The 55,613-nt window shown below is 63.5% G+C and carries 52 protein-coding genes and 1 pseudogene (1 of these 53 running past the window's edge); 31 read left to right on the forward strand and 22 right to left on the reverse strand.

Annotated elements, in window-relative coordinates; all coding sequences use genetic code 11:
• On the forward strand, positions 1 to 133 hold a 133-nt coding region (locus MUW49_RS04650), incomplete at its 5' end, for a transposase (RefSeq protein ID WP_162231338.1).
• 53 nt (positions 134 to 186) lie between these two features.
• Here the strand turns inward: MUW49_RS04650 and MUW49_RS04655 are convergent.
• Complete coding sequence (locus tag MUW49_RS04655; protein WP_010673886.1) at positions 187 to 1,443, reverse strand: adenylosuccinate synthetase; 1,257 nt, start codon at positions 1,441 to 1,443, stop codon at positions 187 to 189.
• A gap of 188 nt (positions 1,444 to 1,631) precedes the next feature.
• On the opposite strand from MUW49_RS04655, the gene MUW49_RS04660 reads away from it, so the two are divergent.
• Complete coding sequence (locus tag MUW49_RS04660) at positions 1,632 to 2,534, forward strand: LysR family transcriptional regulator (RefSeq protein ID WP_010673887.1); 903 nt, start codon at positions 1,632 to 1,634, stop codon at positions 2,532 to 2,534.
• Positions 2,535 to 2,597: 63 nt separating this feature from the next.
• Here MUW49_RS04660 and MUW49_RS04665 read toward each other — a convergent pair whose 3' ends face one another.
• Both MUW49_RS04665 and MUW49_RS04670 read right to left on the reverse strand, forming a co-directional pair.
• Positions 2,598 to 3,953 carry a TAXI family TRAP transporter solute-binding subunit gene (locus MUW49_RS04665; RefSeq protein WP_010673888.1) on the reverse strand — a complete coding sequence of 452 codons (1,356 nt, stop codon included), beginning with the start codon at positions 3,951 to 3,953 and terminating at the stop codon, positions 2,598 to 2,600.
• Between the two features lie 148 nt (positions 3,954 to 4,101).
• Positions 4,102 to 5,241: a PatB family C-S lyase gene (locus MUW49_RS04670; RefSeq protein WP_010673889.1), complete on the reverse strand. Its 1,140-nt coding sequence runs from the start codon at positions 5,239 to 5,241 to the stop codon at positions 4,102 to 4,104.
• 164 nt (positions 5,242 to 5,405) lie between these two features.
• Between MUW49_RS04670 and MUW49_RS04675 the strand changes: the two genes are divergently transcribed.
• On the forward strand, positions 5,406 to 6,578 hold the full coding sequence (locus tag MUW49_RS04675; RefSeq protein WP_201932330.1) for an MFS transporter: 1,173 nt from the start codon (positions 5,406 to 5,408) through the stop codon (positions 6,576 to 6,578).
• Positions 6,579 to 6,649: 71 nt separating this feature from the next.
• On the opposite strand, the gene MUW49_RS04680 is transcribed toward MUW49_RS04675, so the two are convergent.
• Complete coding sequence (locus MUW49_RS04680; protein ID WP_049637266.1) at positions 6,650 to 7,534, reverse strand: LysR family transcriptional regulator; 885 nt, start codon at positions 7,532 to 7,534, stop codon at positions 6,650 to 6,652.
• 89 nt (positions 7,535 to 7,623) lie between these two features.
• Positions 7,624 to 8,379: a YciK family oxidoreductase gene (locus tag MUW49_RS04685; protein ID WP_052814360.1), complete on the reverse strand. Its 756-nt coding sequence runs from the start codon at positions 8,377 to 8,379 to the stop codon at positions 7,624 to 7,626.
• A gap of 224 nt (positions 8,380 to 8,603) precedes the next feature.
• Here MUW49_RS04685 and sohB point away from each other — a divergent pair, with 224 nt between their 5' ends.
• On the forward strand, positions 8,604 to 9,611 hold the full coding sequence (sohB, locus tag MUW49_RS04690; RefSeq protein ID WP_052814359.1) for a protease SohB: 1,008 nt from the start codon (positions 8,604 to 8,606) through the stop codon (positions 9,609 to 9,611).
• A 230-nt stretch (positions 9,612 to 9,841) separates the two neighbouring features.
• Here sohB and astB read toward each other — a convergent pair whose 3' ends face one another.
• Positions 9,842 to 11,179, reverse strand: coding sequence for an N-succinylarginine dihydrolase (gene astB / locus MUW49_RS04695; protein ID WP_039040522.1), 1,338 nt, complete (start codon positions 11,177 to 11,179; stop codon positions 9,842 to 9,844).
• Between the two features lie 360 nt (positions 11,180 to 11,539).
• Between astB and topA the strand changes: the two genes are divergently transcribed.
• Both topA and MUW49_RS04705 read left to right on the forward strand, forming a co-directional pair.
• Positions 11,540 to 14,161: a type I DNA topoisomerase gene (gene topA, locus MUW49_RS04700; protein ID WP_010673895.1), complete on the forward strand. Its 2,622-nt coding sequence runs from the start codon at positions 11,540 to 11,542 to the stop codon at positions 14,159 to 14,161.
• 115 nt (positions 14,162 to 14,276) lie between these two features.
• The gene (locus MUW49_RS04705; RefSeq protein ID WP_164882955.1) at positions 14,277 to 14,447 is read left to right on the forward strand and encodes a hypothetical protein; all 171 of its coding nucleotides are present in this window, start codon (positions 14,277 to 14,279) and stop codon (positions 14,445 to 14,447) included.
• Positions 14,448 to 14,530: 83 nt separating this feature from the next.
• On the opposite strand, the gene MUW49_RS04710 is transcribed toward MUW49_RS04705, so the two are convergent.
• The 11 genes from MUW49_RS04710 to rimO form a co-directional block, all read right to left on the reverse strand.
• Entirely contained in the window at positions 14,531 to 14,881 is a 351-nt protein-coding gene (locus MUW49_RS04710) for an MGMT family protein (RefSeq protein WP_161470396.1), read from the reverse strand.
• Positions 14,882 to 14,947: 66 nt separating this feature from the next.
• The gene (locus MUW49_RS04715; RefSeq protein WP_161470397.1) at positions 14,948 to 16,501 is read right to left on the reverse strand and encodes a PAS domain-containing methyl-accepting chemotaxis protein; all 1,554 of its coding nucleotides are present in this window, start codon (positions 16,499 to 16,501) and stop codon (positions 14,948 to 14,950) included.
• Positions 16,502 to 16,693: 192 nt separating this feature from the next.
• Positions 16,694 to 18,550: a beta-N-acetylhexosaminidase gene (locus tag MUW49_RS04720; RefSeq protein WP_244812435.1), complete on the reverse strand. Its 1,857-nt coding sequence runs from the start codon at positions 18,548 to 18,550 to the stop codon at positions 16,694 to 16,696.
• A 67-nt stretch (positions 18,551 to 18,617) separates the two neighbouring features.
• The gene (locus MUW49_RS04725; protein WP_039040527.1) at positions 18,618 to 19,490 is read right to left on the reverse strand and encodes a BadF/BadG/BcrA/BcrD ATPase family protein; all 873 of its coding nucleotides are present in this window, start codon (positions 19,488 to 19,490) and stop codon (positions 18,618 to 18,620) included.
• 104 nt (positions 19,491 to 19,594) lie between these two features.
• Complete coding sequence (locus tag MUW49_RS04730; RefSeq protein ID WP_201872648.1) at positions 19,595 to 21,322, reverse strand: glycoside hydrolase family 9 protein; 1,728 nt, start codon at positions 21,320 to 21,322, stop codon at positions 19,595 to 19,597.
• Positions 21,323 to 21,429: 107 nt separating this feature from the next.
• Complete coding sequence (locus tag MUW49_RS04735; protein ID WP_010673902.1) at positions 21,430 to 22,428, reverse strand: ABC transporter ATP-binding protein; 999 nt, start codon at positions 22,426 to 22,428, stop codon at positions 21,430 to 21,432.
• Between the two features lie 11 nt (positions 22,429 to 22,439).
• A complete protein-coding gene (locus tag MUW49_RS04740) occupies positions 22,440 to 23,462 on the reverse strand; it encodes an ABC transporter ATP-binding protein (RefSeq protein WP_010673903.1) in 1,023 nt (340 codons plus the stop codon).
• Positions 23,459 to 24,364 (reverse strand): ABC transporter permease, encoded by a 906-nt coding sequence (locus tag MUW49_RS04745; RefSeq protein WP_010673904.1) that lies wholly within the window; start codon positions 24,362 to 24,364, stop codon positions 23,459 to 23,461. Before MUW49_RS04745 ends, MUW49_RS04740 begins: the two co-directional genes overlap by 4 nt.
• Before the next feature lies 1 nt (position 24,365).
• Positions 24,366 to 25,349, reverse strand: coding sequence for an ABC transporter permease (locus tag MUW49_RS04750; protein ID WP_010673905.1), 984 nt, complete (start codon positions 25,347 to 25,349; stop codon positions 24,366 to 24,368).
• Positions 25,350 to 25,466: 117 nt separating this feature from the next.
• Positions 25,467 to 27,149: an ABC transporter substrate-binding protein gene (locus MUW49_RS04755; protein WP_010673906.1), complete on the reverse strand. Its 1,683-nt coding sequence runs from the start codon at positions 27,147 to 27,149 to the stop codon at positions 25,467 to 25,469.
• 545 nt (positions 27,150 to 27,694) lie between these two features.
• Complete coding sequence (rimO, locus tag MUW49_RS04760) at positions 27,695 to 29,023, reverse strand: 30S ribosomal protein S12 methylthiotransferase RimO (RefSeq protein WP_010673908.1); 1,329 nt, start codon at positions 29,021 to 29,023, stop codon at positions 27,695 to 27,697.
• A gap of 267 nt (positions 29,024 to 29,290) precedes the next feature.
• On the opposite strand from rimO, the pseudogene MUW49_RS04765 reads away from it, so the two are divergent.
• From MUW49_RS04765 to MUW49_RS04850, 18 genes and pseudogenes are all read left to right on the forward strand, one after another.
• Positions 29,291 to 30,382 (forward strand): annotated as a pseudogene (locus tag MUW49_RS04765) (HD domain-containing phosphohydrolase).
• A 379-nt stretch (positions 30,383 to 30,761) separates the two neighbouring features.
• On the forward strand, positions 30,762 to 31,130 hold the full coding sequence (locus tag MUW49_RS04770) for a helix-turn-helix domain-containing protein (RefSeq protein ID WP_039039917.1): 369 nt from the start codon (positions 30,762 to 30,764) through the stop codon (positions 31,128 to 31,130).
• 88 nt (positions 31,131 to 31,218) lie between these two features.
• Complete coding sequence (gene arsB, locus MUW49_RS04775; RefSeq protein WP_244812436.1) at positions 31,219 to 32,283, forward strand: ACR3 family arsenite efflux transporter; 1,065 nt, start codon at positions 31,219 to 31,221, stop codon at positions 32,281 to 32,283.
• A 51-nt stretch (positions 32,284 to 32,334) separates the two neighbouring features.
• Entirely contained in the window at positions 32,335 to 32,760 is a 426-nt protein-coding gene (gene arsC, locus MUW49_RS04780) for a glutaredoxin-dependent arsenate reductase (RefSeq protein WP_010673912.1), read from the forward strand.
• Positions 32,761 to 32,863: 103 nt separating this feature from the next.
• Positions 32,864 to 33,640, forward strand: coding sequence for a hypothetical protein (locus tag MUW49_RS04785; RefSeq protein WP_244812437.1), 777 nt, complete (start codon positions 32,864 to 32,866; stop codon positions 33,638 to 33,640).
• A 148-nt stretch (positions 33,641 to 33,788) separates the two neighbouring features.
• Positions 33,789 to 34,736, forward strand: coding sequence for an IS30-like element ISAeca1 family transposase (locus MUW49_RS04790; RefSeq protein ID WP_012564931.1), 948 nt, complete (start codon positions 33,789 to 33,791; stop codon positions 34,734 to 34,736).
• A 47-nt stretch (positions 34,737 to 34,783) separates the two neighbouring features.
• Entirely contained in the window at positions 34,784 to 35,272 is a 489-nt protein-coding gene (locus MUW49_RS04795) for a chemotaxis protein CheW (protein ID WP_010673942.1), read from the forward strand.
• 71 nt (positions 35,273 to 35,343) lie between these two features.
• On the forward strand, positions 35,344 to 35,730 hold the full coding sequence (locus tag MUW49_RS04800; RefSeq protein WP_010673943.1) for a DUF2802 domain-containing protein: 387 nt from the start codon (positions 35,344 to 35,346) through the stop codon (positions 35,728 to 35,730).
• A 219-nt stretch (positions 35,731 to 35,949) separates the two neighbouring features.
• A complete protein-coding gene (gene ccmA / locus MUW49_RS04805; RefSeq protein WP_209793475.1) occupies positions 35,950 to 36,585 on the forward strand; it encodes a cytochrome c biogenesis heme-transporting ATPase CcmA in 636 nt (211 codons plus the stop codon).
• Positions 36,586 to 36,588: 3 nt separating this feature from the next.
• Positions 36,589 to 37,257, forward strand: a complete 669-nt coding sequence (gene ccmB / locus MUW49_RS04810; RefSeq protein ID WP_042076860.1) for a heme exporter protein CcmB — start codon at positions 36,589 to 36,591, stop codon at positions 37,255 to 37,257.
• Between the two features lie 165 nt (positions 37,258 to 37,422).
• A complete protein-coding gene (locus tag MUW49_RS04815; RefSeq protein WP_010673946.1) occupies positions 37,423 to 38,163 on the forward strand; it encodes a heme ABC transporter permease in 741 nt (246 codons plus the stop codon).
• Positions 38,164 to 38,165: 2 nt separating this feature from the next.
• Entirely contained in the window at positions 38,166 to 38,372 is a 207-nt protein-coding gene (ccmD, locus tag MUW49_RS04820; protein WP_039039901.1) for a heme exporter protein CcmD, read from the forward strand.
• A complete protein-coding gene (ccmE, locus tag MUW49_RS04825) occupies positions 38,369 to 38,860 on the forward strand; it encodes a cytochrome c maturation protein CcmE (RefSeq protein ID WP_052815847.1) in 492 nt (163 codons plus the stop codon). The genes ccmD and ccmE overlap by 4 nt, the downstream gene beginning before the upstream one ends.
• Before the next feature lie 79 nt (positions 38,861 to 38,939).
• A complete protein-coding gene (locus MUW49_RS04830; RefSeq protein WP_041212639.1) occupies positions 38,940 to 40,895 on the forward strand; it encodes a heme lyase CcmF/NrfE family subunit in 1,956 nt (651 codons plus the stop codon).
• The gene (locus tag MUW49_RS04835; RefSeq protein ID WP_041215578.1) at positions 40,892 to 41,422 is read left to right on the forward strand and encodes a DsbE family thiol:disulfide interchange protein; all 531 of its coding nucleotides are present in this window, start codon (positions 40,892 to 40,894) and stop codon (positions 41,420 to 41,422) included. The genes MUW49_RS04830 and MUW49_RS04835 overlap by 4 nt, the downstream gene beginning before the upstream one ends.
• A gap of 10 nt (positions 41,423 to 41,432) precedes the next feature.
• A complete protein-coding gene (locus MUW49_RS04840) occupies positions 41,433 to 41,915 on the forward strand; it encodes a cytochrome c-type biogenesis protein (RefSeq protein WP_039039897.1) in 483 nt (160 codons plus the stop codon).
• Positions 41,912 to 43,174, forward strand: a complete 1,263-nt coding sequence (gene ccmI, locus MUW49_RS04845) for a c-type cytochrome biogenesis protein CcmI (protein ID WP_161469822.1) — start codon at positions 41,912 to 41,914, stop codon at positions 43,172 to 43,174. Before MUW49_RS04840 ends, ccmI begins: the two co-directional genes overlap by 4 nt.
• 78 nt (positions 43,175 to 43,252) lie before the next feature.
• Positions 43,253 to 44,065, forward strand: a complete 813-nt coding sequence (locus MUW49_RS04850) for a VacJ family lipoprotein (RefSeq protein WP_244812438.1) — start codon at positions 43,253 to 43,255, stop codon at positions 44,063 to 44,065.
• Positions 44,066 to 44,175: 110 nt separating this feature from the next.
• Here MUW49_RS04850 and sodB read toward each other — a convergent pair whose 3' ends face one another.
• On the reverse strand, positions 44,176 to 44,760 hold the full coding sequence (gene sodB, locus MUW49_RS04855; RefSeq protein ID WP_010673954.1) for a superoxide dismutase [Fe]: 585 nt from the start codon (positions 44,758 to 44,760) through the stop codon (positions 44,176 to 44,178).
• 287 nt (positions 44,761 to 45,047) lie between these two features.
• Between sodB and MUW49_RS04860 the strand changes: the two genes are divergently transcribed.
• A complete protein-coding gene (locus MUW49_RS04860) occupies positions 45,048 to 45,392 on the forward strand; it encodes a Grx4 family monothiol glutaredoxin (protein ID WP_010673955.1) in 345 nt (114 codons plus the stop codon).
• 67 nt (positions 45,393 to 45,459) lie between these two features.
• Here MUW49_RS04860 and MUW49_RS04865 read toward each other — a convergent pair whose 3' ends face one another.
• A complete protein-coding gene (locus MUW49_RS04865; RefSeq protein ID WP_010673956.1) occupies positions 45,460 to 46,671 on the reverse strand; it encodes an RsmB/NOP family class I SAM-dependent RNA methyltransferase in 1,212 nt (403 codons plus the stop codon).
• Positions 46,672 to 46,882: 211 nt separating this feature from the next.
• Here MUW49_RS04865 and MUW49_RS04870 point away from each other — a divergent pair, with 211 nt between their 5' ends.
• The 4 genes from MUW49_RS04870 (at position 46,883) to MUW49_RS04885 (ending at position 50,856) form a co-directional block, all read left to right on the forward strand.
• Complete coding sequence (locus tag MUW49_RS04870) at positions 46,883 to 48,850, forward strand: reprolysin-like metallopeptidase (RefSeq protein WP_244812439.1); 1,968 nt, start codon at positions 46,883 to 46,885, stop codon at positions 48,848 to 48,850.
• Positions 48,847 to 49,170, forward strand: a complete 324-nt coding sequence (locus MUW49_RS04875; protein ID WP_010673958.1) for a hypothetical protein — start codon at positions 48,847 to 48,849, stop codon at positions 49,168 to 49,170. Before MUW49_RS04870 ends, MUW49_RS04875 begins: the two co-directional genes overlap by 4 nt.
• Positions 49,171 to 49,327: 157 nt before the next feature.
• The gene (gene pdxH / locus MUW49_RS04880; protein ID WP_010673959.1) at positions 49,328 to 49,966 is read left to right on the forward strand and encodes a pyridoxamine 5'-phosphate oxidase; all 639 of its coding nucleotides are present in this window, start codon (positions 49,328 to 49,330) and stop codon (positions 49,964 to 49,966) included.
• Positions 49,966 to 50,856, forward strand: coding sequence for a LysR substrate-binding domain-containing protein (locus MUW49_RS04885; protein WP_244812440.1), 891 nt, complete (start codon positions 49,966 to 49,968; stop codon positions 50,854 to 50,856). Before pdxH ends, MUW49_RS04885 begins: the two co-directional genes overlap by 1 nt.
• Positions 50,857 to 51,183: 327 nt before the next feature.
• Here the strand turns inward: MUW49_RS04885 and MUW49_RS04890 are convergent, their stop codons facing one another.
• The 3 genes from MUW49_RS04890 to MUW49_RS04900 are packed head-to-tail and all read right to left on the reverse strand — an operon-like array spanning position 51,184 to position 53,635.
• Positions 51,184 to 52,365, reverse strand: coding sequence for a M20 family metallopeptidase (locus MUW49_RS04890; protein ID WP_103261777.1), 1,182 nt, complete (start codon positions 52,363 to 52,365; stop codon positions 51,184 to 51,186).
• Positions 52,365 to 52,820, reverse strand: coding sequence for a hypothetical protein (locus MUW49_RS04895; protein ID WP_119196862.1), 456 nt, complete (start codon positions 52,818 to 52,820; stop codon positions 52,365 to 52,367). The genes MUW49_RS04890 and MUW49_RS04895 overlap by 1 nt, the downstream gene beginning before the upstream one ends.
• A complete protein-coding gene (locus tag MUW49_RS04900; RefSeq protein ID WP_119196861.1) occupies positions 52,817 to 53,635 on the reverse strand; it encodes a DUF3100 domain-containing protein in 819 nt (272 codons plus the stop codon). Before MUW49_RS04900 ends, MUW49_RS04895 begins: the two co-directional genes overlap by 4 nt.
• A 261-nt stretch (positions 53,636 to 53,896) precedes the next feature.
• Between MUW49_RS04900 and MUW49_RS04905 the strand changes: the two genes are divergently transcribed.
• Together MUW49_RS04905 and MUW49_RS04910 are read left to right on the forward strand one after the other, a co-directional pair.
• Entirely contained in the window at positions 53,897 to 55,087 is a 1,191-nt protein-coding gene (locus MUW49_RS04905) for a GNAT family N-acetyltransferase (protein WP_244812441.1), read from the forward strand.
• A 152-nt stretch (positions 55,088 to 55,239) separates the two neighbouring features.
• Positions 55,240 to 55,613 carry the 5' portion of an N-acetyltransferase gene (locus tag MUW49_RS04910; RefSeq protein WP_119196859.1) on the forward strand. Its footprint extends 133 nt past the window's final position, so only the first 374 of its 507 coding nucleotides appear in the window; it begins with the start codon at positions 55,240 to 55,242; its stop codon lies beyond the right edge, outside the window.

Raw genomic sequence — 55,613 nt, forward strand, 5'->3', positions numbered from 1 at the left:
CCCGATGCACACGAGTGTGCTGGAAGGGGTGAACAACAAGATCAAAGTGATAAAGCGCATGGCATATGGATTTAGGGACTCAGAATACTTTTTTCTGAAAATCAAGGCGGCCTTCCCCGGAAAGCCGCGATGAACCTAAAAAAACCGGCATCCTGGGATGCCGGTTTTTGGGAGAGGCGAGGGGCCTTAGCGCAGGATCATCTCGTCACGGCCCGGGCCGACGGAGACCATGGGCACCGGCACGCCCAGCAGGGCTTCGATGCGCAGCACATAGTCCTGGGCAGCCTTGGGCAGCTCGGCGAAGGTGCGGCAGCCGCTGATGTCTTCGCTCCAGCTCTCCATCTTCTCGTAGACGGGGGTGAGGGCGGCGGTCTGCGGCCAGATCGGGTTCTCGGTGTGGGCACCTTCGTAGGCCACGCAGATCTTCAGATCCGGCAGACCGGTCAGGCAGTCCAGCTTGGTCAGGGCCACTTCGGTGGCAGCCTGCAGCTCGACGCCGTTCTTGGTGGCGACGGCATCGAAGTAACCCACGTCACGGGGACGGCCGGTGGTGGCGCCGAACTCGTTGGTGATCTTGCGGAACTCGTCCTGGTTCTCCATGGCGGTCAGCAGGGTGCCGGTACCGACGGAGGAGCTGAATGCCTTGGCCACGGCGATGACGCGCTCCGGGCGCAGGCCCGGCAGACCGCCACCGATGCCGGCGTAGGCGCCGGAAACGTGGGAGGAGGTGACCCAGGGGTATTCGCCGTAGATGAGATCACGGCCGGCACCCAGCTGGGCTTCGAACAGCAGGGTCTTGCCTTCGGCTTGCAGTGCCTTGAGGGGCATGCTGACGTTACAGACGGCGTCCAGCCAGGGAGCGGACACTTCCAGCAGCCAGTCGGCCATCTCCTGGGCGGTCTGGGTGAATTCGAAGTCCGGATAGAGAGCCTTCATCTGCGGCAGTTTCCAGTCCAGCATGAACTGGATGCGCTCGACCAGCACGTCCGGCTGTTTCAGCCAGCCCACCAGGATCGCCTTTTTCATGACCCGATCACCGTAAGCCGGGGCGATGCCCTGACGGGTGGAGCCGTAGGCGCCGTCGCCCAGACGTTGCTCTTCCAGGGTGTCTTCCAGTGCGTGCAGCGGCAGGCAGAGGGTGGCACGGTCAGAGATGGCGAGCTTGGGAATGACGCCGGAGGCCTTGACCTCTTCCAGCTCGACGGTCAGCTTCTCGGGGCTGATCACCATGCCGGGGCCCAGCACGACCAGGCAGTCCGGGTTGAAGACGCCGCTCGGCACCTGGTGCAGCTTGAAGGTGCCCAGATCGTTGACCACGGTGTGGCCGGCGTTGTTGCCGCCCTGGAAGCGAATGCTGGCGCCAGCCTGGCCTGCCAGATAATCGACGATGCGGCCCTTGCCTTCATCACCCCAGTTAGCACCTACGACTACGATAGACGACATGACTCTTTCTCCTAAGACGTTAGGCGTTCATCCTAGGAGCCCCGTGAGGATTAGAAAAATTAATTATCTTTATAATTCCGATAAGAGAGCCATATAATCATGGCGTATTTATCGACACCAGGCCCGCTTCGGGAGGCGTCCCTCCCCACAGGGCGGCGCTCCGGGAGCCGGGGTAGAAGAGGATCCCCATGCTGGACATTCACTGGCTGCACACCTTCGTCACCCTGGCCCGGTTGCAGCACTTCGGCCAGACCGCCACCGAGCTGCACATGACCCAGCCCAACGTCAGCCTGCACCTCAAGAACCTGGAGCAGGCGACCCGGGTCAAGCTGGTGGAGCGCAGCCCGTTCCGTCTGACCCAGGCGGGGGAGCGGCTGCTGCAAAGCGCCGAGCGCGCCATCAACGAGCTGCAGCTCTGCCAGTCCGATCTCAATGCCCTGAGCCAGTTGAGCCAGGGGACGCTCGCCATCGCGGCCAGCGACATCATCTCGCGCCTGCTGCTCATCCAGCCGTTCCAGCGCTTCAAGCAGGCCTTTCCCGGCATCGACCTCACCCTGTTCAACACCACCTCGGATCAGGCGGCAGACCTGGTGCGAGCGGGCAAGGCGGATCTGGGCTTCGTGATGGCGCAAAAGCGCAGCGAGCCGCTCTTCTACACCGAGCTGCAGCAGGTGACCTGGTGCGCCCTGGGCCACGGCCTCGGCCGCTGGCAGGCGCGGGCAAGCTCGGGGGAGAGCGATCCCCTGGACGAGCCCACCCTGATCCTGCTGGGGCACGACACCCGCACCCGGGCGCTCATCGACCCCTCCCTGCCCCTGCTCGGCCTGCCGAGTTGCCGCATCATGGAGGTGGGCAGCGTGGATGCCCAGCTCGACTGGGCGGAGGCGGGCTTTGGCGTCGCCATCGTGCCGGACTTCTCCCTCCACCCCAGGCTCAAGCTGACCGCCCCCGTGACCCGCCTCACCGACTTTCCCGGCACCAGCCTGGGGTATGTGGTGCGCCAGAACCAGGTGCTGTCGCGGGCCATCAAGCAACTGCTGCACTGGGTGGAGGAGGAGATCCAGAATCCGGCGCTGCTGCTGGCGCCGTGACAGGCCAGGCGCCCGTTCCCGATAACCAAGAGGCCACCCCTGGGGTGGCCTCTTGGTTGGTGTTCATTGCCCGGCGGGGGCTGTGGTCCCCACCGCGTGGCTGGGCGGGCTGGCCGGCATGGCCTCCGGTGATGGCGCCTCCAGCGGCGTTGCCGACGAGGCGGGCGCCTCAGGCGGGGTCAGGGGATGGCCTGGTGCCAGGGTTGCGCTGCCCGGTGTGGGCGGCTCGGTCAGTGCCGGGGCCTGGTTGGTGGAGGCCGCCCCCGAACTGGTTGAGAGGGTCGCGGCGGCCGGCTGCTCCGGCAAGGTGTCGGACCCCTCCAGTGGCGCGGTGCCTTCCAGGGGGCCTGTCCCATCGGTCGGTGTGGCCGCGCTGCTCGCCGGGGACAAGGTCGGCAAGGCACCCGAGGTGGCCCCGGCACCGGATGCCGTGAGGGTGTCCGCCGGGAGGGTGGGCACGGCATCCAGCATGCCGGGATGGAGCAGGGCGATGCTACCCGCCTGCATGCCTTCCCAGGTGAGGGTGGTCAGTGCCGGATGCAGCCGGGTGAACTGCTTGAGCCGCTCGTTCAGCACGTCCCGCAGGGTGCGCACCTCGCTCTCGGGCAGACTGGCCAGCGCCACCAGTTCGGCGGTGACGGCGAAGGTATTGACGCCGCTTGTCTGCCCCGGATAGAGGTTGGCGCCAATGCGGCTGCGATCATAGTAGGGGTGCTGCTTGAGCAGCTTGTCCACCTGTTCCCCCTCGATGGGAATGAGGCGGGCCTGACAGCGGCCGGTGAGATCGCCGATGGCCTGATTGGGGTGACCGGCGACCACGAAGGCGGCATCCAGGGTGCCGTCACAGAGCCCCTCCAGCCGGTTGCCCGCGGAGATCACGGGCGGGCGGCTGAAGTCGGCGATCCGCCACCCCATGGCATCGAGCAGGGCCCGGCTGGTGACCCTGTCCCCGGAGTTGGGGGCGCCGACATCGACCCGCTTGCCCTTGATGTCGGCCAGGGTGGTGATGTTGCTGGTGGCGCTGGCAATCAGGGTCAGGGACTCCTTGTGGAGCCGCAAGAGGCTGCGCAGCTGATCGTCCGGGGCCTGGCCCGCGAAGGGGCCGCTGCCGTGCACCGCATGGTAGAGCACATCCGACTGCATCAGGGCGAGCTGTACCTCTCCCTTGGCGAGCGCCGCCAGATTGGCGATGGAGCCCGAGGTACTCTGCACCGTGCAGTGCAGGCCGTGGCGGGCACTCTCCTCGTTGAGCAGGCGGCAGATGGCCCCCCCTGTGGGGTAGTAGACGCCGTTGAGGGCTCCCGTACCGATGGTGACATAGGCGGGGGAGGCGAAGAGGGAGGGCGCCAGCACGGCCGCAAGCCAGGGCAGGGCGGTACGTGGCAGACGCAACAGGGCAGAGAAGGCGAATGGGCGCATAGTGGACCGAAACCGTGGCTGAACATAAGGAGGAGGCGGGCTCATCCGGTGATGAGCCTCATCTTATCCGTATCAGACGGGAAGCTGAACGGATTTTACCGCTTTTGCGCGCACCGGGCGGCCTGGGGCCGCCGCCCGGGACGGTTCGCTAGCGGGTCTGGAGAATGGCTTTCTCCATGCGGGCCAGGGCCTCGGTGAGACGGGCCCGGGTGCAACCAAAGTTGAGGCGCACGAACTGGCCGTTGCCGAACTGGGCTCCGGGGGAGAGACCCACGCCCGCCTGTTCGAAGAAGGCGACGGGATCGTCCAGGCCCAGGGCGCTCATGTCGATCCAGGCGAGGTAGGTGGCCTGGTTGCGGGCCAGCTTGACGCCGGGCCAGCGGGCCACGGCCTGCTCGATCAGGGCCAGGTTGCCGGCCAGATAGTCGAGCTGTTCATTCAGCCACTGCTCGCCCCCCTCATAGGCCGCCTCGGCCGCCACGAACCCCAGCAGATTGACGTCGGCGCTGATGCCGCGCATCGCCTGTTGCAGCTTGAGCCGCAGGCGGGCATTGGGGATCACGGCGAAGGAGCAGCACAGCCCTGCGATGTTGAAGGTCTTGCTCGGCGCCATCATGACGGCGGAGCGTTCGGCCGCCTCCGGGCTCAGGGCACCATAGGGGATGTGGCGGGCATCCTTGTCCAGCAGCAGGTCGCAGTGGATTTCGTCGGAGCAGATCACCAGGTTGTGGCGCTCGGCGATGGCGTCGATGGCCAGCAGCTCTTCCCGGGTGAAGACGGTGCCGCCCGGGTTGTGGGGGTTGCACAGCAACAGCAGATCCGCCGAGGGGGCCTGACGCTCAAGCTCTTCGAGATCCAGCACCCAGCGGCCTTCTTCCTCCACCACGGGGACAGTGAGCAGGGGGCGGTCATTGAAGCCCGGCGCCTGCAGGAAGGGGTAGTAGACCGGCTTGGGGGTGATGATGCCGCGCCCGTGCTGGCTCCAGGCCTTGCAGGCGAGATTGAGGCCCGGCACCACCCCGGGCAGGAAGACGAGCCATTCGGGCTGGATGGTCCAGCCATAGCGGCTGGCCAGACGCGATACGATCAGTTCGATGAGCCGGGGAGAGGGGCGCGAATAGCCGAAGATGCCGTGGGCGACCCGTTTGGTGAGGGCCTCCAGTACGGCGGGGGGAGAGACGAAGTCGGTGTCTGCGACCCACATGGGCAGGACATCCTGACCCTTGTATTTGTCCCATTTCAGGCTCATGGTACCGCTGCGATCTATTTCCCGGTCAAAATCAAACATGTTAAATCCTTGTACTGGCGCTGGATGGGCTTCCAATGTACGGACTTGGACGCCCCCTCGCAACCCTTGAGGTGGCTGTTGATAATGGCATAAAATAGCCGCCGCCATACGCCAAGCCCGCCCGCATCTGGCTCCTTTTTTTCTTCCATATCAATGGTATCTCTATGAGTTTGCTGTCTGCTGCCCGCAAGAGGCCGGATCCCGTCTCTCTCTCGTTTCTCGCCGTGACCTTCATGACCGGGGTGGCGGTGGCGCTGCAGGTGCCGACCTTGAGCCTGTTTCTGGCCGAGGAGGTGCAGGTGCGCCCCTTCCTGGTGGGGCTCTTCTACACGGTGAACGCGGTGATCGGCATCCTCATCAGCCAGTGGCTCGGCCACCGCTCCGACAACAAGGGGGATCGCAAGCAGCTGATCCTGCGCTGCTGCTTCGCCGGCATCGCGCTCTCCCTGCTGTTTGCCTGGAACCGGCAGTACTGGTTGCTGGTGAGCCTGGGGGTGCTGCTGGCGAGCCTGACCGCCACCGCCAGCCCGCAGCTGTTCGCCCTGGCGCGGGAATACGCCGACAGCCGCAACAAACAGGCCGACATGTTCAGCTCGGTGCTGCGGGCCCAGTTCTCCCTGGCCTGGGTGATCGGGCCGCCCATCGCCTTCGCGCTCGCCATCGGCTACGGCTTCAAGGTGATGTATCTGGCCTCGGCGCTGGCCTATGTCATCTGCGCTTTCGTGGTGTGGCGCTGGCTTCCCTCCCTGCCGCTGCCGGTGATGGACAGCGAGGTGGAGCGGGTGAGCAGCTGGCGGGATCCGTCGGTGCGGGCGCTCTTCATCGCCTCCACCCTGATGTGGACCTGCAACAGCATGTACCTCATCAACATGCCCCTCTACATCACCCGCGAGCTGGGGCTGGAGGAGAAGCTGGCCGGTTTGCTGATGGGCACGGCGGCGGCCCTGGAGATCCCCTTCATGCTGCTGGCGGGCTACTACACCCGGCGCTTCGGCAAGCGGCCCATGATGCTGCTGGCGGTGCTGGCCGGGGTCGGTTTCTATGGCGGTCTCGTGACCCTGTCGAGCCAGCATGCCCTCATTGCGCTGCAACTGCTCAATGCCATCTTCATCGGCATCGTGGCCGGCATCGGCATGTCCTATTTCCAGGACTTGATGCCGGGGCGCGCCGGGGTGGCGACCACGCTCTTTTCCAATAGCATCCGCACCGGCTCCATCATGGCGGGGGCCATCGCGGGGACGGTGGCGGAGCTCTGGAGCTTCCACGGGGTCTTCATGGTGGCGGCGGCCCTGGCGCTGATGGCGCTGGCCGCCTGCTGGCGGGTCCCCAACGTATAGGGGATGCAAAGGGAAGCCGATGCCCGGATGTGCCGGCACCAGTGCCCCGGTCGTGCGGGGAAGACGCGGCCTTACCTGGGGTTGTCTCCCTGGTATTCGATGCGCAGGCAGCGCAGCAGCAGCTCGGCCGCCGGCCCCAGCGCCTCCACCGAGGGGGTGAGCAGGTAGGTGTAGAGATAGCGCTCGCTGCCGCCGGTGAGATCCAGCTGCACCAGCGAGCCCTCGGCGAGCTCCTCCTGCACCAGGTGGCGGGGCACCCAGGCGTAACCCATGCCAAGGCGCACCATGTTGAGCACCTCGTGATAGTGGGTCGCCTTCCAGCCGGTGTCGTCCGCATCGTTCCAGTCCACCGAGCGGTGGATGGGGGGATGCAGGCTTATCTGGTTGTGGCTGGCCAGCACCTCGGCGGTGATGGGCTCTCCCTGCTCCGCAAGGGGGTGGCCCGCTGCGCACAGAGGAAGCAGACAGACTTCGTCCAGCGGCAGGCCGGTGCGATCCTGGGGCAGGTGCTCGGAGAGCATCAGATCTCCCGCCTGCAGCGCATTGAAGTGGCAGTGGATCCGCTCGTGCAGGTTGATGCGGCAACCGCGGCTGCGGGGGTAGAAGTGGGCCAGCGCCCGGTAGAGGCGCTCCCGCGGCTGCACCACGGACACATAGAGGTTGATCTGCGGCTCCCACTGCCGCTCCAGGTTGTTGGCCAGGTTCTCCAGCTCTTCCACCTGCTGGCTGAGCTGGCGCGCCCGCTTGAGGAAGATCTCCCCCGCCGGCGTCAGCACCGCCTTGCGTCCCCGCACCTCCAGCAGGGCCACTCCCAGACTCTGTTGCAGCTTGGCAACCGCATGATTGAGGGATGATTGGCTCTTGTTCAGCGCCTCGGCAGCCTGGGCATAACCGCCGCAGTCCACCACCGCCTGAAAGATCCGCCATTGCTCAAACGTGCTCTTGGGACGAAACATAGTGCAACCTGTCTGGGGCCGATGGGATTCAACAGGGCGCGCCTTGGCACCCCCTCTTCACTGTAATCCCATCCGGTTGATTTGTTGATTTATTTGGGCTGGGCCACGAAGGTCTTGCCGCTCTGGCCCTGACTGTCACGCCCCATCAGGTAGAGATAGAGGGGCATCAGATCGGCCGGGGTCTTGAGGGTTTGCGGATCTTCCGCCGGGAAGGCGCTGGCCCGCATCCTGGTGCGGGTGCCGCCCGGGTTCAGGGTGTTGACCCGCACCCTGGTGTTCTCCAGCTCGTCCGCCAGCACCTCCATCATCCCCTCGATGGCGAACTTGGAAATTGCATAGGTGCCCCAGTAGGCGCGCCCCTTGCGGCCCACGCTGGAGGAGGTGTAGACGATGGACGCCTCGCCGTGCTCCTTGGCGGTCTTACGAATGAGGGGCAGCAGCGCCTGGGTCAGCAGGAATTCGGATTTGACGTTGACCTGCATCACCTCGTCCCACTCCTGCTCCTGAATGTGTTCGAACGGCGACAGGGTGCCGAGCAGCCCGGCGTTGAACAGCACGCCGTCGAGGCGGCCGAACTGCTGAGCGAAGGTCTCCGCCATGCCGCGGTAGTGGGCGGCAGTAGCCCCTTTCAAGTCCACCGGCACGATGGCGGGCAGGGGGTGACCGGCCGCTTCAATCTGGTCGTAGACCGCCTCCAGCTTGGCACTGGTACGCCCGAGCAGGATCACGGTGGCGCCGTGGGCCGCATAGGTGAGGGCCGCTTCGCGGCCGATGCCGTCACCGGCACCCGTCACCAGAATGACCTTGTCCTTGAGCAGATCACGGGGGGCCTGATAGTCGAGCATGTGGACTCCTGTTAACAATGCCTGGCGGCTTGGCGCAACGAATCGAGTGGGCAAGTGTACTGACCCGGCCCGGCAGTTGACCAGTATGAGACGGCAAAAATGTGAATAAAACAGGGCGATAGCGTCGATCCCTCCGTCCTTGGCACGGGAGATGGCAGAGTTTTTGCGCGAGGGGGGCAAACTCCTTACTATGTGAAAAAACCGGACATAGCGCGGAGCATCAAGTGGCATTTTTGACCGAATACGGCCTGTTTCTGGCCAAGACCCTCACCTTCCTGCTGGCCATCGGCGCCGTCATCCTGATGGTGGCGAGCAGCCGCCAGCCCAAATCCCGCAAGGGGGAGCTGGTGGTGACCGATCTCTCCGGCGAGCTGGAGCAGGGGCGCCATCAACTGCAGGCAGCCCTGGCGGGCAAGGCCGAGCGCAAGCAGATGGAGAAGACCCGCAAGGCCGAGCACAAGGCCAAAGCCAAGGGAGAGGATGAGCGCAGCCGGCTGTTCGTCATCGACTTCAACGGCAGCATGGATGCCAAGGAAGTGGCCTCCCTGCGGGAAGAGGTGAGTGCCGTGATAGGCGTGGCCCGGCCCGGGGACGAGGTGCTGCTGCGCCTCGAATCCGGCGGCGGCGTGGTGCATGGCTACGGCCTGGCCGCCTCCCAGTTGCAGCGGCTGCGGGACAAGGACATCACGCTGACCGTGGCCATCGACAAGGTGGCGGCGAGCGGTGGCTACATGATGGCCTGCGTCGCGGACAAGATCCTGGCGGCGCCGTTCGCCATCGTCGGCTCCATCGGGGTGATTGCCCAGATGCCGAACTTCAACAAGCTGCTCAAGAAGCACGACATCGAATTCGAGATGCACACCGCAGGCCAGTACAAGCGCACCATCACCATGTTCGGCGAGAACGACGATCTGGGGCGGGAGAAGTTTCGCGAGGAGCTGGGGGCCATCCACGAGCAGTTCAAGGCCTTCGTGGCCGAGCACAGACCCGGTCTCGACATCGACAAGGTGACCACCGGCGAGCATTGGCTGGCGAGCCAGGCCAAGCAGCTCGGTCTGGTGGATGCGCTTTGCACCAGCGATGACTACCTGCTGGCTCAGGCCAGCCATCACAAGGTGGTCGGCATCCGCTACAGCAAACCCAGGAGCCTGACCCAGAAGCTTGGCAAGCAGGCGGCACTGGGGCTGGAGGGGGCCCTCGGCCGCCTGTGGCAGCAGAGCCCCTGGAGCTGAGAACCTGTTTCGAGCTTACTGCGAGGTCGTGATCAAGGCTCATGTGCTGCTCGGAATCCTCATGTGTATCTACACACTCCGGTTCCTGCGCTGCTCTTCACCTTGCTGACGATCTCTCGCTACAGCTCGTGAACAGGTTTTATAGCTCAGTGCAAAGGACTAAAAAGAGAGCCGGGCATTACCCGGCTCTCTTTTTTTATTGCGTCGGCTCTGCAGGCCGATGGCGCACCTCAGCGTTGGAAGGGGTAGACGGAACCCAGTTTCAGGATCTGGGTCAGCTCGTCCAGGGCGGTGCGGGTCTCCAGCACCAGGGACGGGTCGCGCAGATCGTCCAGCGCCAGGCTGTCGCGATAGTGCTTCTCGACCCACTGATCCAGGCGGGCAAACTGGCTGTCGGTGATGAGGCAGGCCGGGTTGACCGCGGCGAGTTCGGTGTCGTTCATGGCGACCCGCAGGCGCAGACAGGCGGGGCCGCCGCCGTTTCTCATGCTCTGCTTCACGTCCATGTAGTGGACGTCCTTGATGGGGGTGCCCAGGGTCACCAGCCTGGCCAGATAGGCGGACACCGCCGGGTTGTCGCGGCATTCGGTGGGGGCGATGATCGCCATCTCGCCGGATGGCAGGGTGAGGATCTGGGTGTTGAACAAGTAGGATTTCACCGCATCCTGCACCGACACTTCGCTGGTCGGCACTTCGATGAAGTGCAGTTCCCCGTCGCCGAACTTGGTACGCACCTCGGCCAGCGCCGCCTCGGTATGGAGGAACGCCTGCTGGTGGAAGAAGAGCACGTTCTGGTTGCCCACCGCGATGACGTCGTTGTGGAACACCCCCTGATCGATCACGTCCGGGTTCTGCTGGATAAAGACGGCGCTCTCATCCCCCAGACCGTGCAGGCGGGCGATGGCCTGGCTCGCTTCCAGGGTCTGGCGGGCCGGGTAGCGTTTGGGGGCGGGCTGGGAGACGTCGAAGGCGCTGCGGCCGTAGACGAACAGCTCGACCCCTGCTTCGCCATAGGCGCGGCACAGCCGGGTGTGGTTGGCGGCGCCTTCGTCACCGAAGTGGTCGTTCTCCGGCAGATGTTGGTGGTGATAGAAGTGGCGATCGTTGTTGAACACGGCCCGCAGGATGCGCCCGGTCACCTCGGGCTCCAGGGAGCGGTGGAACTTGTTGGTCAGGTTGGCGGGGGTGAAGTGAATGCGGCCATCCTGGGTGTCGGCGCTCGGGGAGACGGTGGCGGCGTTGGCAGTCCACATGCTGGAGGCCGAATAGCAGGCGGCCAGCACGGCGGGGGCCTGTCTGGCAGCCTGGGCCAGGACGCTGGCGTCGTTGCCGGTGAAGCCCAGGCGGCGCAGGGTCGCGAGATCCGGTCTCTCCTGTGGCGCCAGCACGCCCTGCACCATGCCGAGGTCGGTCAGCGCCTTCATCTTGCGCAGCCCCTGCTTGGCCGCTTCCTTGGGGTTGGAGGCCTCTTTGGCGTTGCTCTGGGAGGCGACGTTGCCATAGGAGAGGCCGGCATAGTTGTGGGTGGGGCCGACCAGGCCGTCGAAGTTGACCTCGAAGTGCTTCATGATCACATCCTTTCGATTTTTATATGGGGAGCGGTTCCTTCCGCGCACAAAGCTGCGGTGTGCGGCCATTATAAAGAGATTTCATCCTTTGTAACAAGCTGATAACCAGAATGGGTTTTTATGTCACAAGGGTGGCTGGATATGTCATTTCCAATCTAAAAAAGGGGGGGATATAGCATAAAAACAAAAAAGCGGTTGCTTCCCGCGCCCCGGCTTCGCATTAATAAATAAAGAAGCAGGGCGGTTCGGGCTGTCGGGCAAATTGACCCGCAAGATTGCTTTTTCCCGTCAAATCTCTTATACAGCCCCACAAAACCGCACGCCAACCCCGTCGGGTGCAATGAGGATAATAGTTACAGCATGGGCAAATCACTGGTCATCGTGGAGTCTCCGGCCAAGGCCAAGACCATCAACAAATATTTGGGCAAGGACTACGTGGTGAAATCCAGCGTAGGCCACGTGCGCGATCTGCCGACCAGCGGCAGCGCCAGCACCGAGCCCAAAAAACCTGTCATTCGCGGCATCAAGCTCAGCGAATCCGAGAAGGCGGCCAAGGATCGCAACGCCCTGTTCTCAAGGATGGGCATCAACCCGACCGCAGGCTGGCAGGCCAACTACCAGATTTTGCCCGGCAAGGAAAAAGTGGTCAGCGAGTTGCAAAGTCTGGCCGCCAAGGCTGACACCATCTATCTCGCAACCGACTTGGATAGAGAGGGGGAAGCGATCGCCTGGCACCTGCGCGAGATCATCGGTGGCGACGACAGCCGCTACAAGCGCGTGGTGTTCAACGAGATCACCAAGAGCGCCATCCAGGAGGCGTTCGCCCAGCCGTCCGAGTTGAACATTCATCGCGTCAACGCCCAGCAGGCCCGTCGTTTCCTCGACCGGGTGGTGGGCTACATGGTCTCCCCGCTCTTGTGGAAGAAGCTGGCCCGCGGCCTCTCCGCCGGTCGGGTGCAATCCGTCGCGGTGCGCCTCATCGTCGACAAGGAGCGCGAGATCAAGGCGTTCGTGCCGGTGGAGTTCTGGGATCTCAACGCCGACCTGCTCACCGCCGAGAAGAGCGAGCTGCGCATGGAGGTGGTCAGCCGCAACGGAGCCGACTTCAAGCCGGTGACCCAGGCCGAGACCTTCGCCGCCGTGGCGGCCCTGGAAGGGGTCGACTACAAGGTGGTGAACCGGGAAGACAAGCCGACCGGCTCCAAGCCGTCCGCTCCCTTTATCACGTCCACCCTGCAGCAGGCGGCTTCTACCCGTCTGAGCTTCGGGGTCAAGAAGACCATGATGATGGCCCAGCGTCTCTATGAAGCGGGTTACATCACTTATATGCGTACCGACTCCACCAACCTCAGCAAAGAGGCGGTGGACGCGGTGCGGGAATACATCGGCGAGCAGTATGGTGCCGCCTACCTGCCGAGCGAGCCGAACCTCTACGGCGCCAAGGCCAATGCCCAGGAGGCCCACGAGGCGATCCGCCCTTCCAGCGTCCAGGTGACTGCCGAGATGCTGGAAGGGATGGAGCCCGATGCCATGCGGCTCTATGACCTCATCTGGCGCCAGTTTGTCGCCTGCCAGATGACCCCGGCCCAGTACGACTCCTCCACCCTGACCGTCAAGGCAGGGGAGTTCGAGCTCAAGGCCCGTGGCCGCACCCTGCGCTTCGCCGGCTGGACCAAGGCCCTGCCGCCCATGGGCCGCAAGGGTGAAGACAGCCAGCTGCCGGCGGTGACCGTCGGCGAGGTGCTGAAACTGGTCAAGCTGGATCCGCGCCAGCATTTCACCAAGCCGCCCGCCCGCTTCACCGAAGCGGCCCTGGTACGCGAGCTGGAAAAGCGCGGCATCGGCCGTCCGTCCACCTATGCCTCCATCATCTCCACCATCGTCGACCGTGGGTATGTGCGGGTCGAGAGCCGCCGCTTCTTCGCCGAGAAGATGGGGGAAATCGTCACCGACCGCCTGGTGGAGAACTTCGTCGAGCTGATGAACTACGAGTTCACCGCCAAGATGGAAGACAAGCTCGACGGCATCGCCGAGGGGAGCCTGGAGTGGAAGAAGGTGCTCGACGCCTTCTACGCCGAGTTCACCCAGGAGCTGGAGCAGGCCGACAAGCCCCACGAAGAGGGAGGCATGCGTGCCAACCAGATGGTGCTGACCGACATCGACTGCCCGGATTGTGGCCGCAAGATGGGTATCCGTACCGCCACCACCGGCGTCTTCCTCGGCTGCTCCGGCTATGCCCTGCCGCCCAAGGAGCGCTGCAAGAAGACCATCAACCTGGTCAGTGCGGACGAGTTCGTCTCCGCCACCGACGGGGACGAGGCGGAAACCGATGCGCTGCGTGCCAAGCATCGCTGCGGGATCTGCGGCACCGCCATGGACGCCTACATCATCGACGACAGCCGCAAGCTGCACGTCTGCGGTCGCAACCCGGATTGCGATGGCTACGAGGTGGAGCAGGGGCAGTTCAAGCTCAAGGGCTACGAAGGGCCGAGCATCGAGTGCGATCGCTGCGGCTCCGAGATGCAGCTCAAGAACGGCCGTTTCGGCAAATACATGGGTTGCACCAACGAGAGCTGCAAGAACACCCGCAAGATCCTGAAAAATGGCGACATTGCGCCGCCGAAAGAGGATCCGGTACCCCTGCCCGAGCTGAAATGCACCCAGTCCGACGCCCACTTCGTGCTGCGGGACGGCGCCGCCGGCCTCTTCCTGGCCGCCAGCAACTTCCCCAAATCCCGCGAGACCCGTGCGCCCCTGGTGGAGGAGCTCAAGCGCTTCCGTGATCGCCTCTCTCCCAAGCACCAGTACCTGGCGGACGCCCCGGCGTCAGATCCTGACGGAAACGCCTCCGTGGTGCGCTTCAGCCGCAAGACCAAGGAGCAGTACGTGATGACCGAGGTCAACGGCAAGGCGACCGGCTGGACAGCCCATTACGACAACGGAAAATGGCAGGAGAGCCTGCCCAAGGCGAAGAAAGCCTGATGGCGACGCCGCTCACGGCATGATGAAAGAGGCCCCTTGCGAGGGGCTTCTTTGTTGGTGGATGGCGATATACTGGAATGGCTGCATGGATGGCAGCGCAAGACAGGGAGTTGTCATGGAGATACATGAAATACGGCCGGGCATGACCTGCCTGACCCGTGAAGGGACAGCCTATGTGCTGGAGGTGGACAGACAGAGTCTGCTGGTGCTCTTGCAACGGGAAGATGAGACCATCCCGGTACAGGTGCGCAGCGATGACATTCTGGGACCCATTGCCGGCGACTAGGGAAGAGAACGTGACGGAGGGCGATCACAGAGGCCCTCCCTTTGTTGCAAGAGCCCCCATCCCTTCGGGACGTGCCAGCCTCGTCAGAAGGGAACCAGAAAGAGCAGCTCGGCCAGGTCGGGCTGCCACTGCCACTCCCGCATCCTGACCCGCCCGCCAATCACGGGCACCCCCTCCTCCTGCAGCAGCCCCGCTTGCTTGTCAAAGCCTGCGGATCCTTTTGGCAGCGAAATGGTGCCTGCCGCCCCCAGCACCCGGTGCCAGGGCAGCACCTTGTCGGTCTCCCGCAAGACTTTTCCCACCAGCCTGGCCCGTCCGGGCAGGCCCGCGAGATCCGCCACCTGGCCGTAGCTCACCACGCGGCCGGGGGGGATCAGGGCGAGGATCGCCTCGATGCGGGCCGTCTTGTCCAGAGGGAGCGCGTTCGTTCTCATGATGATGGCTCGTCAAAAACAGCAGAAGCGCCATTGTGGCGCTTCTGTCATGGGGCTTGCAATCTGTCAGCCGAAGGTCTGGCTCAGTCCCCTGAGCTCGCGGGCCCGCCTGAGCAGCTCCTGGCTGGAGTCGTCCACCGCCTGGATCTTCTGGCTGTTGGCGCGGGAGTATTCGGAGATCTGGTGGATGTTGCGGCTGATCTCCTCCACCACCACCTGCTGCTGCTCCGCGGCGGCGGCGATCTGGGTGGAGAATTCGGTCACCTGATCGATTTCCCCCAGCACCAGGTGCAGGTTGCCTGATCCCTGGCGGGTCATCTCGACACATTCCCGTGTCTGGGCCAGGTTGTCCTGCATCATGCCCTGCCAGCGTTCCAGGGTGTGCTGGATCTGGCTGATGCTGCCCTGGATCTGCTCGGTCGCCTTGTGGGTACGGGTCGACAGGGTGCGCACCTCGTCCGCCACCACCGCAAAGCCGCGCCCTTGCTCGCCGGCACGGGCGGCCTCGATGGCGGCGTTGAGGGCCAGCAGGTTGGTCTGCTCGGCGATGCCCTGGATTTCACCCATCACGCTGCCAATGCGCTCCGACTCGCTGGCGAGCTCCACCGCGGAGTGGAAGGCCTGCTCCGCCTGGCTGGCCAGCCTGGTCATCTGCTGCTGGGTCTGGTCCAGCTGTTCCACCGTGCTCTGGCAACTGCTGCGCGCCTCGGTCACCTGGCCGTTGGTGTCCTGGATGTTGCGGGCGATTTCGTGGGCGGTGCTGGCCATCTGGGTCATGGCGGCTGCCATCTGCTGGGTCTGGGCATCCTGCTCGTTGATGTCGAGGAAGGCGCGGTGTGAGGAGTCCTGCAGATCGGTTGCCAGGGCCTGAAGCGGATGGGTGGCATCGTCGACTCTCCCCAGCACGGTGCGGATCCGGGCCTGCAGCATCTTCAGGTGAAAATCGGCGATGGCACCCGGGGCATCCCCCGAATAGACCAGCCGGGTCAGGCTGTCATATTGCTGACCGAGCTGCCTGAGATAGCGGGGCAAGGCGATGAGCTCGCGCCAGTAGGCGCCCGCAATGGCGAGGGGGGGGAGCAGCATCAGCAGCGCGGTGAGGGGGCCCTGGGTGAGGGCGGCCCAGACCAGCAGCGCCAGCAGCGGCAGGCCGAGCACCAGCGGCCTGAAACGGCGCAGCGAGGGGCGGGCCGGGGTGCCCTTTTGCTCGGCCGAAAGCAGGGCCCGATAGGCCTGGGCGGCAGCCTGCTTGAGCTGGGGGTCGGGCTTGCAGCGCACCGACTGGTAGCCGCTTATCTTGCCGTGCTCGTAGATGGGGGTGACGTAGGCGTCGACCCAGTAATAGCGGCCATCCTTGCAGCGGTTTTTCACCACTCCCCGCCAGGGGTTGCCCTCCTTGAGGCGATCCCAGAGGTCGGCGAAGGCGGCCTTGGGCATGTCGGGGTGGCGAACCAGGTTGTGGTTGTGGCCGACCAGTTCATCGACCTGGTAACCGGCGATGCGGCAGAAGGCGGGGTTGGCGTAGGTAATGACGCCGCGCAGATCCGTGGTGGAAACGAGTTGCACGTCGGCGGGAAATTCCACTTCACTGTCCACGACCTGGGCGTGTTTGCGGGCCATAAGGGTAAGCTCCGATCTGTTTGCTGATTGTTATTGTGGCGGAACCGCAGGGAGGTGCATCCCCTGTCTGGTTTCATCGGGGGCCTTATTTTGCCAACAAAGGCAGATGAAAAGTAGGGGCTAGGTTGGGTTTTTGTTGTCGATGGGTAAAAAAACGGCGACCAAAAGGTCGCCGAAAAGAAAAAGATAACACTACCTCTGTGGCACCCGGTAACGCACTTGCAACTGGTCGAGGATGTGCAGCTGGCCGGGCAGACGGGCGACGAAGTGCTCCCACACCTTGCGGGCGGGAGTGCTCCAGGCCACCTCTGCCGTGGCCAGCATGCGCGGGAACAACATGTAGTCGAGACGATCGCGAGAGGTGATCAGTTCCGACCACAAGGGGCTCAGCACCCCCAGGATGTTATCGTTGGCATGGAAATCGGCCGGGGCAGGATCGCATGCATGCACCTGCGCCAGGTTGAGGGTACCCGCCCAGTAGAGTCCCGGCTCGTGGATGTCCTGACTCCAGGCGAGATCCAGATAGAGGTGCTGGGCAGGCGCCATCACCACGGGGTAACCGGATGCGGCGGCATCCAGGCCGGCCTGGAAGCTGGTCCAGGCGAAGACGGTGGCCTCCCGGCTCACCTTGTCACCGTGAAGTATCTCCTCCCACCCCAGCATCTGCTTGCCCTTGCCAGCCAGGTAGTGCTGGCAGTGGCGCAGCAGGTGGCCCTGCAGCTCGCGGCAATCCTGATACCCCTGCTCGGCCATCAGCTGCTGGCAGGCGGGACTGTCGGTCCAGACGCTGGTGGGCACTTCGTCCCCCCCCATGTGAACCTGACTCCCTGGGAAGAGATCGCACACCTCGTCCATCACGGCGTCCAGGAACCGGTAGGTGCCGGGCAGGGCTGGGTTAAGCACGTTGTCGTCGAAATATTGCACCGAGAGGTAGCGGGAGCGGTCTGCCTCTTCCACCAGCATCTCGGGCAGCGCCTTGATGGCGGCGTGACAGTGCCCCGGGATGTCTATTTCCGGAATGATGGTGATGCCAAGCCCGGCGGCGTAGGCGACCAGCTCGCGCACCTCGCTCTGGGTGTAGTAACCGCCGTAGGGATCGGGGCCGCCGCTCAGCTGGGGCCCCACCGCCAGGCCATGGCCGCGCCAGGCTCCCACTGCGGTCAGCTGGGGGAAGGCCTTGATCTCCAGGCGCCACCCCTCGTCATCGGTGAGGTGCCAGTGGAAGCGGTTGAACTTGTAGAGGCTCATCTGCTTGAGCAGGCGCTTGAGGGTGGCGATGGAGTGGAAGTGGCGGGCACAGTCGAGGAAGATGCCGCGAAAACCGAAGCGCGGTGCATCCCGCACCGTCAGGCAGGGCAGGCTCTCTCCGTGTTGGAGTGCCCACTGGGCCAGGCTCACCAGCCCGTGGCGCCAGCCCGCCTCGCCGGCGGCCCGGATGACGATCTCCTCAGGGGTGATGGTGAGCTCATACCCCTCGGGGGGAAGTGTCGCCTCGACGAGGTGGATCTCCGCATCGTGATCCTGGGTCAGGGCCAGGCCTGTCAGCTCGTTGAAATGGGCGAGCAGGGAGGCGAGGGGAACGGGGCCGTCGACGTGGGCCCGCTCGGCCAGCCGGAAGTTGCCTTCTGTATAAATCAGGTGGGCGGGCTGGGGCACGAGGCCATTGACGGCCTCCACCGGTGGCAGGTCGGGGCCCGGGGAGGGCGGGTTGGTCAGGCCAAGGTCTTCCCCCTCCAGCACCAGGGGTTGCAGCTGTCCCTTGCTCTCCAGGCTCAGGAAGAAACCCTTGGGCATATCGGAGTCATGCTTGAGCGGGGTGTTGCGACAACAGAAGAGCAGCTCGCTCACCCCCTCATGGGGCACCATGACCTTGTAACTGCCGCTCTGACGCTCCAGGGTGCCCCCTTCGATCGAGTGGGGATCGATCTGGCGGGCGAGGCAGAAGTGGAGTTTCCAGGGGGCTGCTGGCAGTTGGCTCAGGGTGAAGCGAAACCAGACATCGTCACCGTCACGGTGATCGACCCGGGTGTGGATCAGGGGTGCGGACATGGGAATTCCTCTGATGGGGTGAAGGAAACGGGAACCTGTCCCGCAGGTGTTGTCGGCCCGGCCAGGCTCAGGGATGCAGACATGGCAGCGCCTCCGTCCTGGCAAACAGGATGGCCCCCTCCAGCGCGTCGCGCTTGGGGGCGACCAGATGGAAGTGGCCCAGACGGGGGGCGAGGCGCGTGCCAATGCCGCCCAGCAGGGCGATCCGGTCTGCCCCGAGCTGGGTCATGCCCTCCAGCAGCATGCCGAGCTGGGCACAGGTCTCATCCAGCAGGGCGGTGGCGAGCTCGTCCCCGTCGCTCGCGGCATCGAATACCCAGGGGGCAAAGCGGCCATAGTCGGCCGGGATGGCGCGCGCAGCCCAGCGCACCACCTCGGCCTGATCCCGCTTGAAGTGATCCATCAGACGCACCGCCAGGGTGCTGGGGGGCAGGATGCCGTCGTGGCAGAGCAGGGACTGCTGGATGGCGCGCAGCCCGAGCCAGGCGCCGCTGCCGAGATCTGAGACGGGGAAGCCGCGACCCGAGCAGGTGCGAAGGCGTCCCTCCCGGTAGATGAGCCCCGCCGAGCCGGTGCCCGCGATCAGGATGGCCCCCTCCTGGCCGTCGAAGGCGCCGAGGCAGGCACCAAAGGCATCGGAGGTGAGCTTCACCCGCGCAAACGGGAAGGGCATGGTCAGCATGGCGTGGTAGCAGTCGGCGAGCTCGGCGGAGGCGAGTGCGAGCCCGACTCCCATCCGCTGTTCGCTCTCTCTGGGCAGACCCGCGTCGATGCGGGCCTGATCGATGGCAGCCAGCACATGGCCGTGGGCGAGGGCGATGCCCAGCTCCAGATTGGAGCCGGCGGCGCGCCCCTCGCCGAGCAGCTTGCCTGCGTTGTTGCGAATGCGGGCCCGGGTGTGGGTGCCGCCGCCATCCACCCCGACCCAGAACTCAATCATGGGGGCCTCCCTGCGCGCTTTGCCAGGTGACGGCCAGGGTAAACCTGGCTGGCGGTATGGAGGATCCAGGGCTCTCCCCGGTGCCAGTGATGTGTGAACCGCTCTCAATCATTGTGGCCTCCTTGTGCGCTCTGCCAGGTGATGGCCAGGGCGAACCAGGCGGCGTGCGGGATCCATTGCTCCCCCCAGCGCCAGTTCTGATCCAGCCGATCCTTGTACGCCTCTGGAATAAAGGCCACGTCATTTTCGTCATCGAAGCCGGCGGTGATGCCGTTGCAGATCCCCCCCTGCGCATTGGGGTAGCCGGCGGTGTATTCCGGGTTGTTGATGCCCTGACCCGCCAGCATGCAGGCGTTGAAGGGGTTTCTCCCCAGGATCCAGTCGAGCTGCTGCTGGCCGAAGGTGCGCAGCAGTGCGCTCTGCCCGGGCAGGTGCTGTGCGGCAGCAAACGCCATGGTGGCGAGCGATGCCAGCCGGGCGTTCTCCCCCTGCCACCAGTAACCGGATTCGTTGTGGTGGGGCATGAAAAAGCTTACCCGGGGCGCCTCATCGACCCCTTTCACATACTGACGGGCGAGAGCGAAGGGATTGCCTGCCCGGGCCGCGAGGGCCAGCTCGGCGGCCAGGGCCTGCTCGGCGACGGTCCGGGCCGCCCACTGGCGCGCCGGATCCGGCTCGATGGCGAGATACTCCAGCAGCGCCAGCACCGGCAGGCCCGCTTCGGCGGCGTGGTAGTAGGGACGAGAGCCATCGTCGTTGGCGGCCCAATGGTGGCCGAGATCGGGGTGGGCGCGCTGGCGGGCGCACAGCCGGCCGGCCCGATCCCGTGCCTCGGCGAGCCACTCGGGACCCAGGGTGCGGGTCAGCTCGACCGCCGCCAGCAGGGCGCAGTAGTCGTCGATGATGTTCTCGACCCCGTCATCCAGGTAGGCGAGGTTGTGCTCGCGCAGGTGCAGGTAGCCGCGTCTGGCCGCTTCGGCGTACTGGCTTGTGTCAAGGTCGCCGCCAATCGGTTCCCGGGCGGCGCGGGCCAGGGCGGCGATGGCCATGCCGCCCCCCTGGCGAAAACCCGCCTGCCAGCGGGCGGACTTGATCCCCTGCTGGGTCGCATAGGCGCACAGCTCCCGCTGCTCGGGATCCTTGCTCCACTTGTCGAACAGGGTCATGTAGAAGAAGCCGCGCTCGTCCTGCATCCGGCAGAGAAAATCCGCCCCGTGCAACCCCTCGTCATTGAGCCGTTTGCACAGGTTCACCCCGTCGATGTCACTACGTGTCGCCAGGAGTTCCCGGCACTTGAGCAGGGACCAGACCACCATGGGGGTCTGCTGGGGATTGAGGTAGTTGGCGTAGGAGAGGTGACTCAGGTACTTGCTCATGTCGCCGCTGGCGTCGAACCAGCCGCCATGTACGTCCCGGCGCTGATCGGTGCCAAACAGGCGTGCCCTGCGGTCCGCCCGGTCGAAGGTGCCGCTGGCGCGTTGTCCCTTGAAGTAGTGGATGACATCGGAGAGGCAGCGGCGTGCCAGCAGCCCCCGGCCGATGGCAAAGGGGGTGGAGCGCACCAGGCGCTCCTGCGCTCCCGCAGTCACGACGGCCTCCAGTCGGTAGTGGCCGGGCTCGGTGAAGGCGGAGAAATCGGCCCGCCAGTAGTGGCGCCCCTGCCAGCCGGGGACACTTCCCGCCGCCACCAGCGGCGTCTCCAGCAGGAGGTGGTCGTCCTGCTGGCGCAGCAACCTGACGTGGCCGCGGATATCGAGGTCGGCGCCGCACTGCAGCAGGGCGCTCTTCTCCCCGTCACATTCGTAACCCACCTGGTTGATCAAAAGTTCCATCAAGGTCTTACTCCGAAGGCTCGCCCCTGGCGGGCGAGGCTCATTGCGGGGCCTTGCGGCCCCGACGCGAGGCATGGCCGGGCGACGGTGCCCGGCCGCGGGCCTGCTTACCCCTGTTCGTGGAGGTAGCAGCGCACGAAGTGGTTGTCGGCGAGCCGGGTCACCGGGGGCAGGCTCTCCTTGCAGCGGGGCATGGCCTGATGGCAGCGCCCGGCAAAGGGACAGCCACGGGATTCCGGGGTCCAGAGCGGGATCTCCCCCTTGCGGCCTCCCTCCAGCTCGGCGTGGATGCTCTTCTCGGGATCCGGCACCGCCGAGATGAGCAACTGGGTGTAGGGGTGCTGGGGGTGGTGCAGGATCTCGTCCACCTCTCCCCACTCCACCATGTGACCCACGTACATCACCGCCAGATCTTCCGCCACGTAGCGGGCGGTGGCGATGTCGTGGGTGATGTAGAGCATGGAGATGCCGAGCTCGTTCTTCATCTGCTCCATCAGGTTGAGGATGCCGATGCGAATGGAGACGTCGAGCATGGAGGTGGGCTCGTCCGCTAGCACCACTTCCGCCTCCACCGCCAGGTTGCGGGCGATGTTGACCCGCTGGCGCTGGCCGCCGGAGAGCTGGTGTGGGTACTTGGCCGCGGTCGCCTTGGCGGGAGTCAGCCCCACCTTTTCAAGGAGGCCATAGACCATGTCGGGCAGATCCCGCTTGTCACTCACCTTGCTGTGCAGCAGCAGGGGGCGGGCGATGTGGTGGTAGATGGTGTGGGTCGGATTCAGTGAACCGAACGGATCCTGCCACACCATCTGCACGCTCTGGCGATAGTCCAGCAGGGCGGTGCCCTTGTTGAACTCCTCGAGGTCGCGGCCACGGTAGAGGATGCGGCCGTTGGAGAGCTTGTACATCTTGGCGATGATCTTGGCGATGGTGCTCTTGCCGGAGCCGGATTCCCCCACCACTGCCAGGGCGCGGCCCCGGTGCAGGTTGAAGGTGATGTCGGACAGCGCCCGCATCTTGCCGCTCTTGATGGCGTTGGAGTTGACGGCGAAGTCCTTGTAAAGGTGCTGGACCTCGATGATGGGCGCGTCGGTTTGGGCGATTTGCATGACAGACATCCTTAACAGCCTGCGGCCTTGTCCAGATGGATCGGAAGATCCGGTTGTTCCTCTGCTGCCTCATGAAGGTGGCAGGCAGCCTGTTGGCCGGGCCGGATCTCGGCCAGCCGGGTGTATTCCTGGCGGCAGCGCTCGTGCACCTTGGCGCAGCGTGCCTGAAAGCGGCAGCCCACCGGCACCTCCAGCAGATTGAGTGGGCTGCCAGGGATCCCCTCCAGCACGGTCTTGGGCCCTTGCAGGGGGGGGAAGGAGTTGCCAAGGCCCCGGGTGTAGGGGTGCAGGGGCGCGGTCAGGATCGCTTTGGCCGGCGCCACCTCCACCAGTTCCCCCGCGTACATGATGCCGATGCGATCGCAAAATTCGACCATCAAGGAGAGGTCATGGGTAATGAAGAGGATGGAGAAGTTGAACTTCTCTTTCAGTGCATAGACCTTCTGCAGGATCTCCCGCTGCACCACCACATCGAGCGCCGTAGTGGGTTCGTCCATGATGAGCAGCTCGGGGTTGAGGGCCATGGCGATGGCGATCACCAGCCGCTGGCGCATGCCGCCGGAGAACTGGTGCGGGTAGTCCTTGAGCCGGCTCGGGTGGATGTCGACGATCTCCAGCAGCTCCTGGGCGCGCTTGATCGCCTCATAGCGGGTCATGCCGGGGTTGTGGGCCAAGAGCACGTCGCAGAACTGCTCCTCCATGCGCAGCACGGGGTTGAGCGCATTCATGGCGGACTGGAACACCACGCTCGCCTGGCGCCAGCGGTAGCTGCGCAACCGCTCGTCATCGAAGCCGAGGATGTTCTCTCCCTTGAACAGGATCTCGCCGCCGCTGATGTAGGCGGGCGGCTTGTGCAGCCTGGCCACAGAGAAGGCGACCGTGGACTTGCCGCAGCCGGACTCGCCGGCGAGGCCGAACACCTCACCCGGCATGATGTCAAAGCTGACCGAATTGACGGCGCGCACGTCGCCGCTCTCGGTGATGTAGTCGACGCAGAGCTGGCGCACCGACAGCAGGGGTTGTTGCATGGTCATGCTGTCTTCTCCTGAGCAGTGATGGGAGTGGCAAGCTGCTTCCAGCGACGCAGGCCCTTGTGGGAACGAAGCTGCGGGTTGGCAATTTCGTCGATGGCGAAGTTGAGCATGGCGAGGCCCGCCCCCAGGGTGGCGATGGCGAAGCAGGGGGCCAGGATCTCCCACCAGGCGCCCACCAGGATGGCGCTCGAGGTCTGGGCGTTGTAGAGCATGATGCCCCAGCTGACCACGGTCGGGTCGCCGAGCCCCAGGAACTCCAGGGTCGCCTCGGTGACGATGGCGTAGATGATGGACCCGATGAAGCTCACCCCGATGATGGAGATGAGGTTCGGCAGTATCTCCACCAGGATGATGCGCCAGGCCGGTTCACCCAGCACCTCGGCGGCGATGACGAACTCCTTTTCCCGCAGGGCCAGGGTCTGGGCGCGGATGACCCGGGCACCATAGGCCCAGGAGGTCAACCCTATGATGAGGGCGATCACCATGGGGGAGGCCTCTCCGATGAAGCTTGCCAGCACCAGCAACAGGGGGAGGTTCGGGATCACCAGCACCACGTTCATCAGGAAGGTGAGGCACTCGTCCACCACGCCGCCGAAGTAGCCGGCGGTGATGCCCACCGTGATGGCCAGGGCGCACACCAGCAGGCCTGCCCCGAAGCCCACCATCAGGGAGATGCGGGCGCCGTTGGTGAACTGGGCCCAGAGATCGTGGCCCATGCGGTTGGAACCCATCACCAGCTCCACGCTGGGGGGCTGGTGGGGGCGGGCGACCCGCTTGGTGGGTTCGTTGCTGGCGAGCAGCGGGGCGAACAGGGCCATCAGCACGAAGGTGACCACGATGGCGAGGCCGAAGGCGGCCTTCTTGTTGCCCAGCAGGATTTTCAAGATAGTCGGCATACGCATCTTATTTGCCTCCTGTACGCAGACGGGGATCCAGGAAGACGTAGAGCACGTCCGCCAGGAAATTGAAGCTGAGCATGGTGATGGTCATGATGAGCAGTTGCCCCTGGATGAGGGGGTAGTCACGTGCCAGGATGCCCTGATAGAGGGTCAGTCCCAGACCGGGGTAGTTGAAGATTACCTCGGTGATGAGGGATCCGCCGATGACGAAACCGAGCGCCATGGAGAGGGCGGTGACGCTGGGCAGCACGGCGTTGCGGGCGCCGTAGTTGAAGATCACCCGGTTGCTGGAGAGCCCCTTGGCCTTGGCCATGGTGATGTAGTCCTCGCCCAGGAGGTTGATCATGTTGTTGCGCATGGTGATGAGAAAGCCCCCTACCTGCACCGCGGCCAGGGTGCCCACCGGCATGATGGCGTGCAGCAGGATGCTCTTGATGTGTTCCCAGCCAAAATCGGCGGGGATCTCGGGGCTGTAGGCGTAGCCGATGGGCAGCCAGCCGAGGCTCACGCCGAACAGGAAGAGGGCGAGCAGGGAGACCACCACGGGGGGGATGGCCTGCATCACCAGGGTGAGCGGGGAGAGGATGCTGTCCATGCGTCCGCCCCGGTACCAGGCGGCGAAGATGCCGACGATGGAGCCGATGGAGAAGCTCAGAATGGTGGAGGTGCCCACCAGAAACAGGGTCCAGCCGATGGCGCGGCCGAGGACGTCGGCAACCGGTTGGGGGTAGTAGCGCACCGAGGTGCCGAGATCCCAGGTGAAGACGCTCTTCACATAGGTGAGAAACTGGGTGCCGATGGGGCCGTCCACGAAACCGAAGGTGGCTTTGAGGGCTTCCAGCGCGGCGGGTTCCATCATGGCGCCGGCCCGGGCAAACATGACGGAGACGGGGTCCCCCGGCATGGCTCTGGGTAGCAGGAAGTTGATGGTGGCGGCCACCAGGAAGGCGACCAGATAGAAGGAGAAGCGTCTAAGTATAAATCCCATGGTGATACCTTTTACTGCAAGCCTGCCCCGCGCCGGGCAAAGCTCCCCCAACCCCGGCAGGTGCGGGGGATGGAAGACATGGCGGGGAAGAGGGCCCCCCGCAGGGGGCCGGGGTGATTAGCTGTTTGGCTTGAGTGACAGCACGTGCAGCAGACGCTCCGGGGTGTCCGGGTGAACCTGCGGCTTGGCGACCGGGTTGTCGGCACTGAACCAGCCGTTGAAGCGCTTGGTGCTGTATTCGTACCAGGTCGGGTTGTTGAACACCGGGATGATGGTCTGGTTGGCCCCGACACGCTCCTGGATGGCGAACATGATCTCCTTCTGCTTGGCCGCATCGGCGGTCTGGGTGAAGTCGTCGATCAGCTTGTCGAGTTCGGGATCCTTGTAGCGGGGCGCCGCGAAGCGGTTGCCGCGCTCACCCATGTTGCGGGAGTGGAAGGCGGTCTCGAAGTACTTGTGCGGGTTGGCACCGGCAAAGTAACCCTGCAGGGCGACGTCGAAGTCACCGGTGATCAGGGACTCGGTCCAGACGGTGGCTTCCGGGGTGGCGGTCTTGGCGTTCAGGCCCAGGGCCTGCAGGCCTTCGACCCCGATCTGGACGGTGTTGACCCAGTCGGTCCAGCCGTTCGGTACCAGCACCTTGAACTCGATCTTCTTGCAGCTCGGGGTGTCGAGGAACTTGTCGCCGTCACAGTCCTTGTAGCCCGCCTGTTTCAGCAGGGCCTTGGCCCCTTCCAGGTCGAACTTGTTGTACTTGCCGTACTTCTTCTCGACGTCCGGGTTGTCCCAGGAGGCGAATGCCTTGCCAAGCCCTGACGGGTACTCGTTGACGGTGGGGTAGCCGTAGCCCGCGATGTCCACCATGGACTGGCGGTCCATGGCCATGGAGAAGGCGCGGCGGAAGTTGATGTCGTTGAAGGCTTCGTGGTTGCCCGGGTTCTTGCTCTGGAAGTTGACGTTGAACGCCACTGTGCCGGAGGCGGGGAACCAATACTTGTTGTTCTTGGGATCGTTGCCGACGTAGAGACGCTCGATGTCCGGCACGAAGGAGCCGAACCAATCCACGTCACCCTTCATCACGGCGGCCAGTACCTGGTCGTTGGTGGCCATCTGCGGCATGCGCAGGCAGTCGATGGAGAGGCTGGCGTTGTCCCAGTAGTGCGGGTTGCGGCACTGGGTGTAGAGCTGGGCGGAGAAGTTGTCCACTTCGGTGAAGGGACCGGTCCCGACCGGCTTGTCGTTGGTGAAGGCCACCGGGTCTTTCACCGACTTCCACTGGTGTTCCGGCACGATGGGCACCAGCACCAAGTCGTTCACCACGTTGGTGTTGATCTCGGCCAGGTCGAATTTGACCTTGTGGTCACCCAGCTTCTCGACACCCTTGATCTGGGTCCAGATGGAGCGCTCGTCCAGCGCCTTGTTGGCCTTGACCAGGTTGAAGGAGAAGAGGATGTCGTCGGCGGTGAAGGCTTCACCATCGGACCACTTGACCCCTTCGCGCAGGTCGAAGGTGACGGATTTCAGATCATCGCTGAAGGCGTAGTGGGTGGCCAGACGATAGACGGGTTTGCCACCCTGCATATCGTTGAAGATCACCAGCGGCTCATAGATGAAGTGACGGGTGGTGTGGAGCAGACCCGCTTGCAGGAAGGGGTTGAAGTTCTTGACCCATGCGGTTTCCTGCTGGGCAACCAGTGTCAGCACCGTCTTGTTGTCGGCGGCCATGGCTGTGCCGGTGGCACCGGCAAGCAGAGTTCCCAGCATGACTGAGGTTGCGATTTTGGATACTTTGGCAAGCATATTTTTTCCTTTCTTATTGGTCTTCCATGGTTTTGGAATGGAGCACCGACATCGCATGCTTGGATACCGGCCCTCGCTGTTGGTCAGGTTTTGCACCCTTGTAGTTGTGTCGTCCAACGCCCTTAGAAAAGCAGAATTAACAGGAAAACAACAACCCTTCATTTCGTCGATATCGTAAAAATTGCACGGCGTACGTCATTATCGTCAAAATGCATTTTAAATCCTTTTAAATTATAAAGTTGCGTTAATTCTCACAAAGTAAAAAGTCTCCTTGCCACTCCCTGTGGCAACGATAATGTGAGCTGGATCGTGCTCGTTTTTTCCCCGTTGACACGGCTTATTTTTGTGCAGGAAACAAGCGGCTCATGTGGCAGGAGAGAAGTGTGCGCTGGTTCACGGGCGCGTGCGAAAAGAGGGAGGGGAGGGAGACCGGTGATGAGGGGTGGGACAGGGGATGACATGGGGGCATGCAAGAGCCTGACGGGCGGCGGACATTAAAAAAGCCAGTCGGTGAGACCGACTGGCTTTGAGGGGGAGTGGCGTGATTATTCCACCAGGCTGGCCCAGAGGTCGTACTCGTCCGCTTCGTCGATGCGGACCTTGACCATGTCGCCGGGCTTGAGGCCGGTTTCACCGTTCAGGTAGACCAGGCCGTCGATCTCGGGGGCATCGGCGGCGGAGCGGCCGGTGGCGCCCTCTTCGTCCACCTCGTCGATCAGCACCAGCATCTCTTTGCCCACTTTACGGGCCAGCTTGCGGATGGAGACCTGCTGTTGCAGCTCCATGAAGCGCTGGAAGCGTTCTTCCTGCACCTCGGCTGGCACCGGATCCGGCAGCTCGTTGGCCTTGGCCCCCTCGACCGGGCTGTATTTGAAGCAGCCAACCCTGTCCAGCTCCGCCTTGTCGATGAAGTCCAGCAGCATCTGGAACTCTTCTTCGGTCTCGCCGGGGAAGCCGACGATGAAGGTGGAGCGCAGGGTGATCTCGGGGCAGATCTCGCGCCACTTCTGGATGCGCTCCAGGGTGCGCTCGACGGAGCCGGGGCGCTTCATCAATTTGAGGATGCGCGGGCTGGCGTGCTGCAGCGGGATGTCGAGGTAGGGGAGGATTTTGCCGTCGCGCATCAGGGGGATGACGTCATCCACGTGCGGGTACGGGTAGACGTAGTGCAGGCGCACCCACATGCCGAGCTTGGCCAGCTCTTCGCACAGGGCCACCATGCTGGTCTTGACCGGCATGCCGTCGTAGAAACCGGTGCGGTGCTTGACGTCCACGCCGTAGGCGGAGGTGTCCTGGGAGATCACCAGGATCTCCTTCACGCCGGCCTCTTTCAGGCGCTTGGCCTCGGCTAGTACTTCGCCGATGGGGCGGCTCACCAGATCCCCGCGCATGGAGGGAATGATGCAGAAGGTGCAGCGGTGGTTGCAGCCTTCGGAAATCTTGAGATAGGCGTAGTGGCGCGGGGTCAGCTTGACGCCCTGGGCCGGCACCAGGCTGGTGAAGGGGTTGTGGGTGGGTTTTTCCACGTATTTGTGGACGTGGCCCAGCACCTCTTCATAGGCGTGGGGACCGGTGATCTCGAGCACCTTGGGGTGGATCTCGCGGATCTGGTTCTCTTTGGCGCCGAGGCAGCCGGTGACGATCACCTTGCCGTTCTCGGCCAGGGCTTCACCGATGGCTTCCAGGGACTCCTGCACCGCGCTGTCGATGAAGCCGCAGGTGTTGACCACCACCAGCTCCGCATCGTCATAGCTGGGCACCACGTCGTACCCTTCGGTACGCAGCTGGGTCAGGATGCGTTCGGAATCGACCAGGTTTTTGGGGCAACCCAAGGAGACGAATCCTACTTTGGGGGCCTGTTTTGTGTTGGACATCGCTCAATCACTCTTAGGTGGCTCTTATTCAAGGGCGCGGATTTTACCGGAATGGCTAACCAAAAACTATACAGCCGACACGTCGGAAGCGAACAATCTCTTTGCCCGGGGAAGCGGGGTGGGGCGGGCGTGACATGACCACGGGCAGGGAGGGGGCCGTCGCCGGTGCGGGCGGGATCACGATCCCTGTGCGCCGTCACCATTTGGCAGGAGGGGCAAAACGGGTGTCACTATACTCCCAACAGGCCTATCAGAAGGATGTGCGGGATGGAGAGTTCATTTGGTGAGAAAGTGCAGAATGTGCACGCCACCCTCAGGCAGCGGTTTGACAAGTTGAGCCGGGTGGCGATCGCCATCTACGACCCGCAGACGGACCAGCTCAAGACCTTTGCCCACAGCACGGACGGGGGCTCGCCGCTGTTGCAGTACGAGGTCAGGCTGAGCGAGGTGCCTTCCCTGCGCTACCTGGCCGAGCACCAGCAGCCCAGGGTGCTCGACACCCTGGATTCCCTGCTGGGCTCCCCCTCCGAGCACAGCCGCAAAGTGCTGGCTGCCGGGTACGCGTCGAGCTATACCGAGCCGCTGCTGCTCAACAGTCGCTTGTTCGGCTTTCTGTTTTGCGATGCCAAAGAGCCCGGTTACTTCGATGGCGCCATTTGCGGTGAGCTGGCGGCCTATGCCCAGATCCTGGCGGCCATCATCGCGGTGGAGTTCTTCTCCATCCAGACCCTGAACGGGGCCCTGACCACGGTGCGGGAGTTCAGCCGCTACCGGGACGAGGAGACCGCCAATCACCTGCACCGGATGTCGGCCTATTCGCGGCTCATCGCCCGGGAGGTGGCGGCCCATTACCCCTTTAGTGACGAGGAGGTGGAGTTCATTCACCTCTTCTCCGAGCTGCACGATATCGGCAAGATTGCGGTGCCCGACGCCATCCTGCTCAAGCCGGGCAAGCTCACGGCCGAGGAGTACGGGGTGATGAAGACCCACCCCTTCAAGGGGCGGGAGATGATCGCCCTGATGATCCGCGAGTTCGGCCTCGACGGCATCCATCACACCGACATGCTGAAGAACATCATCGCCTACCACCACTAGCGTTTCGACGGTCAGGGCTACCCGGAAGGCCTAGCGGGGGAGGCGATCCCCCTGGAAGCCCGCATCGTCGCGGTGGCGGATGTGTTTGACGCCCTCACCAGCGAGCGCCCCTACAAGCAGGCCTGGCCCCTCGAAACGGCCTTCGAATACCTCAAGACCCATGCCGGCAGCCAGTTCGACCCTGTCTGCGTCGCGGCGGCGCTGCAAAGCCGGGAGGCGTTTTGTGCCATCCATCGGCAATATCGGGATCCCGTGATCACCTGATTGCGCCTCTCTCTCCTCCCCGGCTTCCCCCGGATTCCCCAGACCCCGTCATCTGATGGCGGGGCCTGGGGCCATTTCTCGTTTCATCGTCTTGAGGCGCATCCGGCGCCGGGGGGCTCTGCGGCTTTGGGCGGGGCAGGGCGCCGCGGTGGGCGGGGCGGCCAACGGGAGGATTATCCGGGGTAAGGTCATAAGAGTGCCTTATAAAGAGAGGCCAGATATTAGCCGTATGACTGACATGAGGCCGCTAGTGGGCACGACATGGCCGGGGCGGCGCCTCTGGCGACCCGTCCCGTCGCGATGTCGGCTCGGTGGTGACGCTTTGATCATTTCAATAATTCTTGTATAGTTGAAATGAAGCATCCAAGGGGGGAGACCCATGAACAAAGAGACGGCCACCAAGGTCTTTGAATCGCTGGCATCCGGGATCCGGCTCGAGGTGTGGCGGCTGCTGGTCAAGGCCGGGCTGGAGGGGCGGGTCGCGGGGGAGCTGGCCGGCGAGCTCGACATCGCCCCCAATACCCTCTCGTTTCACCTCAAGGGGATGCTCAACGCCGGGTTGCTGTCAGTGGAGCAGGAGGGGCGTTTTCTGCGCTATCGCGCCAACATCCCCCTGATGCTGGGGGTGATCGCCTACCTCACCGAGGAGTGCTGCGCCGGTCATCCCGAGGCGTGCGGCCTGCTGCCCGCCGGGCCCGGCAGCGCTTCCCGCGCCGAGGGGTCGTCGCCCTGCTGCGGCGAGTCGTAACAGGCCATGCCGGGCTGTCGATGCCCATGTGCCGTGTCATTCATCTATTCAACCTGGGGTGCGAGCGTGGATCGCACCGGGAGTCATCATGTCTGCAAGCTGTGAGGCCAAGGCAGCCCCTGCCATCGGCTTTTTTGAACGTTATCTGACCGCCTGGGTCGCCCTCTGCATCCTGGTGGGCATTGGTCTGGGGCAGGGGTTGCCGAGTCTCTTCAAGGCCATCGGCGCCATGGAGGTGGCCAGGGTCAACCTGCCGGTGGGGCTGCTTATCTGGGTGATGATCATCCCCATGCTGCTCAAGATCGACTTTGGCGCCCTGCACCAGGTGAAGGGGCACCTCAAGGGAATCGGGGTCACCCTCTTCATCAACTGGCTGGTCAAGCCATTCTCCATGGCTTTCCTCGGCTGGCTCTTCATCCGCGTGCTGTTTGCCGACTGGCTGCCGGCGGATCAGCTCGACAGCTACGTGGCGGGCCTCATCTTGCTGGCGGCGGCCCCCTGCACCGCCATGGTGTTTGTCTGGAGTCGCCTCACCAACGGCGATCCCTACTTCACCCTGTCGCAGGTGGCGGTGAACGACCTCATCATGGTGTTTGCCTTTGCCCCGCTGGTGGCGCTGCTGCTCGGGGTCTCCAGCATAGTCGTGCCCTGGGATACCCTGCTTACCTCGGTGGTGCTCTACATCGTCATCCCCGTCATCCTCGCCCAGTTGCTGCGCAAGGCCTTGCTGAGAAAGGGGCAGGCCCATTTTGACGGCGTCATGACGTGCATCCAGCCCTGGTCGGTGGCGGCCCTGCTGCTCACCCTGGTGCTGCTGTTCGCCTTCCAGGGCAACGCCATCATGGAGCAGCCGCTGGTCATCGCCCTCCTGGCGGTGCCCATCCTGATCCAGGTGCTGTTCAACTCCGGGCTCGCCTACTGGCTCAACCGCAAGGTGGGGGAGAAGCACTCGGTGGCCTGCCCTTCCGCCCTGATCGGGGCCTCCAACTTCTTCGAGCTGGCGGTGGCCGCCGCCATCAGCCTGTTCGGCTTTCATTCCGGCGCGGCGCTCGCCACCGTGGTCGGGGTGCTCATCGAGGTACCGGTCATGCTGCTGGTGGTGCGCGTGGTCAACGCCAGCAAACCCTGGTACGAGGCGGGGCCAAATCGCTAACGGATGGCCGCTAACCCATTTCTATTCACTTGAGTCATGAGAGACAGGCAAATGAGTGCAATCACCCTCTATCACAACCCGGAGTGCGGCACCTCCCGCAACACCCTGGAGCTTATTCGCAACAGCGGCGTGGAGCCCACCATCATCCACTATCTGGAGACGCCCCCCTCCCGCGACGAGCTGGTGGCCCTGATCGCCGCCATGGGCATGCCGGTGCGCGATCTGCTGCGCAAGAACGTGCCCCCCTACGAGGCGCTGGGGCTGGCGGAAGAGCGTTTCAGCGACGATGAGCTTATCGACGCCATGCTGGCCCATCCCATCCTCATCAACCGGCCCATCGTGGTCACCCCCCTCGGCACCCGGCTGTGCCGCCCGTCGGAGGTGGTGCTCGATATCCTGCCCGACCCGCAGCAAGGGGCCTTTGCCAAGGAGGATGGCGAGCAGGTGGTGGACGGTCAGGGCAAACGGCTTCGTTGAGCCCCTGCGCGTCAGCGTCTGACCCGCGCCGGGGGGATGCCCTTAACGGGCAGGCGCCAGATCTGCTACTGTGACCTTCGACTCATCACAGAGGGTGGAAACAATGAAGATTCGATTCCTGGTGATAGCCACGGCACTGGCGCTGGCCTCAACCCCCGGTCTGGCCGACTGGGCAAAGCTGAAGGAGGCCGCCTCCGAACTCGGTACCGCGGTGAGCGATACCAGCAAGGAGGCGTGGAAGGGGATCACCGATTTTTCCAAGGAGACCTGGGAGTCGGTGTCCAGCTGGGGGGCCGAGGCCTACAACAAGGCGGGGGCCTGGACGGCAGAGAGCGCGGCCACCGGCAAGGAGTGGCTGACCGCCGCCGACAAGAAGCTCGACACCATGCTCGAGCCCAAGACCCCGGAGGAGGCGAGAACCGCCCTCGATACCATGGCCGATACCGCCCTGGTGCGGCTGTTCAACGAGCAGCCCTCGGCCAAGTTGCTGTTTGACAAGGCTTATGGCTATGCGGTGTTCGACTCGCGCAAGTTCTCCCTGATGATCCACACCAATCAGGGGGCCGGGGTCGCCGTCAATCGCACCAGTGGCAAGCACACCTACATGAAGATGTTCGGTGCCGGTCTTGCGGCCGGGATCGGCGGCAAGTTCTACCAGCAGGTGATCCTGTTCGAAGACAGGGCGAGGTTCGATGCCTTCGTCAGCAAGGGGTGGGAAGCCACCTCCGAGGTGGGCGCCGTGGCGGGCAAGGAGAGCGCCGAGCTCACCGCCAAATACAATGGGGGCATGGCCATCTATCAGATTGGCGAGAAGGGACTGTTGCTTGACGCCAACATCTCGGGCTCCAAGTACTGGCTGGATGATGACCTGAACAAGTAACCCCTGCCAATCTGACCCGGTCTTTCATGGATGGCTAGAGATGCGTGAATTCAGATAATAAGTGCAATGCCCATGGTGCATAGGAGAGAGGCGGTCAACTACCAGTTAGGGTACGCTTCTTCTCGCCAAAGAAACAAAGCGATACACCATGAAATACCAGCAGTTGACCGAGGGGCTACGATACCAGATTGCCTGCCTCCGTGACCATGGCCTGTCACAGGCCCGCATTGCCAAACAGCTCGGGGTTCATCCATCGACTATCAGTCGTGAGCTTCGTCGTAATTGTGCTGGGCAGGCCTATCAGCCGCAGCAGGCTCACCAACTTGCCACGGCACGACGGCTGACGAGTCAGAAGCGTACTGTCCCGTCTGATACCATCGACTTTGTTTGCATGGCGCTGGTCGCGGACTGGAGTCCCGAGCAAATCAGTGGCGTTGGAGACATGATTAACTGCCCGGTTAGCCACGAGTGGATATACCGCTATGTGGCACGCGACAAGGCCAACGGTGGCACGCTATACCGGCATCTGCGTCAGGGTCACAAACGCTATCGCAAGGGTAAGAACAGCAAACGCAGTGTCATTCCCAATCCGGTATCGATTGATGAACGCCCTGCGATAGTCAATGAGCGGAGCCGTGTGGGAGATTGGGAAGTCGATACCGTGTTGGGTAAGCAAGGCAGCGGTGCAATAGTGAGTCTGTTGGAGCGTAAGAGCCGGCTCTACCTGGTTCAATACGTTCCCAGCAAAACAGCCAGCGCGGTGGCGGACACCATTATCAGCATGCTGAAACCCTACCAGGCACATGTCCATACCATCACAGCTGACAATGGTAGCGAGTTTGTCGAACATGAACGTGTTGCAGCAGAGCTGGAAGCGCAGGTGTACTTTGCGCATCCATACAGTGCATGGGAACGGGGACAGAATGAGAATAGCAATGGTCTGCTGCGGCAATATGTGCCCAAAGGCAGTGATTTGAGTGTGGTGACAGCAGAGGCACTGTCAGCCGTCGAAAAGCGGCTGAACTTCAGGCCGCGCAAATGCTTGGGATTTAAACAGCCACAGGTGGTTTTTGACGAACTTCTGAAAGCAGCCTGATTTTTAATCGGGAATTGCACTTCGAAGTTGAATTCGCGATCAAGAAGATGACAGAGAAGCGCAATATTGCACAGAATCTGGCCGAAGACGAAGTGCTGCAGTGGGTGACCTTCCAGTTGGAAAACGAGACCTATGGCATCAACGTGATGCAGGTTCAGGAAGTGTTGCGCTACACCGAGATCGCTCCGGTCCCGGGTGCACCTGACTACGTGCTGGGTATCATCAACCTGCGTGGCAACGTGGTGACCGTCATCGATACCCGCTCCCGTTTCGGCCTGCCGGCCGGGGACGTGAGCGAGAACTCCCGTATCGTCATCATCGAGGCGGAGAAGCAGGTAATCGGCATCATGGTGGACAGCGTGGCCGAGGTGGTCTATCTGCGTTCCTCCGAGATCGATGCCGCCCCGGCGGTGGGCACCGAGGAGAGCGCCAAGTTCATCCAGGGCGTCAGCAACCGTGACGGCCAACTGCTGATCCTGGTGGATCTCAACAAGCTGCTCTCCGACGAAGAGTGGGAAGACATTGGTTCCCTGTAACAGGGACGGGAACGTGCGGACGGGGGCGATGGCACCTGTCTGCCTCCCTGTGACGGTAAGGTGATGGTTTGATGATTGAATTTGCAGCCTTGGGGTTGTCCTTGCTCGCACTGGTGCTGGCCCTTTACGGGATCCTGGGGCACCGTCGTCGCCAGCGAGAGTCCGAGGCCAGGGTGGAAGCGCTGCAGGGGCAGCTCGAGAGTCTGCGCAAGCAGATGATGGAGTTGCACACGGGTGCCATCGGCATGGGTCAGCGTCTGCAAGCCGCAGAAGGGGCCATGCAGAAGATCCACGACAGCCAGCAGGAGCTGACGTTGCAGGATCCGGAGCGCCGCCTCTACAGCCGCGCCGCCAAGATGGTGGAGCTTGGTGCCGATCTGGACGAGGTGATGAGCGAGTGCGAGTTGCCCCAGGCGGAAGCGGAGCTGCTTATTTCCCTGCGAAAGGGGCGCAGCTGACGTATGTGTCGCGGGGAGGCCGGTGCCTCCCCGCTTTCTGTTCGGCCCGTGGCCACCTCTTTCTTGATGCCGGGACGGTGGATAATCCTTTGGCATCAATCTCTTTGGTGGGGGCGCGATCTTCCCCACAAATCTTGTTGATTATCGGCATCTTTGAAAAGACGCCTCCGGATCCTGTGTTAATATGCAGGCCGCCTCATTTTCAACGATTAGATCCCCATGCTGCTTCAAGCGAACAATCTGAGCTGCGTACGTGAAGATCGCACCCTGTTTGAACATCTCTCCTTCGCGGTGCGCTCGGGGGATCTGATGCAGATTGAAGGGCCCAACGGGGTGGGCAAGACCAGCCTGCTGCGCCTGCTGACCGGTCTCTCCCAGCCCTTCGCGGGGGAGGTGTGCTGGAACGGGGAGGACATCCGCCGCTGCCGGGACGAGTACCATGCCAGCCTGCTCTACCTGGGCCATCAGCCCGGCGTCAAGGCGACCCTGACCCCCCTCGAGAACCTCTCCTTCTACCAGAAGCTTCATGGCCCAGCCGGGGGCGAGGTGGATCTGTGGCGGGTGCTGGCCCAGGTCGGCCTCGCCGGTTTCGAGGACTATCCCGCGGGCCAGCTCTCGGCGGGGCAGCAGCGGCGCGTGGCCCTGGCCAGGCTCTGGCTGAGCGACCGGCCGGCGCTCTGGATCCTGGACGAGCCCTTCACCGCCATCGACAAGCAGGGGGTCCGGGTGCTGGAGCAGTTGTTTCTGACCCATGCGGACCGGGGGGGCATGGTGGTGCTCACCACCCACCAGGATCTGACCCTGATGCAGGGGCGTCTCAAGACCCTCTCCCTGTCCTCGCTGTTGCAGGAGTAGCCCATGCTGCGTGCCGTCTTCCACCTTATTCACCGCGAACTGCTGATGGCCCTGCGCCAGCGGGCCGACATCTTCAATCCGCTCTGGTTCTTCCTCATCGTCATTACCCTGTTCCCGCTCGGCATCGGGCCCGAGCCCCAGCTGCTGGCCCGCATCGCCCCCGGCATCATCTGGGTGGCGGCCCTGCTGGCGGCCATGCTCTCCCTGGAGCGGCTGTTTCGCGATGACTTCAGCGACGGCGCCCTGGAGCAGATGATGCTGATGCCCCATCCGCTCGGGCTGCTGGCCCTGGCCAAAGTGATCGCTCACTGGTTGCTGACCGGCCTGCCGCTGCTGCTCATCTCCCCGCTGCTGGCCATCCTGCTCTCCCTGGACATGAAGACCTATCTGGCCGTGGTGGCCACCCTGGCCCTCGGCACCCCTGTGCTGAGCCTGCTCGGGGCGGTCGGGGTGGCGCTGACGGCGGGGCTGCGCAAGGGGGGCGTGCTGCTCAGCCTGCTGCTGCTGCCGCTCTATATTCCGGTGCTGATCTTCGCCACCTCCGCCATCGACGCGGCGAGCATGGGGTTGCCCTATGCCGGACAGCTCGCCATCCTGGGGGCCATGCTGGTGGGGGCCGTCACCTTGACCCCCCTGGCCATCTCGGCGGCGCTGCGGGTCAGCGTCAACTGATTAATTTGGTGGGACGTCCTTTTTTGAGGCCGTTTTTTTGGCGATATTGTTGAGATAGATCAAGGGGATGGCGGCTTACTGCTTTCGGGGGATATGATGTTTCCCCCCCGTGGGTATGGTAGGCCTCGCCACTTAAGAATTAATAACTGAAAGGTTCTGTGAGCTATGTGGAAATGGTTGCACCCTTATGCCAAACCCGAGCGTGCCTATGGGCTGGCCGGCACCCTGTTGCCCTGGTTTGCCGTGACAAGCCTGCTCGCCTTCATCATAGGCACTGTCTGGGGGCTGGCTTTTGCCCCCGCTGACTACCAGCAGGGGGACTCTTTTCGGATCATCTATATCCACGTGCCCTCCGCCATCCTCTCCATGGGGGCCTACTCCACCATGGCGGTGGCGGCCTTCATCGGCCTGGTGTGGCAGCTGCGCATGGCGGACATGACGGTGGCGGCCATCGCTCCGGTGGGCGCCGTCTTCACCTTCATCGCCCTCTTTACCGGCGCCGCCTGGGGCAAGCCCATGTGGGGCACCTGGTGGGTGTGGGATGCCCGGCTCACCTCCGAGCTCATCCTGCTGTTCCTCTATCTGGGTGTCATCGCCCTCTACAACGCCTTCAGCGACAAGGTGGTGGCGGGCCGCGCCGCCGGCATCCTGGCGCTGGTCGGGGTGATCAACCTGCCCATCATCCACTACTCGGTGGAGTGGTGGAACACCCTGCACCAGGGGGCCACCATCACCAAGTTTGACAAACCCTCCATCTCCCCCGAGATGCTGTGGCCGCTGCTCATCATGATCCTGGCGTTCGCCGCGTTTCTCGGTGCCCTGACCCTGATGCGTTTTCGCAATGAGCTGCTGATGCGGGAGTGGCACCGCCCCTGGGTCGCCGACATCGCCAGGCAGGAGAAGTAAGCATGCACTTTGCCTCGTTCAGTGATTTCATGGCCATGGGAGGCTATGCCTTCTACGTCTGGCTCTCCTTCGGTCTGACCCTGCTCTGCCTGGTCGGCATCGTCATTTCCACCCGATTGAAGACCCGCAGCCTGCTCGGCGAACTGCGCAACAAGCAGGCTCGGGAGGCACGCCGCAAGGCGGCCCAGCAGATGGAGAACACCCTATGAACCCGCGCCGCAAGAAACGCCTCACCATCATCCTGGCCATCAGCCTGGGCCTTGTCAGCGTGACTGGCCTGGTGCTCTATGCCCTGAGCCAGAACATCGACCTCTTCTACACCCCGAGCGAGCTGGTGGAAGGGAAGGGGCCGGAGAAGATCAAGCCCGAGGAGGGGCAGCGCCTGCGCATCGGTGGCCTGGTGGTGCCGGGATCTGTGGTGCGGGATCCCCAGAGCCTCAAGGTAGCCTTCAAGCTGGTGGACAACGGCGGCCATCTGGTGACGGTGGAGTTTGACGGCATCCTGCCGGACCTGTTCCGCGAGGGGCAGGGGATCGTCGCCCAGGGCACCCTCAAGGATGCCACCACGGTCGCCGCCTTCGAGGTGCTGGCCAAGCACGACGAGAACTACATGCCGCCGGAAGTGGCCGACGCCACCAACGGCATGCACTTCAAGCCCGAATACACAGAGGCGCAGTTGCAGGGAGCCAAGCAATGATGCCGGTATGCGCCAAGAATTCACTTCTTTATACCGCCAAATCGGCAGGTTTATCCGTGCAATCGAGAGGGAATAGTCAATGATCCCGGAATTAGGGCAGTTCTCACTGATCCTGGCCTTCGCCACCGCCCTGCTGCTGGGCAGTTACCCGCTGATCGGGGCCCATCTCGGTCGTCTTGGCATGATGTCGGCGGCCCGCCCGCTCGCCTACAGCCAGTTCCTGCTGCTGCTGCTGTCGTTTCTGTGCCTCACCTGGGCCTTTATCGACAACGACTTCACCGTGCAGTACGTGGCCACCAACTCCAACAGCCTGCTGCCCCTGCAATACCGCATCTCGGCGGTGTGGGGAGCCCATGAAGGCTCGCTGCTGCTCTGGGTGCTGACCCTGGGAGGCTGGACGGCGGCGGTAGCCCTCTTCAGCCGCCGCCTGCCGCTCGATGCAGTGGCGCGGGTACTCGGGGTGCTCGGCCTTATCTCGGTGGGCTTCACCGCCTTCGTGCTGTTCACCTCGGATCCTTTCACCCGCACCCTGCCATATTTCCCGGTGGACGGGCGGGATCTCAATCCGCTGCTGCAGGATCCCGGTCTCATCTTCCACCCCCCCATGCTCTACATGGGCTACGTGGGCTTCTCGGTGGCCTTCGCCTTCGCCATCGCTTCCCTGATGACGGGGCGTCTGGACGCCACCTGGGCGCGCTGGTCCCGTCCCTGGACCATGGCGGCCTGGGTCTTCCTGACGCTGGGCATCGTGCTCGGTTCCTGGTGGGCCTATTATGAACTCGGCTGGGGCGGCTGGTGGTTCTGGGACCCGGTGGAAAACGCCTCCTTCATGCCCTGGCTGGCGGGCACGGCCCTGCTCCACTCCCTCGCGGTGAGCGAGAAGCGCGCCACCTTCAAGGCCTGGACCGTGCTGCTGGCGCTCTCGGCCTTCTCCCTGAGCCTGCTCGGCACCTTCCTGGTGCGTTCCGGCGTGCTGGTGTCGGTCCATGCGTTTGCCTCGGACCCGACCCGGGGTCTGTTCATCCTGGGCTTCCTGCTGGCGGTGATAGGCAGCTCCCTGCTGCTGTTCGCCTTCAAGGGCTCCCAGGTGAAGAGCCACGGCAAGCATGAGCTGTGGAGCCGCGAGACCCTGCTCCTTGGCAACAACATCCTGCTGGTGGCGGGCCTGCTCACCGTGCTGCTCGGCACCCTGTTGCCCCTGGTGCACAAGGAGCTGGGGCTTGGCAGCATCTCCATCGGCACCCCCTTCTTCAACCACATCTACAGCTGGCTCATCATCCCCTTCGCCCTGCTGCTGGGGGTGGGCCCCCTGTTCCGCTGGCGCCGCCAGGATCTCGGTGAGCTCAAGGGCAAGGTGATGCTCGCCCTGGTGCTGAGCCTGGCCGCGGCTCTGCTGTTGCCCAAACTCTTTGCCGAGGCGTTCAAACCCTGGGCTGCGCTCGGTATCGGGCTTGGCGTCTGGATCATCGTCACCAGCGTGCAGGAGACCTGGGCGCGGGCCACCCACAAACACGGTTTTGCCACCGGCGTGCGCAAGCTTGGCAACAGCCACTGGGCCATGATCCTGGGGCACGTGGGGCTCGCAGTCAGCATCATCGGCATCGCCTGCACCCAGAACTACAGCATCGAGAAGGACCTGCGGATGCAGGCCGGCGATCGCGTCCAGTTCGCCGATTACGAGTTCGTCTTCACCGGGATCAAGGAGAAGAATGGCCCCAACTACGACGGTTTCAAGGGCGTGCTGGAAGTGCACCGGGATGGCAAGCAGGTTGCCCTGCTCAAACCCGAGAAGCGGATGTACACCGTGAGCCGCATGCCGATGACCGAGGCGGCTATCGATGCGGGGGTTACCCGGGATCTCTATGCGGCGCTCGGCGAGCAACTCGACAACGGCGCCTGGGCGGTACGGATCTACTACAAGCCCTTCGTGCGCTGGATCTGGTTCGGCGGCGTCTTCATGGCCCTCGGCGGCGTGCTGGCCATGCTGGACAAGCGCTACCGCTTCGGACGTCGTGACGAGGAGGCCAAGGCATGAGCAAGAAGACCTGGCTCTATCTGCTGCCCTTCATCATCTTTCTGATGGGGGCCGTGTTTCTGTTCAAGGGGCTCTACTCCGATCCCACCAAGCTCGAATCCGTGATGGTGGACAAGGAGGTGCCCGTGTTCACCCTGCAGGACATCTATGACCTGGGCAAGCAGCACGACAGGAGCATCCTCAAGGGGCGCCCCATGCTGCTCAACGTCTGGGCCACCTGGTGCCCGACCTGTTACGGGGAACACACCTACCTCAAGGAGCTGGCGGGGCAGGGGATCTACATCGTCGGCATGAACTACAAGGACGAGCGTGACAAGGCCATCAAGTGGCTGGCGGAGCTTGGCAATCCCTACCAGGTCAACCTCTACGATCCGGACGGCATGCTGGGGCTGGATCTCGGTGTCTATGGCGCGCCCGAGACCTTCTTCATCGACAGCCAGGGCATCATCCGCTATCGCCACGTGGGGGACATCAACCCAGACGTCTGGGCCAGTACCCTCAAACCCATCTTCGATGCCATGAAGTGAGGCCTCCCCGATGAAAACACTGATTGCATCCCTGTTGCTGCTGGCCGGTCTCGTCTGCGCCGGACAGGCCCGCGCCGCCATCGATGTCTACACCTTCGAGAGCGACGCCCAGGAGCAGACCTTTCGCGAGCTGACTAAGGAGCTGCGCTGCCCCAAGTGCCAGAACCAGGACATCGCGGATTCCAACGCCGGGCTTGCCAAAGATCTGCGGGACAAGACCTACCAGATGGTGCGCGAGGGCAAGGAGAAGCAGGAAGTGGTGGACTACATGGTGGCCCGCTACGGCAACTTCATTCTCTATGATCCCCCCCTGATGGCCTCGACCCTGATCCTCTGGCTTGGCCCCTTGCTGGTCATCGTGATTGGCGTCGTCACCGTGGTGGTGCGAAGCCGCCGCCATGCCCCTGCTCCCTTGCAACAGCCTGAAGGCACCCTGAGTGCAGAAGAGCAGGCCAGGCTGTCCGCCCTGCTCAAAGAGGAAGAGAAACCATGACCCCATTCTGGATACTGGGTGCGGCCCTGCTGGTGCTGGCGAGCCTGGCGCTGATCGTGCCGCTGTGGCGCGGCGAGGGCAGGCAGAGCATCAGTCGCTCGGCCCTCAACAAGCAGCTCTATCGCCAGCGCCTGCTGGAGATAGGGGAGGAGCGGGAGCAGGGGATACTGGCGGAGGAGCCGGAATCCCTGGTGGAGCTGCAGCGCAGCCTCCTGGACGACATTCCCGACGTGGAGCAGACCGCCCGTGGCGGCAAGAGCCTGATCTGGATCCCCGGTGTGCTGGTGCTGGCGGTGGTGAGCATCGGCCTCTACGCCAAGCTCGGCGCCTGGCAGGAGGTGAGCCGCTGGCAGGATGCCAGCAGCCGGTTGGGGGAGCTCAGCAACCGCATCCTAGTGGAGCGCGATACCCGGGTGACCGAGCAGGATCTGCTGGACTTCACCCTGGCCCTGCGAACCCGGCTGAAAGAAGAACCGAACGACTACCGTGGCTGGCTGCTGCTGGGGCGCCTGACCCTGGATGGCAATGATCCCGAGATGGCCCGCGAGGCGCTGGAGCGTGCCTACGCTCTCGCGCCCCAGAAGGCCATGGTGGCGGTGCCCTATGCCCAGGCCCTGATGATGACGGGGGAGGAAGCCCGTGCGGATCAACTGTTGCAGGCGGTCATTGCCGAGGACCCGGCCAACATCGAGGCTCGCTCCGTCCACGCCTTCATGGCCCTGCAAAAAGAGGATTTCCAGACCGCCCTCGACCGCTGGCAGGGGATGTTGCCGCTGCTGGAGCCGGGCTCGGCCCGCTACACCATGGTGGAGCGCTCCATGGAGTACGCCAGGCAGCAGCTTGGCCAGCGTGGCATCGCCGTGACCACCCCGTCTGCCGAAGGCCAGGCACAAGCCGAAGTGCTGGCGGTGAAAGAGGGGGAGTTCCCCCTGCACATCACCCTGGCGCCGGGCATCAAGATGCCGGAAGATGCCCATCTGTTCGTCTTTGCGGTGATCCCCAACGGTCCGCCCATGCCCATCGCGGTCAAGCGCATTGCTGGCCCGCATCTCCCGCTCACCCTCTCCCTGGGGGACGGGGATGCCATGATGGAGGGGAGCAAGCTGGCGGCCCATGCCGAGCTGCAGTTCAAGGCGCGACTCTCCCAAGGTGGCAACGTCATGAACAAGGAAGGCGCCTTTGAAGGGGTTTCGGTCACCGTGCCGACCAGCACCATCCCCACAGCGCCGATTGACATCCGCATCGATCACGCCCTCTAATACGCTTTTGGCCCACCCCTTGGGGTGGGCCCCCTGTATAATTCATATCAATACCCAAAAAAATCTTAGGACTTTCATATGTATCTGCGTTCAGGAGCATTGGCGGTGGCATTGCTGCTTGGGGGCTGTGCGGGCGGCCCTCCCAAGCCGGGCCCGGAGAGCCTGGATCTCGGCGAGACCCCGAGCCGCCCCGGTGCATCCAGCACGGCCAGCGATCCTCGCGACCCCTTCCAGGGGCCCAACCGAGCCATGTGGGCCGTCAACTATGACGTGCTGGAGCCCTATGTGGCGCGCCCCGTGGTACACGGCTATGCCCGCTATGTTCCGCAAGGGGTGAGGGACAGCATCGAGAATTTCGTGGACAACTTCGACGAGCCGAGCAGTATGGTAAACCACCTGCTGGTGGGTGATCTGAAAGGAGCCGGTACCAACCTGGGTCGCTTCACCCTCAACACCACTGTGGGCCTGCTCGGTCTGTTCGACGTGGCCAAGCATGCGGGCCTGGCTCGCAACACGCTGGAGATGGACACCGTGCTCGGCAAGGCCGACATCGGGGATGGCGCCTATCTGATGGTGCCGGTCTACGGTCCCACTACCACCCGGCAACTGGTGGGGGATACCATCGATACCATCTACTTCCCCTATGCCCTGCTGACCTTCCCGCTGAAGGTGGTGCACTGGGCGCTGGATGGCCTCGGTACCCGCTCCAAGCTGATCGATCAGGAGCGCATCATCGACAACGCGCTGGATCCTTACGCCCTGACCAAGGACTTCTACTTGCAGTACAACGATGGCAAGGTGACGGGCCGCAAACCCGATCTTCAGGAGCAGAAGCCAGAGGCGGCGGATGATGGCAACCTCGACGATTACATGGACGAGATAGACCAGTAAGCACGGTCATCTTCCACAAGGCGCCTGCGGGCGCCTTTGTTGTCGATGGCAGGTATTCGACCATAAAAAAACGCCCCGCAAGTGCGGGGCGTTTTGGCAAGAAAGGCTTATCAGGCAGCCAGGTTCTTGGCCACGAATTCCCAGTTGACCAGGGCCCAGAAGGTTTCCATGTACTTCGGACGCAGGTTGCGGAAATCGATGTAGTAGGCGTGTTCCCACAGGTCGACGGTCAGCAGCGGGGTGGTACCGGCTTCGGTCAGCGGGCAACCGGCGTTGGAGGTGTTGACGATGGCCAGGGAGCCGTCAGCCTTTTTCACCAGCCAGGTCCAGCTGGAGCCGAAGTTGCCGATGGCAGACTTGGTGAACGCATCCTTGAACTCGGCGAAGGAGCCGAAGGCCTTGGTGATGGCATCGGCCAGGGCGCCAGTGGGCTCGCCACCGCCGTTCGGGGAGAGGCAGTGCCAGTAGAAGGTGTGGTTCCAGATCTGGGCAGCGTTGTTGAAGACGCCACCAGTGGAGGTCTTGATGATCTCTTCCAGAGACTTGCCTTCAAACTCGGTACCCGGCACCAGGTTGTTCAGGTTGACCACGTAGGTGTTGTGGTGCTTGCCATGGTGGTATTCCAGAGTTTCCTGGGAGATGTGCGGTTCCAGAGCATTGATTGCATAGGGCAGAGCGGGAAGTTCGAAAGCCATTTTCTACTCTCCATTGGCTGGTCCGTGCGAAGGCGACGGTTGCAAGACATTGCGTACTCTTTTCTATCTTGAAAAGAATTGTTCTTGAAATGAGGGGGCCAGACGGCCCAAAGCCCGTCGATTGTAGCAGTATCAAAGATGGGCGAACAACCCTTGATTCTTGCCATGATCCGGATCAAGCTGCGGCGTATTGATGCATGACTTCTTTCATTCGCAACGGTTTGCCAGTTTGTGGTCTGCCCGGATTGCAGTAGAATGGCCGCCGAAATCGCTCCAGTGAGGCATTTATGGAAACTATTGAAAAGATCAAACAGCAGTTGGCTGAGAATCCCATCATCCTCTACATGAAGGGATCCCCCAAGCTGCCCAGCTGCGGTTTCTCTGCCCAGGCCTCGCAGGCCCTGATGTCCTGCGGCGAGCCTTTCGCCTATGTCGACATCCTGCAGAACCCGGACATCCGCGCCGAGCTGCCGAAATTCGCCAACTGGCCCACCTTCCCGCAACTGTGGGTCGAGGGCGAGCTGGTCGGTGGTTGCGACATCATGATCGAGATGTTCCAGGCCGGCGAGCTGCAGACCCTGATCAAGGAAACTGCCGCCAAGCACAAGCAGGATGACGCTGCCGCCGAATAAGGCCGCATTCATACCATGTAAAAAGGGGAGCCATTGGCTCCCCTTTTCTTTGTGCCCACGACAGACATCAAGCGATGCGCTCGAGGCGCGCCATGTAGAAGCCGTCGAAGCCGGTCTCGGCCGGGCTGACGTTGTGATCGCCGATCAGGCGGAAGTGCTCGTTGGCGGCGAGGAACTTGTCCACCTGCTGGCGGTTCTCCTCGGGCAGGATGGAGCAGGTGGCGTAGACCAGCAGGCCGCCCACCTTCACCATCTGGCTGTAGCGCTGCAGGATCTCCTCTTGCAGGGCGACCAGCACCGGCAGGCGCTCGGCGGTGTCGCGCCACTTGGCATCCGGGTTGCGCTTGAGCACGCCAAGGCCGGAGCAGGGGACGTCCAGCAGCACGCGATCGGCGCTTTCTTTAAGGCGCTTGACGGTCTTGCTGCTGGTGATGACCCGGGTCTCCACGTTGTGGGCACCGGCGCGGCGGGCGCGCTGCTTGAGGTTCTCCAGTTTCCACTCTTCCACGTCCATGGCCAGCAGACGGCCCTTGCCCTGCATCATGGCGGCCAGGTGCAGGGTCTTGCCGCCGGCACCGGCACAGGCGTCGATGACCCGCATGCCGGGCTTGACGTCGAGGGCCGCGGCCACCAGCTGGGAGCCGGCATCCTGCTGCTCGAAGCAGCCATCGGCAAAGGCCTGGGTACGGAACAGGGCGGCGTCCGAGGTCACTTGCAGGGCGGTCTCCACTCCGTCGACGGGCACTGTGGTGACATGCTCTTTGGCCAGCATGGCTTGCAGCTCGTCCCGGGTGCACTTGAGGGTGTTGACCCGCAGGTAACGCTTGGGCATCCAGGCCAGGGCGGCACGCTCGGCCGGCCAGGCGTCGCCCAGTTGCTCGCTGCCGAGCTTTTCCAGCCAGGCAGGGCAGCCGTCCATCAGCACGGGGTTCTTCTTGGCCTCGGTCAGGCGGCGGCGGAACGCCTCCTCGTTGAAGCGATCCAGGGTCGGGTGGTTGGGCTGATCTATCTTGTGGAAGGCGTGCCAGCTGTGCAGCAGCGGCCAGACATTCTTCTCCGCCTGACGGACCTGGATGCCGGTGAGGAAGCAGTAGAGGCTGAGGCGGCGCAGCAGATCGCCGGTGACCAGGGCAATCCTTGCCTGTTCTTGCGGTTTGAGTTCGATGCCGGAGAAGTGACGTGCATAGGCGCGGTCGAGGGTAAGACCCTGACCCAGCACATCGTCAACAATGGCAACGACCAGATCCCCGAAACGGGGCAACAGTGGGGACTTGAGCATGAGATTAACCTTGGCCAAAGAAAGAGTGAACCGGCCCCGTCGAAGAGGGGTTCTGGAACGGACAAATCCGCGCCATGATAGGGGCTAGTCTGCATTGGTGCAACCTTCCCCATTCGGGGAATGTACAGAGGATGTTGCTGGACTAATCGGACCAGCGGGCAAATGATGCCGTGGCAGTTCAGGTGAATCCGTTTAAAAAGGAATTAAAAAGATGCAGTTGATGAAATATTCTCCGCTGGCGGTGCTGGTGGCGGGTCTGATGACGTCCGGCAACCTGATGGCCGGCGAGTGGCATACGGTCACGGCGCGGGCCACCGCCGCCGATGGGTACGAGGTGAGGGCCAGCCAGTATCGCATCGTCACCGTCTCCACCGATTACCTGGCTGCCCTGAAGGGGGGCGAGCGCCGCCTGACTCTGCCTCTGCCGGATGGCAAGGAGGTGACCTTCAGTCTGCAACCCTATGATCTGCTGCCGGCGGATCTGGCCGCCAAATATCCCGATATCCAGGCCTTCAAGGGGTACAACGAAGCGGCGCCGGGCGAGACCGGGCGCTTCGATCTCGGTCCCCAGGGATTCCACGCCATGTTCAGCCATGAAGGGAAGATGGTGTTCGTCGATCCCCTTCGCAATGGGGAAGGCTATGCCGTCTATTACCAGCAGGATGCCCACAGCCGGCTGGAAGAAGAGGCGGACAAGGTGATCGGGGGCGAGGCCAAAAAGCTGGCCCGCCAGGTGCTGGTGGATGGCAACGAGCGCAAGCGTTATGTCATCGCCATCTCGGCGGCGGGGGAGTATACCCAGTATCACGGCGGTACCGTGGAGGCGGGTCTTGGCGCCATCACCACCCTGCTCAACCGGGTCAACGAGGTCTACCAGCGTGACGTGGCGGCCGAATTCCAGCTGGCCAGCGGCAACGACACCATCATCTTCACCGACGTGGCGAACGATCCCTTCAACAATGATGACGGCGATGTGGATGCCAACATGCAGGTGCAGGCCGATGCCCTGACCAAGGGGCTGGGGGCCTTCGACATCGGCCATGTGGTCAATACCGGTGGCGGTGGCCTGGCGGGACTGGGCGTACTCTGCACCCCTGACAAATCGGCGGGGATGACGGGCTCCTCCGAGCCGGTGGGGGATGCCTTCTTCATCGACTACGTGGCCCACGAGATTGGTCACCAGTTCGGGGCAGACCACACCTTCAACGGCACCACAGGCAGTTGTGGCGGCGGCAACCGGGAACCAAGCCAGGCCTGGGAGCCGGGCAGCGGCAGCTCCATCATGGCCTATGCGGGGATCTGCGGGAAGGAGAACCTGCAGGCCAACAGCCTGCCCTATTTCCACAGCAAGTCCATCGAGCAGATGCGGGCCCACATGGCCACGGTGCCAAATTGCGGCACCCCGTTGGCGCTGGTCAACAATGCGCCCCAGGTGGCGGCAGGCAATGACTACGTCATCCCTGCCAACACCCCCTTCGTGCTCAAGGGGGCGGGGGCCGATTTTGACAGCGATCCGCTGAATTACACCTGGGAGCAGATCGATCTGGGGACGGAGTCGAGCAGTCCGGCCACCATGGTGGACGACGGCAGCCGCCCGCTGTTCCGTTTCGTGGCGCCGACCAGCGTGCCGGAGCGCACCCTGCCGAGTCTCACCTCCCTGCTCACCAACACCCTGGCAATAGGGGAGGCCTGGCCTGCCACCAACCGGGACCTGAACTTCCGCCTCACGGCGCGGGACGGCAAGGGCGGTGTCGCCAGCGATGACATGAAGATCCAGGTGGTCAACACCGGCAAGGCCTTTGCCCTGACCAGCCCGGTGGTGACCCCCCTGGGGGCGGGCAAGACGCAGACCATCAGTTGGGAAGTGGCCGGCACCAATGCCGTCCCCATCAACTGCAGCAAGGTGGATCTTTTCATGACCCGGGACGAGGGGGCAAACTGGACTTCCCTTGCCAGCGGCAAACCCAACTCGGGCTCGGCGAGCGTCACCATTCCGGCGGGCCAGGATGGCACTGCCCGTTTGAAGGTGGCGTGCAGCGACAACATCTTCTTCGCCATCAGTCCCCTCAAGCTCTCGGTCACCCAGCGCGGTGAAGAGGGGGGAAGCGGTGGCGGCGGTGCCCTCGGCTTCTGGACCCTGGCCCTGGCGTTGCTGGGCTGGCAGCGGAGGCGGGCATGAGACTGGCCGGGGTGCTGCTGCTCACCCTGCTCGGCGGTTGTCAGGCCGATGCAGACACCCTGGAGCAGGCGGTCAGCGCCAGCCTTGCCAGGCAGGATTACCGGCTGATCGTGCGGGCCGGGCGCGGCGAGGTGGCGCCCGGGATCGCGGCGGATCAGCAGGCTGCGGCCAAGGCGCGCTGCGGTGTGCGCTACCTCGACGGCTTCGGCGATGTCATCAAGCCGGATCAGAAGGAGGCCCACGCCAGGCTGAGCGCCTATGCGGCGGACTACAACCGGCGCATGCTGGCCCATTGCCCGCCAGTTGACGGCAAGCAGTAGGCTGACGGTCATCGGCATAAAGAGGGAGGCATGAGCCTCCCTCTCTTTTTGCTCCGCCATTTGGCCGCCCCGAGGCTTGTACCCATGGCGCGCTCGTCGCACAATGCCTGCACCCATCGCCGCACGGGCGGCAGAGAAAGAGAGAAGGAAAATCAAGATGATGGATGTGGCTGATCTGCGTCGCGAATACACCAGGGGTGGACTGCACCGGGCCGATCTGCCGGCCGAGCCCCTCGCCCTGTTCGAGAAGTGGCTGGCCCAGGCGTGCGAGGCCAAACTGACCGATCCCACCGCCATGGTGGTGGGCACCGTGGATGCCGATGGCCAGCCCTGGCAGCGCACCGTGCTGCTCAAGCACTACGATGCCGAAGGCATGGTGTTCTACACCAACATGGGCAGCCGCAAGGCGCATCAGCTGGAGGGCAACCCCCGTATCAGCCTGCTCTTCCCCTGGCATACCCTGGACAGACAGGTACACGTGACCGGCCGGGTGGAGAAGATGAGCACCTTCGAGGTGATGAAGTATTTCCACAGCCGTCCCAAGGACAGCCAGATCGCCGCCTGGGTCTCCAAACAGTCGACCCGCATCTCGGCCCGTGGCGTGCTGGAGGCCAAGTTCCTCGAACTCAAACAGAAGTTTGCCAATGGCGAGGTGCCGCTGCCGAGCTTCTGGGGTGGTTTCCGGGTGCGCATCGACACCGTCGAGTTCTGGCAGGGCGGGGAGCATCGTCTGCACGATCGCTTCTATTACACCCGCGAGGGGGACGGCTGGCACATCGAGCGCCTGGCGCCCTGATGAACATCGCCCGGCTCAAGAACTTCACCGAGATAGTGAAGAACAACTTCAACATCTCGGCGACGGCGGAGAAGCTCTATACCTCCCAGCCGACCCTCAGCAAGCAGATGAAGATGCTGGAAGAGGAGCTGGGGCTGGCCAGGGGAGTGGTGGCCCAGGTGGAGCAGATTGGTCAGCTTTCCCTCGGGGATCAGCTGGCCACCAGCGGGGTGCTGCGCATCGCCACCACCCACACCATGACCCGCTACAAGCTGCCGGCGGTCATTACCGAATTCTCCCGCCGCTACCCCGAGGTGAGCATCCAGCTGCATCAGGGAGCCCCTGCCCAACTGGCGCAGATGGCGCAAAACGGGGATGTGGAGATGGCCATCGCCACCGAGTCCATGCACCTGTTCGACGAGCTGGCGACCGTGCCCTGCTATCGCTGGGGGCGCAGCGTGGTGGTGCCCCACGGCCATCCGCTGCTGGACTGCCAGCCGCTGGCCATGGCGGATCTGGCCCGGTATCCCCTCATCACCTATGTGTTCGGTTTCACCGGCCGATCCAAGATGGACAAGGCGTTCGGTCGCCATGGCCTCAGCCCCCGCATCGTGCTGACGGCCACCGACAGCGACATCATCAAGCACTATGTGCGCCTGGGGATGGGGGTCGGGGTGATCGCCACCTCGGCGTTCGACGAAGGGGACAGGGAGAGCCTGGTCTGCCTCAACATCGATCATCTGATCGCCTCGAGCGTGGCCCATGTGTGCCTGCGCAGGCATGCCCACCTGCGGGACTACATGTACGACTTCATCCACCTCTATGCCCCCCATGTGAACCGGGAGGCGGTGCAGCTGGCGCTGCTCAACCAGGGAACGCCCGCCCCGTCTGCGACCCTGCCCTGGCTCTGAAGGCCGTCAGGGGGAGTCAGATGTGCTGCATAGAGGCAAAAAAGAGAGGCCAGTGGCCTCTCTTTTTGTGGTAAGTGGTGTCCTGTGCTGCCTTTTCCCGGTGATCCCTCTCTCCCGGCTGTCGTGGTCACCAGATTGACGGCGCTCCGGGTGCCGAGCAGCAGATCGCCATCATCCAGCAGGGCCTCGGGGGGCGGCAGCCCCCTTGCTGCTTAGGGGGTACGGGTCGCCAGATTGACGAAAATCTGGGCTCCCACCAGCAGGCAGTCGTCGTCCGGGTAGTAGGGGATTGACGTGGTGCTGGTAGTGGCAGATCCCCCTGGCCCGTCAGTCGACCCTGGTCGCCAGATTGACGAAGATCTGGGCTCCCACCAGCAGGCAGTCGTCGTCCAGGTAATAGGGGTTCGCGTGCAGGTAGTTGCAGATCCCCTTGGCCTGATTGCCGCTGCCGAGGAAGAACATGGCCCCCATGCGGCTTGGCGTGGCGTTGATCATGTAGCTGAAGTCCTCGCTGCCGGTCATGGGCTGGCCCTTTGCGTTGATCCCGTCGCTGGACAACACATCCGAGGCGGCTTGTTGCAGGCGCTCGCAGGCCTGGGGGTGGTTCTCCACTGCCGGGTAGCCGGCATGGACCATGGTGGTCTTGAAGCCGCGCAGCTCGCTCTGGGCGATGATGTCCCTGAAGCTGTTTTTCAGGATCTGGTCGGTTTCGGCGTCCATGGCGCGGATGGTGCCACGGGCCTGCACATGATCGGCGATGGCGTTGGGAATGGTGCCGCCGTTGATCATGCCGCAACCAAAGACCGCCGGGCTGAACGGGCTGGTGCGCTTGGCGACGATGTAGTCCATGTCCTCGATGATCCGCACCGCCTCCCGGATGGCATCCAGCCCCTTGTGGGGGGTGGAGCCGTGGGCGGAGATGCCGTGCACATCGAGCGTCCAGGCAGACCCCCAGGAGGACATGACCCCCTGGTTGAACTTGATGGTGCCCGTCTCCATGGCGCCGTCGTTGTGCAGGGCATAGACCTCGTCCACCCCCTTCATGCAGCCAAGCTCCACCATCTTTTCGGCACCGGGGACGCGCATGTCCTCTTCCGCCATCTGGAAGATGAAGCGGACGTTGTACCGCAGGCGATCGCGGTTGGCGGCCAGAAACCTGGCGGCGGTCAGAGCGATCGCCATGTGGGAGTCGTGGCCGCAGTTGTGGGCCATCCCCTCATGGGTGGATTTGAACGCCACCTCGCTCATGTCGTGCATCTCCAGGCCATCCATGTCGGCACGAAAGGCAATGGTGGGCAGGGTGGGGTCGACCGCCAGATCCCCGTGAAAACCGGTGAAGCCGGGATACAGGGTGATCCTGTAGCCGAACTCTTCCATCAACCCACGGCAGTAGGCAGAGGTCTTGAACTCGGCCCCGGAGTATTCCGGGATGCGGTGCAGGTGGTGGCGCACTTCGTAGCTGAAGTCGCGCAGGGCCAACAGGTCAGGTTCGATATGGTAGTGGTTCATCAGATGATCCCTTGAATGGAGAAACCGAGCTGGGCAACCAGGGAGGCGCCAAAGAAGCAGCAGGTGGAGACGATCATGAAGATGAGGATCACCTTCCACGACATCTTCTTGAGCTCCTCCAGCTGACCGCCCACCGAGAGGCCGGCGAAGGCCAGGAGCGGCACGCAGCAGGAGAGGAAGGAGATCTTGGCCACGGCATCGATGAAGAGGCCGCGCACCGGGGTCTCGGGCAGGCAGATGAGAATGCCGATTATGGTGGCATAGGCATAGGCAAAGGCCGGCAGGGAGGAGGGCAGGTAGCGCTTGGTCACCAGGGAGGCGAACACCACCAGGGACATGGCGATGAAGCTGTCCCCCATCTGCCACAGCGGCAGGCCCGAGGTCAGGGTCTGGGTGAACATGGCCAGCAGGATCGCCAGGAAGACGAAGCGCATATCCATCACGATGCTTTTCATGCTTTCTCTCCTTTGGCGGTCAGGGCATAGATTTTTTCAGCGAGCGGCAGACCCAGATAGGTGAGGGAGAGCGCTCCCAGGGCCGACGAGAGCAGGTTCGAGGCGGCGGCGATGCTGAGCACCTGCTGGGCCATCGCCTCATCAAGGCCGTTGATGAGGGCACCGGAGGCGGCGCTCAGCATGGAGCCGGATCCCACGCCGGACCCGGCGGCCAGGGCCAGGGGATGCAGCCCCGTGAGGGGGGCAATGCTGCCGAGCACGCTGAACCAGAGGGTGCCGATGACGGAGCCGCACAGGTAGATGGCGAGCACGCCGATGTACTCCTGGGAGCCGGTGCCGAACTTGCCCTGGATCACCGCGACCGAGGGTTCACGGCTGATGGAGGAGCAGGCCCCGATGGCGCGGCGGCCAAAGCCGAACTTCACCGCCAGCGGAATGGCGATGAGGATGGGCAGGAGGTTGCCTATCTCTTGCAGGAAGAGCGGTACGCCGACGCTCAGGATCATCTTGAGGTTGGGGATGATCATCCCCGCATACTGGGTCCCGAGGATCAGCAGGCTGAAACCCACCATCTTGCCGCAGAAGCCCTCTTCTCGCTCGGTGAAGAGCCTCTTCCAGCCGGGAATGCGATCCTTGACGGGCTTGGCGGAGACGATCATGCCGATGATGACGGCAAAGAGCATGGGCAGGATGGGGATGATGGCGATGCCGAGTCTGATCTCCTGCTTCCCGATGAGGGATTGGGCCACGAACATCAGCAGGGCGGTCGCCAGGGTACTGACTACTACCGTTTTGAGTGGGCTGGTTGGCTGCATAGTGTGTTCTCTTGTTATCCGTTGTCCTTCATGGGCGTCTTTGGTCACGCCATGATGGGGGCATGATAGGAAGCGAGGAGGGGAAGGAATGTGACCGCCATCAAGTCAGCCATATGGCATTTTTTCATGGGGTATGTCGTTTAACCATGGTAAACATATGGTTTAACAACTCATTGGCAGCTGCTTATGCTGCCTCAGACAGGAGTGTGGTGCCGCCCGGGCACCCGGTGCCTGATCCGGGGGGCGGATGTGGGGGAAGGAATGGATCTGTTGATCGAGGGTGCGCTCTGGCGCCCCTCCTGGCAAGCGGCGTTGCAGGCTTGGCAGCACCAGGGAAACCGCTGGTGGCTGCTGCTTGGCAAAGGGGAGGCGAGGGAGATGGCTCCCTGGTCGGTCAGCCCGCCAGATGGCATTCTCCGTGCCCGCGACCTGCTTGCCGCCTGGCTGGGGGAGGCCGCCTCCCCGCTGATGGCGACACAGCCGGACCGGCAGATCCTGATCGCTGCCTCCGGCTCCCTGCTGACCCTGGCCAGAGAGAGCGGCCTGCTCACCCTGGGGCCCGCGGGGGCGGATCATCGCCTCGGTGCCGATGACGACCTCGGGGTTGCCCTGCAACGCCTGCTTGCCCGCCGCCTGATGACCCCGGTGCTGCGCGAGCCTGGCGGGCAGGACGCGCTGGTGCTGCGCCCCCTGCTGCCCGGCGATGAGAGCGCCATCCTGCGTTATTGTTCGGATGCGGCGCTCGCCCGCTATACCCTCAACATCCCCCACCCCTATTCGCCGGAGGCGGCGCGGGACTGGCTTGCCCTGAGCGGGCGCAAGGCTGCTCTCGGGCTGGGATGCACCTGGGCCCTGACTCTGCCCCAGGGGCGTGAAGACGAGCCCGCTCCCTTGGTCGGCTCTCTCTCCCTGCACTGGCACGGGGAGCTGGCATGGTGGGTCGGCGTGCCCTGGCAGAACAGGGGGCTGGCCACCCGGGCCGCGAGCCTGGTCAGGGCGTTTGCCTTCGAGCAGTGGCACCTGCCTGCCCTCACCGCCCGCCACATGCCGGGCAACCTCGCCTCAGGCCGGGTGATGGAAAAGACTGGCATGCACCATGACGGGCGTCGGCCAGATCCGGCCGATGGCGCCCTCGTGCTCGATCACTGGCGGCTGGATCGCCCGGCGCGCCTGACGGATGCACGCAAAGAGGTGCTGGCCCCCTGGCTGGATGACGAGGAGGTGGTCGTGGCCATACTGCACGGTGAGGGGGTGGCGCTCTTCATGGTGGGGGAGGTGACAAAGGACGAGCAGACACTCAGCGGGCTGAAGGTGCGGCGCTATCCCTTGGCCATGCTGGCGCCAGAGGCACCCGGGGTGCAGGCCCATGGTGGTGGCGCCCTGCTCAAGGAGTGCGGGGATCTGGGCCTCGCCTATCTGCGGCGATTGCGACAGCCTGACGACGGACGCTGATGGCTTGCGCAAGGGCGGTCATCGCGAAGCCTGGTGCGGGGTCTGTCAGGCGTTTTCCTGAGTCCGCCCTCCCATTTTCAGACAAAGGCAGTGAAGAGGCGCCCCACTTCTGTGGAATAATGGCCGCCCTGCTGTACGAGGAGTAACGCTGTATGTTGAGAACCGAGCGTCCCGGCGACATGCTGCCAGTCTATGAGCTGGTGAGTGCCGCCTTTGGTCGTCCCGACGAGGCCGAACTGGTCAACCGCCTGCGAGAATGTGGGGCCGCCGTGGTCACCATGGTCGAGGAGGAAGAGTACGAGTTCATGGGGCACCTGATGCTGAGCCCGATCACCATTGAGGGACAGGAAGGGCCCTGGCTGGGACTGGCAACCGTGGCCGTGCATCCCGACTGGCAGGGACAGGGCATTGGCTCGGATCTGGTGCGGGAAGGGCTGGACACGGCACTGGAGATGGACTGGAAGGCGGTGGTGGTGCTCGGGGATCCTGCCTACTACGCCCGTTTCGGGTTTCGGCCTGCCAGCGA

It is taken from the genome of Aeromonas sp. LsrichE-8G (assembly GCF_022869435.1).
In the GTDB taxonomy this organism is placed as follows: Bacteria; Pseudomonadota; Gammaproteobacteria; order Enterobacterales; family Aeromonadaceae; genus Aeromonas; species Aeromonas caviae.

What these genes read in the sequence shown, in the direction of transcription:
- MUW49_RS04730 (WP_201872648.1), bottom strand. Translation starts at nt 21,322, where the DNA reads ATGGAACTTTTGATCAACCAGGTGGGTTACGAATGTGACGGGGAGAAG.
- MUW49_RS04685 (WP_052814360.1), bottom strand. Translation starts at nt 8,379, where the DNA reads ATGCTCGACTATCAGGCCCCCCGTGATCTGCTCAAGGACAAGGTCATT.
- MUW49_RS04905 (WP_244812441.1), top strand. Translation starts at nt 53,897, where the DNA reads ATGGATCTGTTGATCGAGGGTGCGCTCTGGCGCCCCTCCTGGCAAGCG.
- astB (WP_039040522.1), bottom strand. Translation starts at nt 11,179, where the DNA reads ATGAAGCACTTCGAGGTCAACTTCGACGGCCTGGTCGGCCCCACCCAC.
- MUW49_RS04675 (WP_201932330.1), top strand. Translation starts at nt 5,406, where the DNA reads ATGAGTTTGCTGTCTGCTGCCCGCAAGAGGCCGGATCCCGTCTCTCTC.
- arsB (WP_244812436.1), top strand. Translation starts at nt 31,219, where the DNA reads ATGTCTGCAAGCTGTGAGGCCAAGGCAGCCCCTGCCATCGGCTTTTTT.
- ccmA (WP_209793475.1), top strand. Translation starts at nt 35,950, where the DNA reads ATGCTGCTTCAAGCGAACAATCTGAGCTGCGTACGTGAAGATCGCACC.
- MUW49_RS04680 (WP_049637266.1), bottom strand. Translation starts at nt 7,534, where the DNA reads ATGTTTCGTCCCAAGAGCACGTTTGAGCAATGGCGGATCTTTCAGGCG.
- MUW49_RS04865 (WP_010673956.1), bottom strand. Translation starts at nt 46,671, where the DNA reads ATGCTCAAGTCCCCACTGTTGCCCCGTTTCGGGGATCTGGTCGTTGCC.
- MUW49_RS04800 (WP_010673943.1), top strand. Translation starts at nt 35,344, where the DNA reads ATGATTGAATTTGCAGCCTTGGGGTTGTCCTTGCTCGCACTGGTGCTG.
- MUW49_RS04770 (WP_039039917.1), top strand. Translation starts at nt 30,762, where the DNA reads ATGAACAAAGAGACGGCCACCAAGGTCTTTGAATCGCTGGCATCCGGG.
- MUW49_RS04660 (WP_010673887.1), top strand. Translation starts at nt 1,632, where the DNA reads ATGCTGGACATTCACTGGCTGCACACCTTCGTCACCCTGGCCCGGTTG.
- MUW49_RS04790 (WP_012564931.1), top strand. Translation starts at nt 33,789, where the DNA reads ATGAAATACCAGCAGTTGACCGAGGGGCTACGATACCAGATTGCCTGC.
- MUW49_RS04840 (WP_039039897.1), top strand. Translation starts at nt 41,433, where the DNA reads ATGAAAACACTGATTGCATCCCTGTTGCTGCTGGCCGGTCTCGTCTGC.
- MUW49_RS04795 (WP_010673942.1), top strand. Translation starts at nt 34,784, where the DNA reads ATGACAGAGAAGCGCAATATTGCACAGAATCTGGCCGAAGACGAAGTG.
- MUW49_RS04665 (WP_010673888.1), bottom strand. Translation starts at nt 3,953, where the DNA reads ATGCGCCCATTCGCCTTCTCTGCCCTGTTGCGTCTGCCACGTACCGCC.
- ccmD (WP_039039901.1), top strand. Translation starts at nt 38,166, where the DNA reads ATGCACTTTGCCTCGTTCAGTGATTTCATGGCCATGGGAGGCTATGCC.
- ccmB (WP_042076860.1), top strand. Translation starts at nt 36,589, where the DNA reads ATGCTGCGTGCCGTCTTCCACCTTATTCACCGCGAACTGCTGATGGCC.
- MUW49_RS04735 (WP_010673902.1), bottom strand. Translation starts at nt 22,428, where the DNA reads ATGCAAATCGCCCAAACCGACGCGCCCATCATCGAGGTCCAGCACCTT.
- MUW49_RS04655 (WP_010673886.1), bottom strand. Translation starts at nt 1,443, where the DNA reads ATGTCGTCTATCGTAGTCGTAGGTGCTAACTGGGGTGATGAAGGCAAG.
- ccmI (WP_161469822.1), top strand. Translation starts at nt 41,912, where the DNA reads ATGACCCCATTCTGGATACTGGGTGCGGCCCTGCTGGTGCTGGCGAGC.
- sodB (WP_010673954.1), bottom strand. Translation starts at nt 44,760, where the DNA reads ATGGCTTTCGAACTTCCCGCTCTGCCCTATGCAATCAATGCTCTGGAA.
- MUW49_RS04705 (WP_164882955.1), top strand. Translation starts at nt 14,277, where the DNA reads ATGGAGATACATGAAATACGGCCGGGCATGACCTGCCTGACCCGTGAA.
- MUW49_RS04755 (WP_010673906.1), bottom strand. Translation starts at nt 27,149, where the DNA reads ATGCTTGCCAAAGTATCCAAAATCGCAACCTCAGTCATGCTGGGAACT.
- topA (WP_010673895.1), top strand. Translation starts at nt 11,540, where the DNA reads ATGGGCAAATCACTGGTCATCGTGGAGTCTCCGGCCAAGGCCAAGACC.
- rimO (WP_010673908.1), bottom strand. Translation starts at nt 29,023, where the DNA reads ATGTCCAACACAAAACAGGCCCCCAAAGTAGGATTCGTCTCCTTGGGT.
- MUW49_RS04875 (WP_010673958.1), top strand. Translation starts at nt 48,847, where the DNA reads ATGAGACTGGCCGGGGTGCTGCTGCTCACCCTGCTCGGCGGTTGTCAG.
- MUW49_RS04885 (WP_244812440.1), top strand. Translation starts at nt 49,966, where the DNA reads ATGAACATCGCCCGGCTCAAGAACTTCACCGAGATAGTGAAGAACAAC.
- MUW49_RS04900 (WP_119196861.1), bottom strand. Translation starts at nt 53,635, where the DNA reads ATGCAGCCAACCAGCCCACTCAAAACGGTAGTAGTCAGTACCCTGGCG.
- MUW49_RS04670 (WP_010673889.1), bottom strand. Translation starts at nt 5,241, where the DNA reads ATGTTTGATTTTGACCGGGAAATAGATCGCAGCGGTACCATGAGCCTG.
- MUW49_RS04710 (WP_161470396.1), bottom strand. Translation starts at nt 14,881, where the DNA reads ATGAGAACGAACGCGCTCCCTCTGGACAAGACGGCCCGCATCGAGGCG.
- MUW49_RS04870 (WP_244812439.1), top strand. Translation starts at nt 46,883, where the DNA reads ATGCAGTTGATGAAATATTCTCCGCTGGCGGTGCTGGTGGCGGGTCTG.
- MUW49_RS04835 (WP_041215578.1), top strand. Translation starts at nt 40,892, where the DNA reads ATGAGCAAGAAGACCTGGCTCTATCTGCTGCCCTTCATCATCTTTCTG.
- pdxH (WP_010673959.1), top strand. Translation starts at nt 49,328, where the DNA reads ATGATGGATGTGGCTGATCTGCGTCGCGAATACACCAGGGGTGGACTG.
- MUW49_RS04720 (WP_244812435.1), bottom strand. Translation starts at nt 18,550, where the DNA reads ATGTCCGCACCCCTGATCCACACCCGGGTCGATCACCGTGACGGTGAC.
- MUW49_RS04860 (WP_010673955.1), top strand. Translation starts at nt 45,048, where the DNA reads ATGGAAACTATTGAAAAGATCAAACAGCAGTTGGCTGAGAATCCCATC.
- ccmE (WP_052815847.1), top strand. Translation starts at nt 38,369, where the DNA reads ATGAACCCGCGCCGCAAGAAACGCCTCACCATCATCCTGGCCATCAGC.
- MUW49_RS04850 (WP_244812438.1), top strand. Translation starts at nt 43,253, where the DNA reads ATGTATCTGCGTTCAGGAGCATTGGCGGTGGCATTGCTGCTTGGGGGC.
- MUW49_RS04750 (WP_010673905.1), bottom strand. Translation starts at nt 25,349, where the DNA reads ATGGGATTTATACTTAGACGCTTCTCCTTCTATCTGGTCGCCTTCCTG.
- MUW49_RS04895 (WP_119196862.1), bottom strand. Translation starts at nt 52,820, where the DNA reads ATGAAAAGCATCGTGATGGATATGCGCTTCGTCTTCCTGGCGATCCTG.
- MUW49_RS04785 (WP_244812437.1), top strand. Translation starts at nt 32,864, where the DNA reads ATGAAGATTCGATTCCTGGTGATAGCCACGGCACTGGCGCTGGCCTCA.
- MUW49_RS04715 (WP_161470397.1), bottom strand. Translation starts at nt 16,501, where the DNA reads ATGGCCCGCAAACACGCCCAGGTCGTGGACAGTGAAGTGGAATTTCCC.
- MUW49_RS04890 (WP_103261777.1), bottom strand. Translation starts at nt 52,365, where the DNA reads ATGAACCACTACCATATCGAACCTGACCTGTTGGCCCTGCGCGACTTC.
- MUW49_RS04745 (WP_010673904.1), bottom strand. Translation starts at nt 24,364, where the DNA reads ATGCGTATGCCGACTATCTTGAAAATCCTGCTGGGCAACAAGAAGGCC.
- MUW49_RS04815 (WP_010673946.1), top strand. Translation starts at nt 37,423, where the DNA reads ATGTGGAAATGGTTGCACCCTTATGCCAAACCCGAGCGTGCCTATGGG.
- MUW49_RS04725 (WP_039040527.1), bottom strand. Translation starts at nt 19,490, where the DNA reads ATGATTGAGTTCTGGGTCGGGGTGGATGGCGGCGGCACCCACACCCGG.
- MUW49_RS04740 (WP_010673903.1), bottom strand. Translation starts at nt 23,462, where the DNA reads ATGACCATGCAACAACCCCTGCTGTCGGTGCGCCAGCTCTGCGTCGAC.
- MUW49_RS04830 (WP_041212639.1), top strand. Translation starts at nt 38,940, where the DNA reads ATGATCCCGGAATTAGGGCAGTTCTCACTGATCCTGGCCTTCGCCACC.
- arsC (WP_010673912.1), top strand. Translation starts at nt 32,335, where the DNA reads ATGAGTGCAATCACCCTCTATCACAACCCGGAGTGCGGCACCTCCCGC.